At 68.6% G+C, this 57,671-nt stretch carries 42 protein-coding genes, 2 tRNA genes and 2 pseudogenes (1 of these 46 running past the window's edge); 22 read left to right on the top strand and 24 right to left on the bottom strand.

What is annotated here, in order from left to right:
• From ACH34R_RS38635 to ACH34R_RS38565, 15 genes are all read left to right on the top strand, one after another.
• Window positions 1-102: the final stretch of a Zn-ribbon domain-containing OB-fold protein gene (locus tag ACH34R_RS38635; protein ID WP_397566556.1), read on the top strand. 366 nt of this gene lie to the left of the window's left edge; only the last 102 of its 468 coding nucleotides appear in the window; its start codon lies off the left edge, out of view; it ends in the stop codon at window positions 100-102.
• Entirely contained in the window at window positions 99-878 is a 780-nt protein-coding gene (locus tag ACH34R_RS38630; protein ID WP_397566555.1) for an enoyl-CoA hydratase/isomerase family protein, read from the top strand. Before ACH34R_RS38635 ends, ACH34R_RS38630 begins: the two co-directional genes overlap by 4 nt.
• On the top strand, window positions 871-3,141 hold the full coding sequence (locus ACH34R_RS38625; protein WP_397566554.1) for a CoA transferase: 2,271 nt from the start codon (window positions 871-873) through the stop codon (window positions 3,139-3,141). The genes ACH34R_RS38630 and ACH34R_RS38625 overlap by 8 nt, the downstream gene beginning before the upstream one ends.
• Before the next feature lie 10 nt (window positions 3,142-3,151).
• A complete protein-coding gene (locus ACH34R_RS38620; protein WP_397566553.1) occupies window positions 3,152-4,327 on the top strand; it encodes a thiolase domain-containing protein in 1,176 nt (391 codons plus the stop codon).
• A complete protein-coding gene (locus ACH34R_RS38615; protein ID WP_397566552.1) occupies window positions 4,324-4,752 on the top strand; it encodes a Zn-ribbon domain-containing OB-fold protein in 429 nt (142 codons plus the stop codon). The genes ACH34R_RS38620 and ACH34R_RS38615 overlap by 4 nt, the downstream gene beginning before the upstream one ends.
• 31 nt (window positions 4,753-4,783) lie before the next feature.
• Window positions 4,784-6,166, top strand: coding sequence for a 3-oxoacid CoA-transferase (locus ACH34R_RS38610; RefSeq protein ID WP_397566551.1), 1,383 nt, complete (start codon window positions 4,784-4,786; stop codon window positions 6,164-6,166).
• An 11-nt stretch (window positions 6,167-6,177) separates the two neighbouring features.
• A complete protein-coding gene (locus tag ACH34R_RS38605) occupies window positions 6,178-7,590 on the top strand; it encodes an amidase (protein ID WP_397566550.1) in 1,413 nt (470 codons plus the stop codon).
• Window positions 7,587-9,029, top strand: coding sequence for an aldehyde dehydrogenase family protein (locus ACH34R_RS38600; RefSeq protein WP_397566549.1), 1,443 nt, complete (start codon window positions 7,587-7,589; stop codon window positions 9,027-9,029). Before ACH34R_RS38605 ends, ACH34R_RS38600 begins: the two co-directional genes overlap by 4 nt.
• Window positions 9,026-10,084, top strand: a complete 1,059-nt coding sequence (locus tag ACH34R_RS38595) for an Ldh family oxidoreductase (protein ID WP_397566548.1) — start codon at window positions 9,026-9,028, stop codon at window positions 10,082-10,084. Before ACH34R_RS38600 ends, ACH34R_RS38595 begins: the two co-directional genes overlap by 4 nt.
• A complete protein-coding gene (locus ACH34R_RS38590) occupies window positions 10,081-10,827 on the top strand; it encodes an N-acyl homoserine lactonase family protein (RefSeq protein ID WP_397566547.1) in 747 nt (248 codons plus the stop codon). Before ACH34R_RS38595 ends, ACH34R_RS38590 begins: the two co-directional genes overlap by 4 nt.
• Before the next feature lie 230 nt (window positions 10,828-11,057).
• On the top strand, window positions 11,058-12,056 hold the full coding sequence (locus ACH34R_RS38585; protein WP_397566546.1) for an SMP-30/gluconolactonase/LRE family protein: 999 nt from the start codon (window positions 11,058-11,060) through the stop codon (window positions 12,054-12,056).
• A gap of 517 nt (window positions 12,057-12,573) precedes the next feature.
• Complete coding sequence (locus tag ACH34R_RS38580) at window positions 12,574-14,487, top strand: acyltransferase family protein (RefSeq protein WP_397566545.1); 1,914 nt, start codon at window positions 12,574-12,576, stop codon at window positions 14,485-14,487.
• Window positions 14,488-14,585: 98 nt separating this feature from the next.
• The gene (locus ACH34R_RS38575) at window positions 14,586-14,996 is read left to right on the top strand and encodes a VOC family protein (RefSeq protein WP_397566544.1); all 411 of its coding nucleotides are present in this window, start codon (window positions 14,586-14,588) and stop codon (window positions 14,994-14,996) included.
• 108 nt (window positions 14,997-15,104) lie between these two features.
• Window positions 15,105-17,417 (top strand): ATP-binding cassette domain-containing protein, encoded by a 2,313-nt coding sequence (locus ACH34R_RS38570; RefSeq protein WP_397566543.1) that lies wholly within the window; start codon window positions 15,105-15,107, stop codon window positions 17,415-17,417.
• A gap of 162 nt (window positions 17,418-17,579) precedes the next feature.
• Window positions 17,580-17,894 carry a hypothetical protein gene (locus ACH34R_RS38565; RefSeq protein WP_397566542.1) on the top strand — a complete coding sequence of 105 codons (315 nt, stop codon included), beginning with the start codon at window positions 17,580-17,582 and terminating at the stop codon, window positions 17,892-17,894.
• A 9-nt stretch (window positions 17,895-17,903) separates the two neighbouring features.
• On the opposite strand, the gene ACH34R_RS38560 is transcribed toward ACH34R_RS38565, so the two are convergent.
• From ACH34R_RS38560 to ACH34R_RS38550, 3 genes are all read right to left on the bottom strand, one after another.
• Complete coding sequence (locus ACH34R_RS38560) at window positions 17,904-18,527, bottom strand: DUF4386 domain-containing protein (RefSeq protein ID WP_397566541.1); 624 nt, start codon at window positions 18,525-18,527, stop codon at window positions 17,904-17,906.
• Window positions 18,528-18,616: 89 nt separating this feature from the next.
• Window positions 18,617-18,847: a hypothetical protein gene (locus ACH34R_RS38555; protein WP_397566540.1), complete on the bottom strand. Its 231-nt coding sequence runs from the start codon at window positions 18,845-18,847 to the stop codon at window positions 18,617-18,619.
• Window positions 18,848-18,898: 51 nt separating this feature from the next.
• On the bottom strand, window positions 18,899-19,099 hold the full coding sequence (locus ACH34R_RS38550; protein ID WP_397566539.1) for a hypothetical protein: 201 nt from the start codon (window positions 19,097-19,099) through the stop codon (window positions 18,899-18,901).
• Window positions 19,100-20,045: 946 nt separating this feature from the next.
• On the opposite strand from ACH34R_RS38550, the gene ACH34R_RS38545 reads away from it, so the two are divergent.
• Window positions 20,046-21,980 (top strand): tetratricopeptide repeat protein, encoded by a 1,935-nt coding sequence (locus tag ACH34R_RS38545; protein WP_397566538.1) that lies wholly within the window; start codon window positions 20,046-20,048, stop codon window positions 21,978-21,980.
• 148 nt (window positions 21,981-22,128) lie between these two features.
• Here ACH34R_RS38545 and ACH34R_RS38540 read toward each other — a convergent pair whose 3' ends face one another.
• The 3 genes from ACH34R_RS38540 to ACH34R_RS38530 form a co-directional block, all read right to left on the bottom strand.
• On the bottom strand, window positions 22,129-22,413 hold the full coding sequence (locus ACH34R_RS38540; protein ID WP_397566537.1) for a hypothetical protein: 285 nt from the start codon (window positions 22,411-22,413) through the stop codon (window positions 22,129-22,131).
• A 66-nt stretch (window positions 22,414-22,479) separates the two neighbouring features.
• On the bottom strand, window positions 22,480-23,022 hold the full coding sequence (locus tag ACH34R_RS38535) for a hypothetical protein (RefSeq protein WP_397566536.1): 543 nt from the start codon (window positions 23,020-23,022) through the stop codon (window positions 22,480-22,482).
• 5 nt (window positions 23,023-23,027) lie between these two features.
• Window positions 23,028-23,279, bottom strand: coding sequence for a hypothetical protein (locus tag ACH34R_RS38530; RefSeq protein WP_397566535.1), 252 nt, complete (start codon window positions 23,277-23,279; stop codon window positions 23,028-23,030).
• 89 nt (window positions 23,280-23,368) lie between these two features.
• Between ACH34R_RS38530 and ACH34R_RS38525 the strand changes: the two genes are divergently transcribed.
• Window positions 23,369-23,548, top strand: coding sequence for a tyrosine-type recombinase/integrase (locus ACH34R_RS38525; RefSeq protein WP_397566651.1), 180 nt, complete (start codon window positions 23,369-23,371; stop codon window positions 23,546-23,548).
• Window positions 23,549-23,615: 67 nt separating this feature from the next.
• On the opposite strand, the gene ACH34R_RS38520 is transcribed toward ACH34R_RS38525, so the two are convergent.
• From ACH34R_RS38520 to topA, 7 genes are all read right to left on the bottom strand, one after another.
• A tRNA-Thr gene (locus tag ACH34R_RS38520) sits at window positions 23,616-23,689 on the bottom strand.
• Window positions 23,690-23,752: 63 nt separating this feature from the next.
• On the bottom strand, window positions 23,753-25,306 hold the full coding sequence (locus ACH34R_RS38515) for an alpha/beta hydrolase (protein ID WP_397566534.1): 1,554 nt from the start codon (window positions 25,304-25,306) through the stop codon (window positions 23,753-23,755).
• Window positions 25,299-26,138 (bottom strand): stage 0 sporulation family protein, encoded by an 840-nt coding sequence (locus tag ACH34R_RS38510; protein ID WP_397566533.1) that lies wholly within the window; start codon window positions 26,136-26,138, stop codon window positions 25,299-25,301. The genes ACH34R_RS38515 and ACH34R_RS38510 overlap by 8 nt, the downstream gene beginning before the upstream one ends.
• Before the next feature lie 114 nt (window positions 26,139-26,252).
• The gene (locus tag ACH34R_RS38505) at window positions 26,253-27,425 is read right to left on the bottom strand and encodes a DNA polymerase III subunit delta' (protein ID WP_397566532.1); all 1,173 of its coding nucleotides are present in this window, start codon (window positions 27,423-27,425) and stop codon (window positions 26,253-26,255) included.
• An 11-nt stretch (window positions 27,426-27,436) separates the two neighbouring features.
• Complete coding sequence (tmk, locus tag ACH34R_RS38500) at window positions 27,437-29,539, bottom strand: dTMP kinase (protein ID WP_397566531.1); 2,103 nt, start codon at window positions 29,537-29,539, stop codon at window positions 27,437-27,439.
• A 221-nt stretch (window positions 29,540-29,760) separates the two neighbouring features.
• A complete protein-coding gene (locus ACH34R_RS38495) occupies window positions 29,761-31,041 on the bottom strand; it encodes a metallophosphoesterase (protein ID WP_397566530.1) in 1,281 nt (426 codons plus the stop codon).
• A 406-nt stretch (window positions 31,042-31,447) separates the two neighbouring features.
• Window positions 31,448-34,105 (bottom strand): type I DNA topoisomerase, encoded by a 2,658-nt coding sequence (gene topA, locus ACH34R_RS38490; protein ID WP_397566529.1) that lies wholly within the window; start codon window positions 34,103-34,105, stop codon window positions 31,448-31,450.
• Between the two features lie 171 nt (window positions 34,106-34,276).
• Here topA and ACH34R_RS38485 point away from each other — a divergent pair, with 171 nt between their 5' ends.
• Window positions 34,277-34,468, top strand: a complete 192-nt coding sequence (locus tag ACH34R_RS38485) for a DUF5703 family protein (RefSeq protein WP_397566528.1) — start codon at window positions 34,277-34,279, stop codon at window positions 34,466-34,468.
• Between the two features lie 1,173 nt (window positions 34,469-35,641).
• Here the strand turns inward: ACH34R_RS38485 and ACH34R_RS38480 are convergent.
• The 3 genes from ACH34R_RS38480 to ACH34R_RS38470 all read right to left on the bottom strand — a co-directional run bounded on the left by ACH34R_RS38480 (window position 35,642) and on the right by ACH34R_RS38470 (window position 40,306).
• The gene (locus ACH34R_RS38480; RefSeq protein ID WP_397566527.1) at window positions 35,642-37,939 is read right to left on the bottom strand and encodes a chaplin family protein; all 2,298 of its coding nucleotides are present in this window, start codon (window positions 37,937-37,939) and stop codon (window positions 35,642-35,644) included.
• A 312-nt stretch (window positions 37,940-38,251) separates the two neighbouring features.
• Window positions 38,252-38,713, bottom strand: coding sequence for a hypothetical protein (locus ACH34R_RS38475; RefSeq protein WP_397566526.1), 462 nt, complete (start codon window positions 38,711-38,713; stop codon window positions 38,252-38,254).
• 285 nt (window positions 38,714-38,998) lie between these two features.
• Complete coding sequence (locus ACH34R_RS38470; RefSeq protein ID WP_397566525.1) at window positions 38,999-40,306, bottom strand: M20/M25/M40 family metallo-hydrolase; 1,308 nt, start codon at window positions 40,304-40,306, stop codon at window positions 38,999-39,001.
• Between the two features lie 167 nt (window positions 40,307-40,473).
• Here ACH34R_RS38470 and ACH34R_RS38465 point away from each other — a divergent pair.
• Window positions 40,474-40,559, top strand: a tRNA-Leu gene (locus tag ACH34R_RS38465).
• On the opposite strand, the gene ACH34R_RS38460 is transcribed toward ACH34R_RS38465, so the two are convergent.
• On the bottom strand, window positions 40,541-41,170 hold the full coding sequence (locus tag ACH34R_RS38460; RefSeq protein WP_397566650.1) for a zinc ribbon domain-containing protein: 630 nt from the start codon (window positions 41,168-41,170) through the stop codon (window positions 40,541-40,543). The genes ACH34R_RS38465 and ACH34R_RS38460 overlap by 19 nt on opposite strands.
• A 138-nt stretch (window positions 41,171-41,308) precedes the next feature.
• Window positions 41,309-41,626, bottom strand: a pseudogene (locus ACH34R_RS38455) (transposase family protein); the annotation flags it as partial.
• A gap of 377 nt (window positions 41,627-42,003) precedes the next feature.
• Here ACH34R_RS38455 and ACH34R_RS38450 point away from each other — a divergent pair.
• Window positions 42,004-42,772, top strand: a pseudogene (locus tag ACH34R_RS38450) (transposase family protein).
• 106 nt (window positions 42,773-42,878) lie between these two features.
• Here ACH34R_RS38450 and ACH34R_RS38445 read toward each other — a convergent pair.
• The 5 genes from ACH34R_RS38445 to ACH34R_RS38425 form a co-directional block, all read right to left on the bottom strand.
• Window positions 42,879-43,895, bottom strand: coding sequence for a hypothetical protein (locus ACH34R_RS38445; protein WP_397566524.1), 1,017 nt, complete (start codon window positions 43,893-43,895; stop codon window positions 42,879-42,881).
• A gap of 268 nt (window positions 43,896-44,163) precedes the next feature.
• Window positions 44,164-44,340: a hypothetical protein gene (locus ACH34R_RS38440; RefSeq protein ID WP_397566523.1), complete on the bottom strand. Its 177-nt coding sequence runs from the start codon at window positions 44,338-44,340 to the stop codon at window positions 44,164-44,166.
• A 129-nt stretch (window positions 44,341-44,469) separates the two neighbouring features.
• On the bottom strand, window positions 44,470-44,730 hold the full coding sequence (locus tag ACH34R_RS38435; RefSeq protein ID WP_397566649.1) for a transposase: 261 nt from the start codon (window positions 44,728-44,730) through the stop codon (window positions 44,470-44,472).
• A 224-nt stretch (window positions 44,731-44,954) separates the two neighbouring features.
• Complete coding sequence (locus ACH34R_RS38430) at window positions 44,955-45,311, bottom strand: hypothetical protein (RefSeq protein ID WP_397566522.1); 357 nt, start codon at window positions 45,309-45,311, stop codon at window positions 44,955-44,957.
• A 42-nt stretch (window positions 45,312-45,353) separates the two neighbouring features.
• A complete protein-coding gene (locus ACH34R_RS38425) occupies window positions 45,354-53,606 on the bottom strand; it encodes a DNRLRE domain-containing protein (RefSeq protein ID WP_397566521.1) in 8,253 nt (2,750 codons plus the stop codon).
• 966 nt (window positions 53,607-54,572) lie between these two features.
• On the opposite strand from ACH34R_RS38425, the gene ACH34R_RS38420 reads away from it, so the two are divergent.
• Together ACH34R_RS38420 and ACH34R_RS38415 are read left to right on the top strand one after the other, a co-directional pair.
• Window positions 54,573-54,866, top strand: coding sequence for a hypothetical protein (locus ACH34R_RS38420; protein WP_397566520.1), 294 nt, complete (start codon window positions 54,573-54,575; stop codon window positions 54,864-54,866).
• A gap of 660 nt (window positions 54,867-55,526) precedes the next feature.
• Window positions 55,527-57,338: a serine/threonine protein kinase gene (locus tag ACH34R_RS38415; RefSeq protein ID WP_397566519.1), complete on the top strand. Its 1,812-nt coding sequence runs from the start codon at window positions 55,527-55,529 to the stop codon at window positions 57,336-57,338.
• 188 nt (window positions 57,339-57,526) lie between these two features.
• On the opposite strand, the gene ACH34R_RS38410 is transcribed toward ACH34R_RS38415, so the two are convergent.
• Window positions 57,527-57,671: integrase core domain-containing protein (locus ACH34R_RS38410; RefSeq protein WP_397566648.1), on the bottom strand; the 145-nt coding region annotated here is incomplete at its 5' end.

Raw genomic sequence — 57,671 nt, 5'->3', positions numbered from 1 at the left:
TTCGGACCGGACGCGACCGGGCGGCCCATCGTGCGGTTCACCATCGAGTCCGTCGAGTCCGTCGAGCCCGTCGAGTCCGCTGCTGGGGCGGTGGCCCGATGAGCGAACCGCTCGTGAAGCACGAGAGCCTGGGCGACGGCATCGCCCTGATCACGCTCAACCGCCCCGCCAAGCGCAACGCGATGAGCCGGGCCGCGCGGGCGGCGCTGCTCGACGCGCTGGACGCCTGCCACGGCCCGGCCAAGGTCATCATCCTGACCGGCGCGGGCCCGGCGTTCTGCGCCGGAGTGGACCTCAAGGAGGCCGGCGCCGAGCCGCCGGACACCGACGCCACGGCCGAGGGCCGCCGCACGAGCTGGCACGCCGTACAGGAACGCATCCGGGAGCACCCGGCGATCGTCATCGCCGCGGTCAACGGATTCGCGCTCGGCGGCGGGGTGACCCTGATCAACTCCAGCGACCTGGCCATCGCCGCCGAGGACGCGCCGATCGGCATGCCGGAGGTCGGGCTGGGCTTCTATCCGGGCCTGGCCGGGCCGTCCACGCAGCTCCGGCTGAGCCCCAAGCGGGCCGCCTGGATGGTGCTGACCGCCGAACGCATCGACGGCCGCACCGCCGCCGACTGGGGCCTGGTCAACCAGGCCGTGCCGGCCGGCGAGCTGCTGCCCGTCGCGCTCGACCTGGCGGGCCGGATCGCCCGGCACAACCCCGTCGCGCTGGCGTGGGCCAAGCGCGCGCTGCGCGAGATCCCGATGCACATCTCCGACTGGTCCACCGCGCTCGCGTACGGCGAGAGCCTGAAGGTGCAGGTCCAGGCGCGCACCGGCGTCCTTGACGACGGGTTCGCCACGCCCCGGCGGACGGCCGGCGATGGCTGATCTCGGGCCCCCGCTCCCCGGCCGCCCGCTGCGCGTGGTCGAGGTCTCCGAGGGGATCGCCGCGCAGGTCTGCGGCCGGCTGTTCGCGGGCTTCGGGCACGCCGTCACCAAGTGCGAGCCGCCCGGCGGCGATCCGCTGCGGACGGTGGAGCCCGTGGACGCGAGCGGCCTGAGCTACACGTTCGCGGCGCTCAACGCGGACAAGCACAGCGTCGAGGTGGACCTCACCGGCCACGGCGGCCCGCTGCGCGGGCTGCTGGCGGACGCCGACGTCCTGATCACGGACCTGGGCCCGGCCGCGGCGCGGGCCGCGGGGCTGTCCGCGGCGCGGCTGCGGGAGGAGTTCCCCGGCCTGGTCGTGGTGTCCCTGACCCCGTACGGCCTCGACGACCCCCGTTCCGACCGGTTCGGCGACAGCTTCCTGGCCGAGTGCGCGGGCGGCCTCGCCGCGATGGTCGGCGAACCGGACCGCTCGCCGCTCGCTCTGGGCGGCGAGCAGACCGCGCACGCCGCCGCGTTCACCGCGTTCTTCGGGGCGATGCTCGCGCTGCGCCGGCCCGGCGGTGACGTGGCCGACGTCGCGCTGTGCGATGTCGCCGCCTACATCGACTGGAAGAGCGACATCACCTACGCGCACAACGGCGCGGTGCCCACGCGCACCGGCGCGAGCGCCGGGATCTGGCGGATCCTGCGGGCCGCCGACGGCTGGGTCGGCGTGGTGTACCAGCCCGCCCAGTGGGACGCCGTGGCGGCGCTGGTCGGCGATCCGGCGCTGGCCGACCCCCGGCTGCGCGAGGACCGGGGCCGCTTCGAGCTGGCCGACCAGTGGTGGCCGGCGGTGGAGCGCTGGGCGGCCCGGCTGCCGATGCGGGAGATCTACGCGCTGGCCCAGCGGGCCGGGCTGCCGTTCGGCTACAGCGTGGACGTCGCGGAACTGGTGTCCACGCCGCAGTACCTGGAACGCGGTTTCATCTCCGGCGCGGACGGCCGGCCGGGCATCGGTCCGATCGTGCGCTCCGCCGAACTCGGCTGGCGCAACGGCCCGCCCCCGGCGCCGGGCCAGGCCGCCGTCCCGGCGACCGAACCCGCCGCCCGCCAGGTCGCCGACCCCCCGCTGGCCGGGGTGACCGTGCTGGACCTCGGCACCATTACCGCGGGCGCGGCGACGGGCCGGCTGCTGGCGGACTACGGGGCCACCGTCATCAAGGTCGAGTCGATGAACCGCCCCGACTCGTTCCGGCTGTGGCCTTCCACCCGCCCCGACGCCACCGACGGCGGCATGGAGGAATCGCCGCTGTTCGAGTCGAACAACGCGGGCAAGCTCGGCATCACCCTCGACCTGAAGACGGCGGAGGGCCGCGCGGCGATGCGCGAACTCGTCGCCACGGCCGACGTACTGATCGAGAACTTCACGGTCGGCGTCACCGAACGGCTCGGCGTCGACTATCCGACGCTGCGCGAGATCAACCCGCGGCTGGTGTACCTGTCGCTGTCGAGTCAGGGCCAGACGGGACCGGAGGCGCGCGGCCGTTCCTACGGCTCCACGCTGGACCTGCTGTCCGGCCTGGCCTCGGTGACCGGTTACGACGAAGGCCACCCGATCTGGTCGTCGGCCGACCTCAACTACCCCGACCAGATCGTGTCGTTCTTCGGCGCCGCCCTGGTGGTCTACTGCCTGAACCAGGAGGTGGGCGGCACGCATCTCGACCTGTCCCAGCGCGAGCTGGTCACCTGGACGCTCGCCGACCGCATCGCGCGGTACCTGGACACCGGCGAGGTCGCCACGCCCACCGGCAACCGCCGGCCCGGCAGCACCCCGCACGACGCCTACCGGTGCGCAGGCGATGACCAGTGGGTCGGCATCGCGTGCCGCCACGACGCCGAACGCGCCGCGCTGGCCCGCCTGATCGGGGCCGAGGAACTGGCCGGACGACCCGCCGGATGGTGGCTCACCGAACACGAGACGGTGGACGCGGCGATCACCCGCTGGACCCGCGACCGCACGAAGGCCGACTGTGTGCGCGAGCTGACCGAGGCGGGCGTCCCCTGCGCGCCGGTGGTGTCGGCGGACGAGCGGGCCGGGGACCCGCACTTCCAGCGCCGCCGGGTGTTCCTTCCCGGCGTACCGCGCCGGAAGGGCTTCCCGCTGCGGCTTTGCGAGTACGAGCCCCCGGACCCCGGGCCCGCCCCCTCCCTCGGCCAGCACAACGCCGTGGTGCTAAGCGGCCCGCGGCAATCCCACGAAGGCGCCCAGCGCAGATGAGAGGAACGAGATGAACACCCGGGGAAACGCAGTGATCGTCGGGGCCTACGAACATCCGGGACGTGAACTCCCCGACAAATCCCTCGCCCAGGTCCATGCCGAGGTCGCGCTCGGCGCGGTCGCCGACGCCGGGCTGACACTCGACGACGTGGACGGCTTCTTCGTCGGCCACGACGCGCCCGGTTACGGCGGCGGCTGGATCTCCATGGCCGAGTACCTCGGCCTGCGCAACCTCACGTACATGGACTCCACGGAAAGCGGCGGGGCCTCCCCCATCTACCACGTCTCGCACGCGGCGGCGGCGATCGCCGCGGGCAAGTGCAAGATCGCCCTGGTGGCGCTGGCCGGCAAGCCGCGGACCGGCATCCAGCCGGGCGGCGGCGGGCCGCTGACGCCGGAGGAGAGCTTCGAGGGCCGCATGTTCGGCGTGACCGGGCTCGTCGCCTCCTACGCGCTGTCCGCCCGCCGGCACATGCACGAGTTCGGCACCACCAGCGCGCAGCTCGCCGAGATCAAGGTGGCCGCGTCGATCCACGCCTCGCACAACCCCAACGCCTTCCTGCGCAAGGCGCTGACCGTGGAGGACGTGGTCAACTCCCCGCTGATCGCCGACCCGCTGCGCCGCGGCGACTGCTGCGTCGTCACCGACGGCGGCGGCGCGGTCGTGGTGACCAGCCCGGAGATCGCCCGCACCCTTCCCCGCCGGGCGGTCAAGGTCCTCGGGCAGGGCGAGGCCGGCAAGATCGTCAACGGCGGCAAGCTCGACCTGACCTACACCCCGGCGGTGTGGTCCGGGCCGCGCGCGTTCGAGCAGGCGGGCGTGACGCAGGCCGACATCGACTACGTCTCGATCTACGACAGCTTCACGATCACGGTGCTGGAGATCCTGGAGGATCTCGGCTTCTGCGAGAAGGGCAAGGGCGGCGAGTTCGTCCAGGACGGCACGCTCGTCGCCCCGCACGGCAGGCTCCCGTTCAACACCGACGGGGGCGGCCTCTCCAACAACCACCCCGGTCACCGGGGCGGCATCACCAAGATCATTGAAGCGGTCCGGCAGCTTCGCGGTGAGGCGAACGCGGGCGTGCAGATCCCCGACTGTGAGATCGCGCTCGTACACGGCAACGGCGGCGACCTGGGCACCCGGATGCGCAGCGCCACGATGATCTTGGGCAGGGAGGACGCATGAGCGAGGTCCGGTCGAACACGGCGCTGCCGACGCCGGTTCCCACCATCAATCCCGACAGCGCGGAGTTCTGGGCCGCGACGGCGGAGGGCCGGTTCATCACCCGCCGCTGCACGAACTGCGCGCAGTACATCTGGTATCCGCGCCCGATCTGCCCGTTCTGTCACAGCCAGGAGACCGTCTGGGAGCCGCTGAGCGGGCGCGGGGTGATCTACTCCTTCAGCGTCGTACGCAAGGCCGGCGGCGACTGGAAGGGCGTCACGCCCTACGTGCTCGCGTACGTGGAGCTGGACGAAGGCCCCCGGATCATGACCAACATCGTGGACTGCGACGTGGAACAGGTCGCCATCGGCGACCCCGTCGAAGTCGTCTTCGAGGACACCGGCGAGGGCAGCGCGCTCCCCCGGTTCCGTCCCGCCCCCCGCTGACGCCGACCGACCGCAGAAGAGGTACCAGGCCATGGCAATCAACAAAGTCTACGAATCCCCCGCCGCGGCGGTCGCCGACGTCCCGGACGGTTCCAGTGTGTCCATCGCCGGGTTCGGCATGACGCACAGCTTCCCGACCAGCCTCACCGTCGCGCTGCGCGAGCAGGGCGCGCGGCGGCTGTGCATCGTGGCGAACTCCCTGGGCACCGGCGAGTTCCGGTCCAACACGCTGATCGAGAACCGCCAGGTCAACCGCCTGATCGTGTCGTTCTCGGCGCGGGCGGGCGAGGCCCGCTCGGCCGCCGAGCAGCAGATCGCCGCCGGTGAGATCGAGGTCGAGCTGGTGCCGCAGGGCACCCTCGTGGAACGGCTGCGGGCCGGCGGCGCCGGCATCGGCGCGTTCTACACGCTCACCGGCGTCGGCACGGCCATCGCGGAGGGCAAGGAGACCCGCACGATCAACGGCGTGGAACACGTTCTTGAGTACGGGCTCAAGGTGGACTACGCGCTGATCCGCGCGGCCCGCGCCGACCGGTACGGCAACCTCCAGTTCACCGGCGTCGGCCGCAACTTCATGCCGGCCTTCGCCAAGGGCGCCAAGATCACCGTCGCCGAGGTGGACGAGATCGTGGACGGCGAACTCGACCCGGAGGCCATCGGCGTGCCCGGCGTGTTCGTGGACCGCGTGGTGGTCCGGACCGTGGACGTCCCGCACGACTTCCCCGCCCCGCGCGCCGGCCGCGGCGCCGACAGCGCCCGCACCTACAACGGCAAGCCCGCGCTGACCCGCAACAAGATGGCCGAGCTGGCCGCCGGCCTGGTCCCGCCCGGCAGCTACATGAACCTCGGCCTCGGCATCCCCACGCTGATCTCCAACTACATCGAGGGCCGCGACATCGTGCTGCACTCGGAGAACGGCGTGCTCGGCTACGGCGGGATGGCCACCCGCGACGATTACAACCCGGAGATCTACAACGCGGGCGGCCAGTACGTCCACCTCACGCCCGGCGCGTCGTTCTTCGAGAGCGTCACGTCGTTCGAGATGGTCAGGGGCGGCCACGTCGACTTCGTCGCGCTCGGCGGGTTCCAGGTGGACGGGCAGGCCAACCTGGCCAACTGGAGCACCCCCGACATGATCGGCGGCGGCATCGGCGGCGCGATGGACCTCGTGGCCGGCGACACCACCGTGATGGTCCTGATGACGCACCTGGACTCGGCCGGCAAGCCGAAGCTGGTCAAGGAGTGCGACTTCCCGCTGACCGGCCGCGCCTGCGTGAACATCGTGGTCACCGACCTCGGCGTGTTCCGCTGGGACGGCGCCAAGTTCCGGATGGAGTACGTCGCCCCCGGCTTCACCCCCGACGAGGTGGCCGCGCTCACCGACCTCGACCTCGACCTGTCCGCGGTCCGGTGACCCCCGGCCGGTTGAGCGCCGCCGAGCTGGTCCGGGCCTATCGGCGGCGGGAGCTGTCCCCGGTCGAGGCCGCCAAGGCCGCACTGGACGCCATCGCCGCGCACGACGGCGAACTGAACGCCTTCGTGCTGGTGGACCCGCCCGCGGCGCTGCGGGCGGCGGCGGAGTCGGAGGCGCGCTGGATGTCCGGGACGCAGCTCGGCCCCGCCGACGGCGTCCCGGTCGCGGTCAAGGATCTGCTGCTCACCCGGGGCTGGCCGACCCTGCGCGGCAGCCTGCTGGTGGACGCCGCAGGGCCCTGGCACGACGACTCGCCGAGCGTGGCCCGGCTGCGCGAGGCGGGCGCGGTGCTGGTCGGCAAGACGACGACGCCGGAGTTCGGCTGGAAGGGCGTCACCGACTCGCCGGGGTTCGGCGTCACCCGCAACCCGTGGGACCCGGCGCTGACCTCGGGCGGGTCCAGCGGCGGGTCGGCGGTCGCGGTCGCCGCTGGGATGGCCACCTGGGCGATGGGCACCGACGGCGGCGGTTCGGTACGTCTGCCGGCGGCGTTCACCGGGACGGTCGGGCTCAAGCCGACCGGCGGCCTGATCCCGATGTACCCGCAGGGCAACAACGGGCTGCTGTCGCACCGCGGACCGATGGCCAGGACCGTGGCGGACGTCGCCGGGATGCTGGACGTGGTGGCCGCGTACGACCCGCGCGACCCGGCCGCGCTGCCGCCGCCCTCGGCCTCGTTCGTGGACGGCCTGGACGCCGGCATCTCGGGCCTGACCATCGCCTACTCCCGCACCCTGGGCTACGGCCGCAACGACCCCGCCGTCGAGGCGGCCGTGACCAAGGCCGTCGAGGTGCTGGCCGACCTCGGCGCCAAGGTCGAGGAGGTCGATCCCGGCTTCGCCGACCCGATCGAGGCGTTCCAGCTCCTGTGGTGCGCCGGGGCCGCCAAGACACTGGACCGGTACCGGGACGCCGACCTGTCGCGGGTCGATCCGGGGCTGCTGCGGGCGGGCGAGAGCGGGCGGGCGGCCTCGGTGCCCGCGTACCTGGACGCCCTGGCGGTGTGCACCGACCTCGGCATCCGGATGGCCCGGTTCCACGAGCGCTACGACGCCCTGGTGACCCCGGCCACCCCGATCACGGCGTTCGCGGCCGGCCGCGACCAGCCCGACGGTTCGCCGTCGGAGGTGTGGGCCTCCTGGACGCCGTACACCTACCCGTTCAACATGACCAGGCAGCCCGCGCTGAGCGTGCCCTGCGGCTTCACCGGCGACGGCCTGCCGGTGGGGCTCCAGATCGTGACCGCGCGCCACCAGGACGCCCTCGCCCTGCGCATCGGGCACGCCTACGAGCAGTGCGCGCGGTGGACGGACGCCGTACCTCCGCTGCGCACCACCAATGAGCTGGAAGGAGGGGCACAGTGAGCGCTGTTCCCCGCATCGGAAACCTGATCAACGGCGAGTGGCACTTCGACGGCACCGGGCGCGAGGTGCTGCACAAGTTCACCGGCGAGGTCCTCGCCATCGCGCACGACGCGACCCCCGCCCAGGTCACGGACGCGGTGACCGCCGCCCGCAAGGCGAGCGAGTCCCCGCTGGACCCCTATCAGCGCTACGAGATCCTGTCCAAGGTCGCCGACGCGATCGCGCGCGACAAGGAACGGCTGGCCCTTTCGGTCTGCCGGGAGTCCGGCCTGACCCTGAAGGACTGCCTGGGCGACATGGACCGCGCGGTGCAGACCATGCGGACCTCCGCCGAGGAGGCCAAGCGGATCACCGGGGAGATGGTGCCGATCGCGGCGGCCCCCGGGTTCGCGCACCGGATGGCGTTCACCGTGCGGTTCCCGGTGGGCGTGGTGGGCGCGATCACGCCGTTCAACTCGCCGCTGAACACCGTCGCGCACAAGGTCGGCCCGGCGCTCGCCGCCGGGAACGCGGTCGTGGTGAAGCCGTCGCCGTTCACGCCGATCGCGGCGGCCGAGCTGTGCTCGATGCTGCTGGAGGCGGGGCTGCCGCCGGGCCTGATCGGGCTGCTGCTCGGTCCGGGCGACCCGGTCGGGACGAGCCTGGTCAACGACGAACGCGTGGACTTCTTCACCTTCACCGGCAGCACCGCGACCGGCAAGGCCATCTCCGCCCGCCTCGGCATGCGCCGGGCGACGATGGAGTGCGGCAACGTGTCCGGGACGATCGTGTGCGCCGACGCCAACGTACCGGACGCGGCCGAGCAGTGCGCCAGGGGCGCTTTCCGCAAGGCCGGCCAGGTCTGCACGTCCGTGCAGCGGCTGTACGTCCACGCCGACATCCTGGAGGAGTTCCTCGGTCACCTGACGGCCGCCGCCTCCGCCATGGTGGTCGGCGACCCCGAGGACCCGGCCACCGACATCGGCCCGATGATCAGCGAGGCCGCGGCCAAGCGGGCGGAGGAGTGGGTCAACGAGGCCGTCGCCCAGGGGGCCCGGCTGGTCCACGGCGGTCAGCGTGACGGGGTCGCGATGACCCCGACGATCCTGACGGAGGTCCCCTCGGACGCCCGGGTGGTCTGCGAGGAGATCTTCGCGCCGGTCGTGTCGGTGATCCCGTTCAAGGACTTCGCCGAGGCGCTGCGGGTCGTCAACGACACGCCGTTCGGACTCCAGGCGGGCATCTTCACCCGCGACCTGAACCAGGCCCTGGAGGCTGCCAAGCGGCTCCGCGTCGGCGGCGTGGTGATCAACTCCACGTCGAGCACCCGCGCCGACCTGATGCCCTACGGCGGCGTCAAGGACAGCGGCTACGGCACCGAGGGGCCGAAGTACGCGGCCAGGGACATGACCGAGGAGCGCCTGGTGCTGCTGGAGCCCGCCAAGGACGGCGACCGGTGACACAGGACGACGCACCCCCACCCGTCCCCGCGGACCTGCTGGCCGACACCGCCACGCGCATCCTGCTGGCCCATGACGTGCCCGCCGAGGACGCCCGCCTGGTCGCCGACTGCCTCGTCCAGGCGGATCTTTGGGGACACCAGTCGCACGGGTTGCTGCGGCTGCCCTGGTACGTCGCGCGGCTGCGCTCGGGCGCGATGCGGGCGCGCACCACGCCGGAGACCGTCATCGACGCGGGCGCGGTCGCGACGATCGACGGCCACGACGGCATCGGGCAGGTCATCGCCGCCCACGCCGCCCGGGAGGCGATCGAGCGCGCCGCGCGGCACGGCATCGGCGCGGTCGCCGTGCGCAACTCCGGCCACTTCGGCATGGCCGCCCACTTCACCAGGATGGCCCCGCCGAAGAACTGCGTCGGCATCCTGACCACCAACTCCAGCCCGGCCATGGCCCCGTGGGGCGGGCGGGTCAAGGCGGTGGGCAGCAATCCGTGGTCCGTCGCCGTGCCGCTTGCGGGCGACGGGCAGATGGTGCTGGACATCGCCAACACCGCCGTGGCCCGGGGCAAGATCTACCTGGCCCGCAACCGGGGCGAGCAGATCCCGGACGGCTGGGCGATCGACGTCGAGGGCAACCCCACCCGCGACCCGAGCGCGGCCATCGCCGGGACGATCCTGCCGATGGCCGCGCACAAGGGGTACGCGATCTCGCTGATGATGGACGTGCTGTCGGGCGTGCTGACCGGTAGTGGCTTCGGCACCCAGGTCGCCGGGCCGTACCAGCCGAACGAGCGCAGCAGGTCCGGGCACCTGTACCTGGCCATGGACATCGCGGCGTTCATGCCGCCCGCCGAGTTCACCGAGCGGATGGCGGAGCTGGTGCGCGAGCTGAAGTCCAACCCGCCCGCGGGCGGGACCGGCGAGGTGGTCTACCCGTGGGAGATCGAGGACCGCACGGCGGCCCGCAACCTGGCAGAAGGCATCATGCTGCCCGAGCAGACCCTGGCCGACCTGCGCAAACTCGCCGCCGAGGCGGGGATGGAGGTGGCCGTGTGAGCCCGCGAATCGTGCCTTTGCGGGTCGGGCGGTCCAGGAACGTGCCGATGGAGGCCGCCGTGTACGGGCATCCGCACGGCGAGACCGTGGACATCATCATGTTCATGTTCGTGGTCGAGGCGGGCGACCGGCTGATCCTGGTGGACAGCGGCACGCTCGACCCGGAGTACGTGCGGCGCTACCACCCGTACGACTTCGCCAGGGACCCGGACAGCGAGCCGTCGATCGTGCTGCGCGAGCACGGATACGACCCCGCCGACTTCGACACCGTGGTCAACACGCATCTGCACTGGGACCACTGCTCGAACAACGGGATGTTCCCCAATGCGCGTGTGCTGGTGAACAAGAAGGAACTCGAATACGCCATTGATCCGCTGCCGATCCACCGCAGGGCGTACGAGAAACTGCCCGGCATCCAGGCTCCGTGGATGGCCGCGTGGGACCGCATCGAGACCGTGACCGGCGAACACCGGATCTGCCCGGGGGTCACCGTGGTCCCGCTTCCGGGGCACACTCCGGGGTCGCAGGGCGTGCTCGTGGAGACCGGCGGCGGGCGGTATCTGATCGCGGGCGACGCGCTCGGGGTGTACGAGAACTGGAACACGGAGGATTGGCGGGACAGCGTGCCGCCGACCATTCACACGAATGTGATCGAGTGTTTTGAGACCTTCGAGTACATCGCGAGCCTTTCGTGCGAGGTGATCCCCAGCCACGACGGGCGCATAGCGGAGGTCTATTCGTAGCCGCGCTCCCCGGGTCGGCGACCTGGGTGTCGAGGCCACTGAACCTTTTTCAACGGACGCTCGGACGAGGTCAAAGGCCGCTCCATCGGCCTCGGACCGAATCCGAGGCCCTGACAAGAGACCCCACACACCATCCATCCCGAGCAGGGAATTTGTAGTTGAAAAAGGTTCCCTGACGAACTCGCCCTGCTGGATGAGACCAGCGCCCAAAAGTCAGAGAGAAGGTGTGCATGTCCCGAGCAACCTGGCGACATCCCGCGGTCGTCGCGGCCGTCGCCGCATCGCTGTTCATCGGTTCCGCCGCCCAGGCGGCGGAAGCCCCCACGCATGGCCGTGTCTCCACGGCCTTCGAGATCCCCGGTGACCGGGTCTACCCCGAAGGCATCGCCGCCGACCCGCACACCGGTGATGTCTACGTCGGAGCCTTCGAGGGCGGTGCGATCTTCAAAGTCACTCGCGGGCAGCGCGTCGCGAAGGAGTACCTGCCCGCGGGCGCGGACGGGCGTACCCATGCGCTCGGGCTGGAGGTCGACCGGGCCAGGCGGCTGTGGGTGGTGGACCGCGGCACCGGGATCGCGGTGTACGACATTCCACGCCACCGGCTGATCGCCCGTTTCGTGGTCCCTGGCGATGCCGATCGTCTGGTCAATGACGTGGCCATCGCCCCGGACGGCACCGCGTACATCACCGAGAGCCGCCGGGCCGTGGTCTACCGCGTCACCCCCCGGCAACTGGAGGAGGCCCGCGACCACGACGGTCCGACGCCGCTCACGCCCGCGTTCGACCTGAGCGGGTCTCTGGACCCGCATGAGCCCGGCGCCATCACCCTCAACGGGATCGTCGCCGCGCCGACGGGACGCTACCTGCTGACCGTGGACATGACCGGCGGCGACCTCTACCGCGTCGAGCTGCCCTCCGGCAGGGTCAGCAGGGTCGAGCTGCGCGGCGGAGACCTCGCCCGGTCCGACGGCATGGAACTACGTCACGGTACGTTGTGGGTGGCCCACCCCATCCTCGACGCCAACGCGATCAGCCGGTGGAGCATCGGCAAGGACGGCCGGACGGCCCAGATGACCCGGCGGATCACCGACCAGGCTCTGCAACTCCCGACCACCATGGTCCACAAGGACGGCGGTCTTTACGTGGTGCGTTCCCAGTTCGACAAGGGCGGCCCGGTGGGCGACGGCATCCCGCAACTCCCGTTCAGCATCGCTTTCGTACGCATCTAAGGGCACCCGGAGTCTGGGGTGTGCGGAGCCGGCCGCCTTCTGGGAGTGCGGCTTCGTGCGCCCCTTATACGGCACCAGCACGCGCCGGCCTGCGCCGACATACGCCTTGCCGGCGAGTGTGACAGTCCGACGGCCTGCGGGCGGCGGGTATCGCCCCGGATACGCGCCGCCTTCAGGTCGTGCCTTTGTGTTTGCCGGAGTAGCAGGGCCGGTCGGCGAGCGAGCAGGGCGATGGCCTCCTGTACGTAGCGCCAGGCGGTGGCGGCGCTGGACGCCGGCCAGGTGGTTCAGCGTCTGGGATGACAACGGCAGCGCGGCACGATAGAACAGCACTCAGGTCCCTGGTCGTATCGGTCGATCTTGGTTGACAACCCTTCTGCCAGGGGCTGTCTGCGTACCGGATCAGGAACGGTGATCTGTAGCGAGCTTGCGACCTGCGGCGTCGCGGTGAAAGAGGTTCACTGACCGCAGGCCCGGCGGCGCTCGCACGGCCGTTTCCACAGGGGGACGAGATTTCTTGACGACCACGGAGAAGGCCGCGACGTCCGCCGGTCATCCTGTGCCGGCCAATCGTGACCCGGCACTGGACGGGATCCGGGGCATCGCCGTACTCGCCGTGGTCGTCTACCATCTCGGCGCGCCCTGGCTGCCCGGCGGATTTCTGGGCGTGGACGTCTTCTTCGTGCTGTCCGGATTTCTGATCACCAGGCTGCTGGCGGGCGAACTCGGCGCCACCGGGCGGATCGATCTCGCCCGGTTCTGGGTGCGGCGGGCGCGGCGACTGCTGCCCGCGTTGTTCGCCCTGCTGGCGGTGCTGGTGGTGTACGCGGCCACCCGCCCGCCGGAGATGCAGAAACCGCTGCGCGACGACCTGCTCTCCTCGTTGCTCTACGTCACCAACTGGCAGTTCGTGCTCGAAGGGCGCTCGTATTTCGGGGAGTTCCAGTTGCCCTCGCCGCTGCGGCACCTTTGGTCGCTGGCCATCGAGGAGCAGTTCTATCTGGTGTTTCCGCTGGTGCTGATCGTGCTGGCGCGGATCGGGCAGCGCAGGCGGGCGGCCGTCTGGGGGGCGGGGGTGCTGCTGTCGGCGTTCGCGCTGGCCTGGTTCTACGACGAGGCCGACCCTTCGCGCGCGTATTACGGCACCGACACCCGGCTGCACGAACTCCTCATCGGCGCCGGCCTGGCCCTCTGTTTCGGGCCGATCAGCGGTTTGGTGCGCAAATGGCTCGCACCGGTCGCGCTGGCGGGGCTCGCGGTGCTCTTTCTGACCGTGGACGACCGGGGGCAGTTCTACTACCACGGGGGTTCCCTGGTGGTGTCCCTGGTCACGGCGGCGCTGATCGCCGGTGCCGTCGCCGTGCCGTACCGGCCGCTCTCCTGGCCACCGCCGGCCGCGCTGGGGCGCATTTCCTATGGCGTCTATCTGTGGCACTGGCCGGTCATCGTCGTTCTCACGCCGGAGAGCATCGGCGTGTCCGATTTCGCGCTGGTGGCGCTTCGGACAGCGGTTACTTTGGCCGTGAGCGTGGCGTCCTACCACTTGCTGGAAATGCCGGTACGCCGGGGGGCCGTCGCCGGTTTCCGGCTCCCCGCCCGGCGATTCCTTCCGGGGGCGCTGGTCGTACTGGCCGGGCTTTTCGGCGGCACGTTCGCCGCCACCGCGCACGCCCGCCCCGAACCGGCCTATGTACGGCAGAGCGACGGCCTCATCGTCCCCCGCGACGCCGACCCGCATTTCCCGGTGGTCGGCCTGGTCGGCGATTCGGTGGCGGCGAGCCTTCAGCCGGGCCTGGCGTCCGCCGCCCGGCAACGCGGATACACCCTGGTTTCCGGCGCGCGTCCCGGATGCGGCGTCGGCACCTCATTGCTGCTGGACGAGACCGGCCATCCGTTCCCGCGTTCGGAGATATGCGCCGAACGCACCCCGCGCCTGCAACACGAACTGATCGACCGTTTTCATCCCCGGGCGGTGCTCTGGCACAGTGCCCGCGACCGCATGGAGATCCGCGCCGGCGGACGACGACTCCACGCGGGCACCCCGGAATGGACCGCCCGCCTGTACGCGAACTGGGACGCCGCCCTGAACCGCCTTTCCGCCCAGGGCACCCGGGTGATCGTGCTGCTTCCCGCGTGGGGCCCGGGCGCCAGCGCCCAATCCTCCTGCGGGGGCGAACTCAACCTCACCCCCGCCGAATGCGACCGCACCTCCGTCACCACCGAACACCTGCGCCGCCTCTACCGGGAATGGGCCGGACACCACCCCCAGCAGGTCTCCCTCCTGGACCTGGGCGCCATGCTCTGCCCGGGCGGCCTGCCCTGCCCGCCCGACGACGGCCCCGCCCGCCTGCGCGCCGACGGCGTCCACTTCACCGAACAGGCCGCCCGCCGCCTCGCCCCCCGCATCCTCGACCTCGCCGCCCTCCGCTGAGCCGCCCTGCGCTGAGCCGCCCTCCGCTGACCGGTACGCGCTGGACCGGTCAGGATTCGAGAAGCGCCGCCCAGCCGGGGACGCCTAGCCTGGCCTGCATGGACATCAGCATCAATGCCAGTTTTCTCCCGCACACCGACCCGGACGCCTCGCTGGCCTTCTACCGGGACGTCCTCGGCTTCGAGGTCCGGAGCGACGTCGGATACGAAGGGATGCGCTGGATCACGGTCGGCCCCGCCGGCCAGCCCGGCACGTCCATCGTCCTGGAGCCGCCGGCGTCCGACCCGGGTGTCACCGACGACGAGCGCCGGATGATCGCCGAGATGATGGCCAAGGGCACCTACGCGGGCATCCTGCTGGCCACCGACGACCTCGACGGCAGCTTCGCGCGGGTCAAGGCGGGCGGGGCGGAGATCGTCCAGGAGCCGGCCGAGCAGCCGTACGGCGTGCGCGACTATGCCGTACGCGATCCGGCCGGGAACATGATCCGTGTTCAGGAGATCCGCTGAGCCATCGGGCGTAAAGAAACCCGACATAGCGCCCGGACCTGGTTAAATCTAGCGAGGCGACGCCGGCGGAGACCGCGAACGCTACCCCCAAACCAGGATGGAGACCCCATGAGTACGCCCATCAGGACGGACACGCAGTCGCCTGCGCTGCACGCCGCCGACAGTCATGATCTGATCCGCGTGCAAGGCGCGCGGGAGAACAACTTGAAGGACGTCAGCGTCGAGATTCCGAAGCGCCGGCTGACGGTGTTCACCGGGGTGTCCGGTTCGGGGAAGAGCTCGCTGGTGTTCGGTACGATCGCCGCCGAATCTCAACGGCTGATCAACGAAACGTACAGCGCCTTCGTACAGGGCTTCATGCCGACCCTGGCGCGGCCGGAGGTCGACCTGCTGGAGGGGCTGACCACGGCGATCATCGTCGACCAGGAGCGGATGGGGGCCAACTCCCGGTCCACCGTCGGCACCGCCACCGACGCCAACGCGATGCTGCGGATCGTCTTCAGCCGGCTCGGCGAGCCGAGCGCCGGGCCCTCCTTCCACTACAGCTTCAACCTGCCCGCCGGGGCCTGCCCGCGCTGCGAGGGCATGGGCCGGGTGAACGACATCGACCTGACCCAGCTCTACGACGACAGCAAGTCGCTGGCCGAGGGCGCGATCACCATCCCGGGCTACAACGCGGACGGCTGGATGGTACGGATCTTCACCTCGTCCGGATTCCTCGATCCCGACAAGCCGATCCGCGACTACACCGAGAAGGAGCTGCACGACTTCCTGTACCGCGAGCCGGTCAAGGTGAAGTTCGAGAACATGAACCTCACCTACGAGGGCCTGGTCTCCAAGGTCCAAAAGTCGCTCCTGGCCAAGGACCGCGAGGCGATGCAGCCGCACATCCGGGCGTTCGTGGACCGGGCGGTCACCTTCACCGCCTGCCCCGAGTGCGGCGGCAGCAGGCTCAACGAGGCGGCCAGGTCGTCGCGGATCAAGGGCGTCAACATCGCCGACGCGTGCGCGATGCAGATCAGCGACCTGGCCGAATGGGTCCGCGGCATCGAAGATCCGTCGGTGGCGCCGCTGCTCGCGACGTTGCAGCAGACCCTCGACTCGTTCGTGGAGATCGGCCTGGGGTACCTCTCGCTCGACCGGCCCTCCGGCACGCTGTCCGGCGGCGAGGCGCAGCGGACCAAGATGATCCGCCACCTCGGGTCATCGCTCACCGACGTCACGTACGTCTTCGACGAGCCCACCGTCGGCCTGCACCCGCACGACATCCAGCGGATGAACGACCTGCTGCTGCGGCTGCGCGACAAGGGCAACACGGTGCTGGTCGTGGAGCACAAGCCGGAGGCCATCGCGATCGCCGACCATGTGATCGACCTCGGGCCCGGCGCCGGTACGGCGGGCGGCGCGGTCTGCTTCGAGGGCACCGTCGAAGGGCTGCGGGCCAGCGGCACCCTCACCGGACGCCACCTCGACGACCGCGCCGCCCTGAAGGACAAGGTGCGGACGCCCACCGGCAAGCTGGAGATCCGCGGCGCGCACTCGCACAACCTCCAGGACGTGGACGTGGACATCCCGCTCGGCGTACTCGTCGTCGTCACCGGCGTGGCCGGGTCCGGCAAGAGTTCGCTGGTACACGGGTCGATCCCGGCGGGCGCGGGCGTGGTGTCGGTCGACCAGACCGCGATCCGCGGGTCGCGGCGGAGCAACCCGGCGACCTACACCGGGCTGCTCGACCCGATCCGCAAGGCGTTCGCCAAGGCCAACGGCGTGAAGCCGGCGCTGTTCAGCGCCAACTCCGAGGGCGCCTGCCCCAACTGCAACGGCGCCGGGGTCATCTACACCGACCTGGCGATGATGGCCGGCGTCGCCACGGTCTGCGAGGAGTGCGAGGGCAAGCGGTTCCAGGCTTCGGTACTGGACCACCACCTCGGCGGGCGTGACATCAGCGAAGTCCTCGCCATGTCGGTGACCGAGGCGGAGGAGTTCTTCCGCGCGGGCGACGCCCGCACCCCGGCAGCGCACGCCATCCTGCACCGCCTCGCCGACGTCGGCCTCGGCTACCTCAGTCTCGGCCAGCCGCTCACCACCCTGTCCGGCGGCGAGCGGCAGCGCCTCAAGCTGGCCACCCACATGGCCGAAAAGGGCGGCGTCTACGTCCTCGACGAGCCGACCACGGGCCTGCACCTGGCCGACGTCGAACAGCTCCTCGGCCTCCTGGACCGCCTCGTCGACTCCGGCAAGTCGGTCATCGTCATCGAACACCACCAGGCGGTCATGGCCCACGCCGACTGGATCATCGACCTCGGCCCGGGCGCCGGCCACGACGGCGGCCAGATCGTCTTCGAGGGCACCCCCGCCGACCTCGTCGCCGCCCGCTCCACCCTCACCGGCGAACACCTCGCGGCTTATGTCGGTTCTTGATGCCCGGTCAAAATGACCAATAATGGACGTGTACTAGAGGTGAATGTCGAGTTATAGCTTGGTGTGCGGGGGGACAGATCTTCTGGCGGCGACGGGACTTCTCGGGCAATAGTTCGATCCTGCACCGTAAGTAAGTCATGTCACCAGTCAAGAGGAGAAGCTGTGATACCCCGCGCGCTATCTCTCCCGCTGATCGCCGCCGCCGCCATCGGAACGGCACTGTTCTCGGTACCGGCCGCCAGCGCCACAACGACGCTCGTCGACACGTACACCTGTGACAACGTCACGAAGTCCGATATCGGCGACGGCTGGGCCGGTTGGGGCAACTGCGTCGGCTCCGCCGGCGCCCCCACCTCCGGCCCCCTCCCCGCCGCTACGCGCAACCTGGTCAACCGCACCACCTCGGTGACCGTGGTCTGCACCGGCGATGGCGAGGCCGTCCTCCCTGACCTCGTGGCCCTCAACAACTGCTCATAAAACGCCCATTCAAGGAACCCGCCGAACGCCACTCGGCGGGTTCCGCGTTTTAAGGCCTTTCACTATCAACCATCCGGCCAGGACCAGACTCTGCACCGCCATCGGCGCATTCATCCCCAAATAAACCGGCCCGACGATCTCCACCTGCCGGAACAACACGAGCAGGCTCGCCACCAGCACCAGCCCGGCCCCGGCCAGCCCCCACACCGACAACCACCGAGGAACCAACCTCGCCCGATAGAGCATGAAGAACAACAACACATCCCCCAGCCCCGACGAAACGATCACCGCGACATGATTGACCAGGTCGCGCCCCACCCGCAGCATCTCGATGGTGGCGGCCTCCTGCCCCGGCACCAGAAACAGGGGCAGCGATATCACCCCCACGAAATGAAACCCCGCCGCGATCATCCTGAACCCGACGAACCCCAGGCTCAGCGCCTCACTCACCGCCCGCAACGCCGGATACAGACACAACGCGAACCCGACACCAGCCGGAATCATCACCAACTGAGCCCCCGCGCCGGCGAGTATCTGCCCCTCATGCGCGGCAATACGGCCGAAATACCCCGGCTCCTCAAGCACCGGCACCACACTGAACAACCCGGCGACCACTCCCACGATCACCAGCACACCCGCCCACCTGCTCACCCGAGCACCCCCTTCTTACACCTGTAAGGTGCTGCCCACACTACCCTTACACCTGTAAGCCCGTCAACGCGCTAGGAGACGAGCAGGTCGAAGTGGAACCCGACGGCGAATATGGCCAGGGCCAGCCATCGTGAGGCCAACGCCAGCCCCGGATGGGCCGGCAACCTCGGCATGAGCAGCAGGACCACCATCGGAACGCCCAGGCCGAGAAGGATGCTCAGCAACACTTTCGGCCACTCGGTCAGCCCCACCACGGTCGCGATCACCTCGCTCAACGCCGCCCCCACAACAGCGCCGACCATGATGAGGAGTGCGGAGTACTTGGTGACGTACAGCCGCTCGACAAACTTCCCCTAGCGCGCCAGCTTGTCCGCGCCCACCAGCTCGATGAGGATGAGCGCCCCGCTGATGAAGGAAAGGATCTCCCCGACGCGCCCCCACCACAGAATGGGCACCCCGAGCAGCTCGTACCCGAGCACGGACCTGCCCCGCAACCACAGATCCCACGCCTCGAAGTAGCCGAGATCCGCCACCACCGGAGCATAGATGCTCACAGCGCGGATCACGGCGATAGCGAGAGAAAGCCCCGGCATGCCAAAAGGCATCCCCGGCGATCCAGGGATGCCTTGGTGAAGCAGAGAGCCGCCTAAGGGAATCGAATCCTTGACCTACGCATTACGAGTGTCGGCTCGGGTGAGTTCGATAGGGTTCGCCGGGGTTCGGAGCTGCAAAAACGAACCCCGTGAACCCCCCCGAACTCCTGCGAACTGCAACCCAAACTGCAACCCAGAGGGCTTCGCGTGCGAGCATGGCGGACGGGAACGCCTCCTCGACACGGCGCTGGCAGCCGAAGTCACGACGACCCAGCTCATCGGCGGCAAACCGACACCAAAAGCAGGAACCTGGACAGGACGCACATGCCGCCTGGCTGTCATGGACGTTGGCAAGCCGATTCGAACCCGTCAGGTCCGCCCTTCATCGCGCGCACGCCGACGGAATCGATCGATCGCGCACCGCGGACCAGCCGGCTCGCCCCAGATGCAGAGTTCGTCCAGCATTCGCGCACTTCCTGCGGATACTTCCTGCGCTTACGGGGCTGGCATCGCGAGTGATTATCCCTTCCACCAGCACGATCATGCTGACTTCAGGGTCTGTAAGGAAGTCGGAGCGGTTCACATCTGCCAAATCAGACGGAGGGTTCCGGGGCCGACGCAGCCTTCTCTTCCCTATCGTGGAGGCATGCCTTGGGAGGCAATCGGAGCACTGGCCAGTCTGGCCGCGCTCCCATTGGCGATACTGTCGATTCTGGCGCGGCGGCGGCGGCGCACCGCCCGAGACGCCACCGATGCGGCTGTCCGAGACTCGCAACATGACGAGCCGGGTTACGTTTTCATGACCACGCACGCTCCAGTCGGAAGGCTTCCTCTCCGGGTGCTGGGGCGGGATGAGACGCTGAGGGAACTGCGGGAGTCGGCACGTGCACGTGACCCTCGCGTTCATGTGCTGGTGGGACTGGGCGGCTCCGGGAAGACGACGATCGCGCTGCGTCTGGCGGCCGACCTGGCGGAAGCAGGACACCTTGTGTGGTGGGCGGATGCCAGCGATCAGGCCCAGCTCACTAGCTTATTGTTGCAGGCCGCTCAGGACGATCTCGACGTGCCCGACGGGTTGGTCAAAGAGGCGCTCATGGGCAAACGGAACGCGTGCGATGTGTTTTGGAAGGCGCTGGAGCGCAAGGACTTGTCCGCGCCGCCGCTGCTCGTCCTCGACAACGCCGACGACCCTCAGCAGACTCTGGCACTCACGGACGGACGGGTGGCCGACGGCAACGGATGGGTGCGCGCGACCCGCGCATGCATGATTGTCGTCACTTCGCGTGACCGCGACTACAGGACGTGGGGGCCGCTGTGTCGGCTCCACGACGTTGAACGTCTGGTGCAGGACGCCGCCGCTGACGTGCTGCGCGACCTCGCACCGAGGGCATCCGATCCCCGATGCGCCGACGACCTGGCCCGTGACCTGCATCATCTCCCGCTGGCCCTGCATCTCGCAGGCAGCTATATCGGGTCATCCCACGCCCGCTATGACACCTTCACCTCCTACCGTCAAGCGCTGGCCTCCGACCTCCTCGGCACGCTGAGCCGAGGCTCCAGGCTCGGTCACAACGTCTCCGACCGCGAACTCGTATCCCGAACATGGCAACTGTCTCTGGAAACACTGGAACGGCAGGGCGTTAAGACAGCCACGACGCTCATCCGGGTCCTGGCCCAGTTCGGCGGTCACACCATTCCCGAGATCGTGATAGCGCCGGAATCGCTGGCGGGACAGTTACCCCGCTGCACCATTGATGACGCAATCTCAGCCCGCGCGGCACTGCGACGAGTCAGCGTCATCGACTTCATCGAGGAGGAGAACGTATCCGGTATGCGCCTTCATCCTGTGGTCGCCGAGACGATCAGAGCCTCGACCCCCAAGGCAGCCCACGCGCAGAGCAAGGCTCTCACCCTCCTGCACACCGCTTCACAGACACTCGACGCAGAGCGCCCGGACCAATGGCCGGTCTGGGCGCTGCTCGACCGTCATCTGCGAGTTCTTTTGGAGCGTATGGAAAGTCCCGACCGCCGGCAATTGCGCCTCATGGCCGAAGCGGCCACGGGGGTCATGCGAATGCTGAAACTGAGCGGCTCCTTCCTGGCGGCGCATCAGCTCGCCGAACGGGCCCTGGCCGCCACCGCCCGCCTGCCGAAAGCTGATCCTGCTCTGCTGAGCCTCCAGCACGGTCATGCGACCATCTTGCATCGGCTGGGTGAGTACGAACGCGCCGAGCAGCTTTACCGGAAGGTGGCGGTCGCCCAGCGACGCACTCTCGGCGCTGAACACAAGGCGACGTTGTGGACGTTGCGCAACCTCGCCTCGCTGCTGGTCGACCGAGGCGCGCACGCCGAGGCGGAGCGCTTCTATCGGCAAGTGCTCCAGGCGCAACAGCTTAGATTGGGCAACGACGACCCCGACACGCTGTGGACCCAGCACAGCCTCGCCGTGCTGCAGAGCACTCAAGGAGAGTACGCCAGCGCTCGTCGGCTCCTCGAATATGTGCTGGCCATCCGAGGAGACGCCCTGCCTCCTGACCATCCCGATACTCTCTGGACGCGGCACAGCCTCGCGGTCGCCCTGGCTGGTCAGGGCGACCATGCGTCCGCGGCGCAACTCTGCGAGCAGGTCCTGGACGCCCAACTGCGCCTTCTCGGCCCAGACCATCCCGCCACGCTGAGAACCCGCCACACACTGGCTACGCTGCTGTGCCATCGGGGTGAGACGGAGCGCGGCAGGCACGAACTCAAGACGACGCTCGCCGGTCGGCTCCGCGCATTGGGTCGCACGCATCCCGAAACCCTGCGTACCCAGCGTGATCTAGATGATCTGCTTAGACCGTGACTCGTTTGGGGTTTGATCGTTGGACCCGTCCACCAAGGCGGCTCGCGTCGCCTGTGGGACTACCTGGACCAAGTACGGGACTACTGGGTCCGGCATGGCGAACTGCCGTTCCGGGGCGCGGAGGCCACCATCAGCCCGGAGGGCATGATCACGCTACGGCGAGGCCGCTGGACCTCGACCATCGGTCCGGGATGACCATCACCCCCGACGTGGCGTCCTTGCGTGGCCGGGCGCGGCCCTTGGGCGGCGTCGAGCGCGCGGCGCCCTCCTGCTGCCCGCCCGGCGCGGGCAAGGTCTTCGGCGGGGTGTGGCCGCGCAGCGTGAGCTGTTCATCGACCTGGGCCACCCGGTCGGCCAGGCCGCGCTGCACGTAGCCGTCGCGTTGGCGCAGCAGCGCGGCGATCATCGGGTCGCCGGTCATCTCGTCGGTCATAGCCTGTTCCCTTCTCCGGTAGGCCCGGGCCCGCCGCGGCGAGGATGGGCGGGCCCCGGGGGGCTGTCACACGCCGGTGAACGTCGGCGTGATCAGGCCGGTACCGGCGATCTTGCGGGCCTGGGTGTACCGGGCGTGGGTGTAGGCGAAGTAGCCGTACACCACCAGCAGCACACCCAAGCTGGCGGCGTGCGGCTGCTCGGCGCGGATGAACATCGGCGCCGCCGAGTCCTCCCACAGGTGGCACTCCATGCGGTCCACGAGGTAGATCTCGTCCTCGTTGGTGCCCGCACCCAGGTTGGTGGCGATGTTGTTGTCCACGATCACCGGCGTTCCGTTCGGCAGCACGCCGCGCACGCCCCGGCCGTAGGCTTCGGCGAAGTTCGTGCCGAGGGTCTGCACGACGATCCCCGGCTGGGAGATCATCGGCCAGGTGGAGCCCATCGCGTTCTGCAGCCAGTACCACCGGCGCGAGCGCATGACCGCGATGTTGTCGCCGGACGCCATGTCCAGCAGCGCCGACTCCACCCCCGCCACCCCTTCGGTGATCTTCGGGTACGCCTCGGCCGCGGTCGGTGAGGCGTCGGTGTAGGCCACCGCGGTGGCCACGTTCGTCAGCCGGTGGTGGCCTGGTTGATCAGCGTGGAGTCCAGCGTGGTCGCGTACCGGCGGAACAGGTCATCCAGCACGACCGGCTCGATCCCGGTCCCGCGCTCGATCGACTGACGCGAGAGCGTCTGCTGACCGGCGTTGGTCTGCACGTCGATGGTGAGCAGCGTGTCGTCCATGTTCTGCTCGGACACCGCGGTGTTCTGCGACGCCTGCAACGCGGTGCTGGAGGAGGTGGTGATCCGCGACAGGTTCACCGCTTGAGGTGCGCCATGAGTACCTGAGCCGGCAGCTCGCGTCATGAACTGATCATCAGGAAGCTGTCCGGAGAACGCGGGGCACCTCACTGCACGCCCAGCGGCACACGGCGGCCACGCTGGCGCTGGAGTCGGGGATCGCGCTGTCCGTGGTCCAGGAGATGCTCGGGCACTCCGACATCCGGGTCACCCGCGGCTACAGTCACGTTGCGTCGCCCCTGGCGCAGGACGCCGCGCAGCGGATGGGCAAGACGCTTTGGGGGAAGTGAGGCGGAAATTGAGACGGAAGATCAAAAGGGCATCCCCGATGATCTAGGGATGCCCTGGTGGAGTGAGAGCCGCCTAAGGGAATCGAACCCTTGACCTACGCATTACGAGTGCGTCGCTCTGGCCGACTGAGCTAAGGCGGCATGCCACATGCGCGAGCGCGTGGCATGGAAGAGTCTACAGGCATCGGGGCGGTTCGTGTGCCTTCAGGAGGGGCAGTGGGTGCCCTTGGGTGGGGGGCGGGTGGTGAGGAGGTAGGCGTCGACGGCGTTGTTGATGCAGTTGGAGCCGGTGAGGTAGGCGGTGTGGCCGTCGCCGTTGTAGCCGAGCAGGACGCCTGAGGAGAGTTGGGCGGCCAGGGCCTTGGACCAGCGGAAGGGGGTGGCCGGGTCGCGTTCGGTGCCGATGACGAGGATGGGTGGGGCGCCTCTGGCGTCGAGGGGGGCGGGGATCGGGGTGGCGGAGGCGGGCCAGAAGGCGCAGGGCAGGGAACCCCACATGACCGCCTCGCCGAAGCGTGGGGCGCGGTCGGCGGCCTGGTCGGCGGCCTTGCGGTAGGCGGCGACGGAGGAGGGGAACTCGCCGTCCACGCAGTTGATCGCCATGTTGGCCTCGGTCTGGTTGGAGTACGTGCCGTCCTGGCGGCGGTCGATCAGGATGTCGGCCAGTTGCAGCAGTTCGGTGCCGTCGCCCTTGAAGGCCGACGTCAGCGCCTGCCGGAGGGTGGCCCAGGAGCGTTTGTCGTAGAGCGGGGTGATGACGCCCAGGGAGGTCCATGCCTCGGTGACCTGCCGGCCGTCGCTGGTGGCGTTGGTCAGCGGTGTCCGGTCGGTACGGCGGAGCAGGTCCTCGACCTGGGCGAGTGCCGTCTCGACGCGGTGGTCCTGGAACGGGCAGTTCGCCTGCTTGAAGCAGTCCTCGATGAACGCCCGCATCGCGACCTCGAAGCCCGCCGCCTGGGTGAGGTTCGTCTCGATCGGGGTGAGCGAGGGATCGACCGCGCCGTCCAGTACGAGGGCGCGTACCCGTTTGGGGAACAGGTCGGCGTACACCGCGCCGAGGTACGTGCCGTAGGACTTGCCCAGGTAGGTCAGCCCCGGCTCGCCGAGCGCGGCGCGCAGGATGTCGATGTCGCGGGCGGCGTTGACCGTGCCGATGTGCGGCAGGAGCCTGCCGGAGCCGGCCTGGCACCCGGCCCCGAACCGCCGGGCGCCCTGCTCCAGCGCGCCGGTCTCGGCGCCCGAGTCGGGGGTGTTGTCGAGCGAGAGGTAGGCGTCGAGGCGTTCGGTGGAAAGGCACCGAATCGGGGTGGATTCGCCGACGCCGCGCGGGTCGAAGCCGATCACGTCGAACCGGTCGCGTACCTGCGGGGTCAGCACCGACGTGGCGGCCCGTGCGTAGTTGAGCCCGGATGCTCCAGGTCCGCCGGGGTTGAGGAGGATCGCACCGATCCGCTGCCGTTGGTCCTCGGTACGCAGCCGGTTCACGCTGATCTGGATGCGTTCGCCGCCCGGCTTGCCGTAGTCGAGCGGTACCTGGAGCTTGGCGCACTCGAAGCCGTCGCCGCACTCTGACCAGTCCAGCCGCTGGCCGTAGTAGGGCTGCAGGGCGGGAGTCGGCGCGCGCTCGCCAGGAGGGGCCGCGGCGCGCCCGTCAGACGCGCCAGGCGAGGGCTCAGCGCCCTTCTGGCCGGAGCAGGCGGCCACCGCGCCCAGGAGTAGGGCCAGCGCCAGTACACGCCACCGGCGTGTCCTAGGCATCGCCGCCGCCGGCGCTGTACAGGGCGTCGTGCTGCTTGCGCGGCGAGCAGACCGACGCGGACGGGCACGCGCAGCGCCGTCCGCCGTCGTCGAGGCGGACCACGACCGAGTCGGACGGCACATTGCGCCCGATCACCGTGCCCGCCCCCTCCGGCGTGTCCACCTTGAGCCCGAGCCGCGGCATCTTCTCGTGCGCCTTGACGTACAGCGGGTGCTCGTACTTCAGGCAGCACATCAGCCGCCCGCACGCCCCGGCGATCCGCAGGGGATTGACCGGAAGGTCCTGATCCTTGGCCATCCGCACCGAAACCGGCTCGAAGTCCTTCAGGAAGGTCGCGCAGCACAGATCGCGCCCGCACGGCCCGATGCCGCCCTGTAGCCGGGCCTCGTCGCGCGGGCCGATCTGCCGGAGTTCGACGCGGGCGCGCAGGTTGCGGGCCAGGTCGCGGACCAGCGCGCGGAAGTCGACCCGGTGCGGGGCGGAGAAGTAGACGGTGAAGACATTGTCACCGTCGAGATAGTCGATGCCGACCACCTTCATGGGCAGGTCGTGGCGTCTGATCAACCGCTTGGCCACGCTGCGCCCTTCGGCGCGGCGCTTGCGGTTGGCCTCGTCGCGGCCGAGGTGCTCCTCCTGCGCGAGCCCGGCGCACACCGGCAGGCCGTCGATCTCCTCGCTCACCCACTGCGGCGCCCAGACGCACTCGGCGACCTCCGGCCCAGAGTCGGTCGGTACCAACACCTTGTCGCCGACCTTGGGCGTGTGCCCGCCGGGATCAAGGTAGTAGAGCCGCCCGTAACGGGTGAAGCTGACCGCCATGATCATGCCCATGGAGTCGTGCTCGCCTCCTCATGCGTAGGCTTGCCGCCATGCCAGCCTACGCGGCCCACCCTACGCGCCGGTCTCATCCGAGCCTATGGGCGCATCTATGGACGCATCCATGGTCTATGGACGCAGGGCGAGCGTCATGGCCTCGACCGCGATCTGCGGGTTGACGTTGGCGGCCAGCCGTTCCCGGCAGCGCATGATCGCGTCGATCCGGCGCAGCGAGCGCTCCGCCGTCGTGGTACGGGCCAGGTCGTCGATGTCGGCGCGGCGGTCTTCGTTCGCGAGCACCACCCCGGCCCCGAGCTGCACGGCCAGCACGTCACGGTAGAACGCCACCAGCTCCAGCAGCGCCACGTCCAAAGTGTCGCGCTTGATCCGGGTCGCCCGGGACTTCTGCCGGTCCTCCAGCTCCTTCAGCGCCCCCGCGCCGCCGCGCACCAGCCCCTTGTTGAGCCCCTTGCCGGACGAGCCCTCGCCGTACGCCTTCCGCAGCTCCGTGGTCTCCGTCTCGTTCAGCTCGGCCGTCGCCGCCGCGGCCTCCTCTTCGGCGGTCTTGACCAGCCGCTCGGCCGCCGAGATGCACTCGCCGACGCCGGACAGCGACACCGGGATCGACAGCACCGCCTCGCGGCGCCGCCTGGTCTCCTCGTCGAGCGCCAGCCTGCGGGCCCGCTCGATGTCGCCCTGGGCGGCCCGCGCGGCGAACTCGGCCAGCGCGGGCGGCACCGAGTCGCGGGTGGCCAGCACATTGGCCACCGCCGCGGCCGACGGGGTGACCAGCGTGATCAGCCGGCACCGGGAGCGGATGGTGGTCACCATGTCGTCGGGCGCGGGCGAGCAGAGCAGCCACACCGTACGCGGCGGCGGCTCCTCGATGGCCTTGAGCAGCGCGTTGGCCGCCGCCTCCGTGGTGCGGTCGGCGTCTTCGAACAGCACGACCCGCCACCGGCCGAGCGTCGGGGCCCCAGCGGCGCGCAGGATCAGCTCGCGGGTCTGCTTGACGCTGTAGGACAGGCCCTGGGGGCGGACGGACTCCAGGTCGGGGTGTGAGCCGATGGCCACCTGGTGGCACAGGTCGCAGTGGCCGCAGCCGCGGTCGGGGCAGAGCAGCGCGGCGGCGAACGCCCTGGCCGCGGTGGACCTGCCGGAGCCGGGCGGGCCGGTGAACAACCAGGCGTGCGTCATCCCCGCGCCGCGCCCGCCCGCGACGGCTTCGGCCGCGGCGGAGGCCGCCTGCACGAGCACGGCGGCGGCCCGCTCCTGGCCCACGAGATCGTCGAAGACGCTCACAGCATCAAAGGTTAGTCGCGGATCGCGGGCATCGTGCCCGTTGAGTCTTCGGAGTCGTGTGGAACGGGGTCGGGCAGGATCTCCCGGACCCGGTCCTGGATCAGCCGGTTGACCTCCGCCTGCGTCAGCGTGCCGTCGATCACGACGTACCGGTCGGGCTCGGCCGCCGCCAGCGCCCGGAACTCCCGCCGCACCCGCTCATGGAACTCCAGCGGCTCGGACTCGATCCGGTCGGCCGGCGAGGCGAACCTGGTCAGCCCGACCGACGGCGGCACGTCGATCAGCACGGTGAGGTCGGGGACCAGGCCGCCGGTGGCCCAGCCGTTCAGCCTGACCACCTCGGCCCGGTCGAGCGAACGGCCGGCGCCCTGGTAGGCCAGCGAGGAGTCGACGTATCGGTCGGTCACCACCACCGCGCCACGGGTCAGCGCGGGCATGATGACCTTCTCCACGTGCTCGGCGCGGTCCGCGGCGTACAGCAGCGCCTCCGAGCGCGGGGAAAGGCCCTGGTGGGCGGCGTCCAGTAGGATCGCGCGCAGCCGCATGCCGACCTTGGTGGACCCCGGCTCGCGGGTCTGCACCACGTCGAACCCCTGGTCGCGCAGCCAGATCGCGAGCAGCCTGGACTGGGTGGTCTTGCCGGAGCCCTCGCCGCCCTCGAACGCGATGAAGATGCCGCGCGGACGCTCGGGCTCGTCCGGCGCGTACCGATGCCCGCGCAGCGCGGCCAGCAGGTCGGTCGCGATGGGGACGCCCTTGCGGTCGTCCATCTGGCGCAGCGCCACGACGCCGACGACCGTGGCCAGCACCGCCCCGATCAGCAGCACCAGGTTGGAGCCGTCGAAGGAGTAGTCGACGTTGGGGCCGAGCTTGATGTCACGCTCGCCGTACAGTCCGGCCAGGGTGGGCGCGACGGCCACCACGAGCAGCAGCACCACGCGGGCCAGCGACTGCAGGAACGCGAACGTGCGCCCGCGCAACTGGTCTTCGACCTCAAGGCCGATGAGCGTGTAGCCGATGATCCACGCGATGCCCGCGCACGCGCCGAGCAGCACGGTCAGCAGCACCACGAGCACCAGGTTGTGGATCAGTGCGGTGGCCGCGAGCACCGCCCCCGCCGCCACGATGGCCAGCCCGAACAGCCGCCGCCTGGACAGCTCGCGCATCAGCCGGGGTCCGAAGAACATGCCGCAGGCCATGCCGACGAACACCGCGCCGAACACGGTGCCGTAGGCCGCGTCGCCGCCGCCGAGGCCCTTCACCACGTAGACCCTGGCCACGCCGATCACCGCGCCGCCCGCCGCGAACGCGCCGGCCATGCCGATGACCAGGCCGCGCACGATGGGGCTGGCCCCGACGAACCGCCAGCCCTCGCCGATCTGGCGGAGCACGGACGGCGTGGAAATGCCGGTGTGGTTCTTCGGGAAGTCGGGGAGCGTGAAGATCAGGAACGCCGAGACCAGGTAGACGGCGGCGTTGATGAACAGCGCCAGGCGGGCCGGGTCGTCGGCGAGGATCGGTACGACGCCGCGCAGCAGGTCGGCGGGCAGGGCCAGCAGCGCGAAGAGCGCGGCGGCCACCGGGGCGGTGCCGTACGTGACCAGCAGGTTGAGCTGGTTGGCCTCCTCCAGCCGGTCTTTCGGCACCAGGTTGGGCACGGTGGCGTCCTTGGCCGGGACCCAGAACAGGTTCACGCACTCGACCAGCAGCGTGACGATGATCACCCATTGGTAGGTGCCCGGCGAGGGCGTGGACACCAGCATGACCACCGGGATGGACACCACCAGCGCGAACCGCAGCAGGTCGGCGGCCACCATCGCGAGCCGCCGGTCGAACCGGTCGGCCACCGCCCCGGCCAGCGGGCCCAGCAGGATCGCGGGCAGCATCTTGGCGACGAACACGCCGCCGATGGCCAGGCTCTGCGTCTGGTAGCCCGACCCCTGGGTGAGATTGCCGGCCAGGGCGGTCAGCGCGATGATGTTCAGCCAGTCGCCCAGGCTGCACACCGACATGGCCATCCAAAGACGGCGGAACCGGGCATTGGCCAGCACATGCGGGGGCTTGCGTCGCGACACTGCGCGGGCGGGGCCGGGGCCAGGGCCAGGGGTGGTCATAGTGTTCAGCGTATCCAGGTGCTCGCTCGGCAGGGGATGTAGTTGAGCCGCCCGGAATGACCCGTCCGCTCGACGCCTGAGAGTAGTACCCGGGAGGTCCCCGGCGCAGGTATCAGACGGTGATTAGGTCCCCCTGCCGAAATATCTGGGCTTGTCGAGGCTTCCCGGTGCTTGTCGAGGCTTCCCGGGGCTTATTTGGGCTTGTCAGGGCTTGTCAGGGCTTATCGGGGTGCGTGGACGCTCAGTATGGTGATCTCCGGCGGTGCGCCCACGCGTACCGGCGGCCCCCAGTACCCGGCCCCGCGCGTGACGTAGATCGGCGTGCCGTCCACCGTGGCCAGCCCCCTGACCACCGGCTGCTGTAGCGGCACGACCAGGTTGAACGGCACCATCTGGCCGCCGTGCGTGTGCCCGGACAGTTGCAGGTCGATGCCGTGCCGGGCGGCCTCGGCGATCTGGCGGGGCTGGTGCGCGAGCAGTACGGCGGGGCGCGCGGCGTCCCGGCCGGCGAGCGCGGCGGCGAAGTCGGGGCCCTGGCCCTGCGCCGCGCCGCCGAGGTCGTTGACCCCGGCCAGGTCGAGTACGGCGCCGCCGTGCGCGATCTCCACGCGCTCGTTCTGCAGCGGGCGTACGCCGAGGTCGCGCACCTCCTCGATCCACTCGGCGGCGCCGTTCGGCGTGTAGTACTCGTGGTTGCCGGTCACGAAATATGCCCCGTAGCGGGATTCGAGGGAGCGGAGCGGGCGGGCCTGCGAGCCGAGTTCGGCGACCGTGCCGTCCACCATGTCGCCGACGATCGCGACGACGTCGGCCTCCAGCTCGTTGATCATCCGTACGATGCGCTCGGTGTGCGCCCGGCCGGTCAGCGGGCCGATGTGGATGTCGCTCACCACGGCGAAGCGCAGGCCGTCCATCCGGGGGTCGAGTTTGGGCAGGGTGACCGCGACGCGCTCGATCACGGGGTCGCCGAGCGCCGAGCGCATCCCGTAACCGACGGTCGCCAGCGCCCCGACGCCGGCCACCGTGGCCGCGGTACGGCCCAGGAAGAGCCGCCGGTCCATCCCGTCCGCCCTGGTGGGGGGCTCGGGCGGCGCTACCGGGGCCGCCGACGCCGCCGGTGCTGTGGATGCTGTGGATGCTGTGGATGCTGTGGGTGCGCCCACGGTCGCCGGTACGGCGGGCGTCGGGGCGGCGGCCACGGTCTGGGATCCGCGCCGCAGTACCAGCCCGGCCACGGCCCGGGGGATCTCCAGCAGCACCAGGTACACGGCCAGGTAGAACATGATCGCGATCCACATGTAGCCCGGCCAGGCCAGCCACGATCCGGCGATCAGGCGCTGGAGGCCCATCGAGAGCGGGACGAGCACGCCCAGCACGATCAGGCACCAGGTCAGCACCCGGCGCATGCGCCCACCTGGGCGGGTGGTCCCGCGAACCAGCCGCCACCACAGGTAGGAGTGGACCACGGCCGCCACGACCGCGCCCGTCACGACGAACCCCACGGCCACTCCACATCTGTTGTCGGCCGGCACCGGCGGGCCGGCGGGGGGATCTGTGCTGCCGGTATGTGAACTGCCCTGCATGCTATGAGCACGATTGATCATGTGCGCGGGTCCGCCTGAGAGATTTCTCAGACGGGCCCGCCGGCGCCCATTCGCAGGTAGCCCAAGGATCGGCGGCGTCGTTTACGCGCGGCGAAGCGCCCGCCGTACACAAGGCGACAACCCACCGGCCGTACGGCGAACCCTGCCCCGGCCGCGGCCGGGGCAGAGGCCGTCATGGGCCGCGGCCGGGCGCTTCACGCGGTACGGGCCGGGCGCTCCACGGGCCAGGGCCGGGCGCTTCACGCGGTACGGCCGGGCGCCTCGCCGGCCGCGGCCGGATGCTCGATGGGCCGCGGCCGGATGGTCAGGTCTTGCTCGCGCCCGCCTTGGCGCGGGGGCGCTTCGGGGCCGGGCCGCGGGCACGGCGCTCGGCGAGCAGTTCGGCGGCGCGCTCGATGGTGATGCTCTCCACCGCGTCGCCCTTGCGCAGCGAGGCGTTGGTCTCACCATCGGTCACGTACGGCCCGAACCGCCCTTCTTTCACCACCACCGGCTTCTTGGAGCTGGGGTCATCGCCCAGCTCACGCAGCGGCGGCGCGGCGGCGGCCCGCCCCCTCCCCCGCTGCTTGGGCTGCGCGAGCAGTTCCTTGGCCTGCTCCAGCGTCACCGTGAACAGGTCTTCCTCGGCCGCCAGTGACCGCGAGTCGGTGCCCTTCTTCACATAAGGCCCGTACCGCCCGTTCTGCGCGGTGACCTCCTGGCCGTCGATCTCACCCAGCACGCGCGGCAGCGACAGCAGCTTGAGCGCGTCGTCCAGCGTGACCGTGTTCAGGCTCATCGACTTGAACAGCGAGCCGGTACGCGGCTTGACCACGTCCTTCTTCCTGGACTTCTTCGCGCCCTCCGCCGGCTCCTCCGGCTCGGGGATCACCTCGGTGACGTACGGCCCGAACCGCCCCGACTTCGCGACGATCAGCCGCCCGGTCTCCGGGTCCGTGCCCAGTTCGCGGTCACCGCTCGGCTGCGCGAACAGCTCCTCGGCCTTCTCCGCGGTCAGCTCGTCGGGCGCGAGGTCCTCCGGCACGTTGACCCGAGCGCCCTCCCTGTCCAGGTACGGCCCGTATCGCCCGACCCTGATGACGATGTCCGTGCCCTTGATCGGGAACGAACTGATCTCCTTCGCGTCGATCTCGCCCAGGTCGGTGACCATCTCCTTCAGGCCCTCGTCGCCGTTCTCGCCGAAGTAGAACCTGCGCAGCTCGGGCACCCGCTCCGCGCGGTCGTTGGCGATGTCGTCGAGGACCTTCTCCATCTCGGCGGTGAAGTCGTAGTCGACCAGGTTGCCGAAGTGCTGCTCCAGCAGGTTGACCACGGCGAACGCCAGGAACGACGGCACCAGCGCGGTGCCCTTCTTGAAGACGTAGCCGCGGTCGAGGATCGTCCCGATGATCGAGGAGTAGGTGGAGGGCCGGCCGATCTCCCGGTCCTCCAGCTCCTTGATCAGCGACGCCTCGGTGTACCTCGCGGGCGGCTTGGTCGCGTGGGCCAGCACGTTCAGCTCGCTCACCGTCAGCCGGTCGCCCTCGGCCAGGTTGGGCAGCCGCTTCTCCGAGTCGTCGCGGTCGGTGGACGGGTCGTCCGCGCCCTCCACATAGGCCCGCAGGAACCCGTAGAAGGTGATCGTCCGCCCGGTCGCGCTGAACTCGACCCGCTCCCCGGTGCTGGACTCGCCGGTGACCTTGACCGACACCGACTCGCCGGTGGCGTCCTTCATCTGCGAGGCGACCGTACGCTGCCAGATCAGCTCGTACAGGCGGAACATGTCACCGTTCAGCCCGGTCTCGCCGGGCGTGCGGAACTCCTCCCCGGCCGGGCGAATCGCCTCGTGCGCCTCCTGGGCGTTCTTCACCTTGCTGGCATAGGAGCGTGGCTTGTCCGGTACGTAAGCCTTGCCGTACAGCTTGATCGCCTGCGACCTGGCCGCGGCCACGGCGGTCTCCGACAGCGTGATGCTGTCGGTACGCATGTAGGTGATGTACCCGTTCTCGTACAGACGCTGCGCTACCTGCATCGTGTACTTGGCCGAGAACCCTAACTTGCGACTGGCCTCCTGCTGGAGCGTCGTGGTCCGGAACGGCGCGTACGGCTTACGGGTGTACGGCTTGCGCTCGACCGACGACACCGCGAACGCCGACTCGCGCAGCCGGCCCGCCAGCTCGCCCGCCGCCCGCTCGTCCAGGTGCAGCACGTCGGTGCTCTTCAGCCTGCCGGTCGACGCGAAGTCGCGGCCCTGCGCGACCCGCCGGCCGTCCACCGAGGACAGGGCCGCGGTGAAGGCACGCGGGTCCTCTTCCTTCTTGCCGGTGTCGAACAGCGCCGAAAGGTCCCAGTAGTGGGCGACGGTGAACGCCATCCGGTCCCGCTCGCGCTCCACCACCAGCCGCGTCGCGACCGACTGCACCCGCCCGGCCGACAGCCGCGGCTTGACCTTACGCCACAGCACCGGGCTGACCTCGTAGCCGTAGAGGCGGTCGAGGATGCGCCGGGTCTCCTGGGCGTCCACCAGCCGCAGGTTGAGGTCGCGCGGGTTGGACACCGCCTCCCGGATCGCCTGCGGGGTGATCTCGTGGAAGACCATCCGGTGCACCGGCACCTTGGGCTTCAGCACCTCGCGCAGGTGCCAGGCGATGGCCTCGCCCTCGCGGTCCTCGTCGGTCGCGAGGTAGAGCTCGTCGGCGTCCTTGAGGAGCTGCTTCAGCTTCGAGACCTGCGACTTCTTGTCAGGGTTGACGACATAGAGCGGCTCGAACTCATGCTCCACGTTGACGCCGAGCCGCGCCCACGTCTCGCCCTTGTACTTCTCCGGGATGTCGTCCGCCTTCTCGGGCAGGTCCCGGATGTGTCCGATGCTCGACTCCACGACGTAGCCGCGCCCCAGGTACCCGGCGATGGTCTTCGCCTTCGCGGGCGACTCGACGATCACCAGGCGGGTCCCGGCGGAGTTGCCGTTGTTCGCTGGCACGCTGCTTCCTACCTCGCTGTTCTCTAGGTTCCCCCCGAAGGTAACCCGTCGCACAGGTTTCCCATCCCCACGGGCTACCGGGCTACCCCCGTTCCCTTCCAGGTCCACCCACCAGGACGCAGAATAAGGGTCAGAGAGCGCCCTCGTCGTCTAGCCCACCCTCGGAGACTAATGGCTGCGCCTGACTACTCCTACTTCCACGTGTTCATCCCGCGCGGCACCACCCGAGAGGCCGCCCGGCAGCTTCTCACCGAACACGCCGAGCACGGAAACTGGGAACTCGACCGTCTGCGGCTGTATCCCGACGGTTCCCGGCGTGTACGGCTACGCCGAAGGATCATACGGGTCATGCGCACGATGTGACCTCTTGGACTTACTTATCCCACCTCCGGGGATAACACACCACTACCTTCAGGCATGCCGACTCCCCCTTCCCAAACCCCTCTCCCCTCTCCAGCCACCCCAACCACGTATCCCCTCCCAAACCCAGCAGCCCCACAGCCCAGGCCGCCTATCCGCGAAACCCGGCCGCGCAGCCTCCCCCTCTAGGCACCCCACCACGCTTCTCCGCAGAGCCGGCGGCCCCGCAGCCTGAAGCTCCGGCCCGCGCAGCCCCGAAATCCGGCCGCGCAGCCACCTTCACCCCCTCCGGGCACTCCACCGTGATCGGCTCTCAGAGCCAGCGGCCCCACAGACCGAAACTCCGGTCCATCCAGCCTTCCCCTCCTGGCTGAAACTACGACCGCGCAGCCTCCCCCTTCGGGCATCCCATCACGCTTCTCCCCATAGCCGGCGGCCCCGCAGCCTGAAATCACGGCCCACGCAGGCTCCCCTGGCCTGACACCTCGGCGACGCCGCCTCCTCCCCCGGCCTGAAACTCCGGCCGGACAGCGACCCTCCTCCGGGCACCCCGCCACGCTTCCCCCTCCCGGAGACTGCGGCTCCCCAGCCCGAAGCTTCAGCCACACAACCTTCACCCGGCCTGAAATTCCCGCGACGCAGCCTCCGCCACCCGGCCTGAGAGTTCCCGGCCCCACGCGGGCTTCGGACTTTCCGCGCCGCGCGGGCCCGCCCCTGCCACTTCGCCCAGGGCCACCTTCCAAACCCTGGCCACCTCTATGACCGCAATCCCCCACGGGGCCGGAGCCTTTCGGGCGACCGCCATCGCCCCTCTTCTTACCGTCTTACCGCCATATGTCCCCACCTGTCCGAGGCCCCGCCCCTGCCCTTGCCCCTGCCCCTGCCGCCGCCCTTGCTCTCAAGTGCCGTCGGCGCGCCAAGGTGCCGCCCTCCCCCGCCCTACGCACTTCCCCGGATACGGCTTTGCCCGTCCCGGGCCACGCCCCCGGAACGGGCAAAGCTTTCTCACCTGCTCCGGCCGTGCCCCAGATCACGGAACGGAGCGACCGGTGCCTTCTCCTCGTCGCCGCCGACTACCCTGCCGTTCGACACGGCACGTGGGCAGACCGCGCACCGCCGTCCAGGCGACCGACAACCACGGTCGACGGTCGACGCCCGGACGACGGCGATCACGATCTACGGCCTCCGGCCGAAGCGGAGGCGGCGGATGCCGGCGAGCAACGTCGCCGACAGGGCGAACATCGCGCCGAGCATCAGCGCTGCGAGGGCACCGGAGTTCATCCCGGTCACGCCGAGCGGCTGCTCGGCGCTCATCAGGCCATTGGCCCCCAGACCCTTGACCGGCAGCCCCTTGACCGGCAGCCCTTCGGCGGTGTCGCGCACCGCGCCCCCGGCCGGGGTGGAGCCCACCAGGTCGGTCGCCGGCTCGGCCACCGACAGCGCGCCGCCCTTCGGACGGCGCCTGTCATCGCCCCGCCCGCCGGGCACCGGCCTGGAGGACATCTTCCTGGTGGCCTTGCCCGCCTTACCGCTCCTAGCGGACTTACCGGCCTTACCGCCCTTGCCGGCGGGCGCCTGCTCGGCCGTACCCTGGCCCGCCGGCGACTTGCCGACCGGGGTCTCCGCCAGCACCGGAAGACCCGGCAACTGCGGCAGCGTGGACAGCGCCGAACCCGCGTCCGGCACCCCCAGCGTGCGCGTGGCCTGGCCGGTCAGGTCGCCCGGTTCGGGCGCGCCCAGCGCCTTGGTGGCGTCGCCGGCCGCCGGAGGCAGCCCAAGGCCCTCCGTCTTGGTCACGTCACCGACCGCCGGAGGCAGGCCAAGGCCCTCCGTCTGGCCGGTCAGCGAGGTGACGTCCCGGACACCGGGCAGCGCGGTCCCGCCCGTCACGTCCGACACGACGGGTGTCTTGGTCAGCGCGGGGGCGGCCGGGAGCGTGGACAGCAGGTCGCCGCCCGCCGTACCGCCGCTCCCGACGCCCTCCGCGTCGACCGGCGCGAGCCCCCGGACGTGCTGACGCCCGTAGTGGTCACCGGGGTGACCACCCGGACCGCCGACCTTGGAGCCGCCCAGGCAGCCCGCGGCGGCGTCGCCCAGCACGGCGACCGCGTTGCCGCAGATGTTGGCGGGCGCGGTGATCGGGGCCACGACCTGGTTGCCGCCCAGCACGCTGCCATCGCCCGAGGTGCTGTTACCGCCCCCGCCGACGCCGCCGCGACCCGGCCAGACGTGCGCGCCGCCCTTGCACTGGGCCGCGGCCTTGCCGAGTACGGCCGCGGCGTTGCCGCACACGTTGATCGGCGCGGTGACCGGGGCCACGGCCTGGTTGCCCGCGAGCACCCCGCCCTGCCCCGACGTACGGTTACCACCCGCACCACGCCCGCCGTTCACGACGGTCGCGCCGCCCTTGCAACCGGCGAACGCCTCACCGAGCAGAGCCACCGCGTTGCCGCAGATGTCGATCGGCGCGGTGACCGGGGCCACGGCCTGGTTGCCCGCGAGCACCCCGCCCTGCCCCGACGTACGGTTACCACCCGCACCACGCCCGCGCTTCACGACGGTCGCGCCGCCCTTGCAGTTCGCCGACGCGTCGCCGCCGACCGCGTTGCCGCAGACCTCGACGGGCAGGTCGATCGGCGCGATGAGCTGGTTGCCGCTGCCGACGCCGAACCGGCCGTCGGTGTCGTTGCCCGCCGAGCCATGTGGCCCGGTACGGTGATGGTGGTGGTTCCGGCTGTGCGGACCGCCGTTGATGACGGTCGCGCCGCCCTTGCAGCTCCCGAAGGCGCCGCCGAGCACCGCCACGGCGTTGCCGCAGATGTCGGTCGGGGCGCTGATCGGCGCGACGACCTGGTTGCCGCCGAGCACACTGCCGCCGCCGGAGGTGCGGTTGCCACCGGCTCCGGCACCCGCGCCGGAGTTCTTCACCGTACTTCCGCCGGTGCAGCCGGCGGTGGCGTTGCCGAAGATCGCCAGCGCGTTGCCGCAGGCGTTCAGCGGGGCGGTGACGGGCGCGACGACCTGGTTGCCGCCGAGCACACTGCCGTCACCGGAGGTGTGATCGCCACCGGCCCCGTGGCCGCGGTTCACCACGGTCGCGCCGCCCTTGCAGTTGGCGTCGGCCTCGCCCAGGACGGCGATGGCGTTGCCACAGGCGTTGATCGGCGCGTTGATCGGGGCGTCGATCTGGTTGCCGCCGAGCACACTGCCATCACCGGAGGTGCGGTTGCCGCCGGTACCGCTGCCGCCGTTCACCACGGTGGCCCCGCCCTGGGAGCCGGCCGAGGACTCGCCGAGCACGCCGACGGCGTTGCCACTGATGTCGATCGGAAGGTTGACCGGGGCGCTGACCTGGTTGCCGCCACCGACGGAACCGTTTCCGCCGGTGTCGGCGGCAGCCGTACCGCTGCCGACGGTCATCACGGCCACTGCGAGTAGTGCAGCAGGAGCCGTGCCCTTGGCCCACGTACGCATAACCAATGCTCCTAGTGGTTCTAGGGGGATTACCTGACATCTCGCGACATGGCGATGAGGCCATGCGGGACCGCTTCGGTACCAGCCCGCACTCGCTCGTCCCCGGCCGACACGAACCGGCGAGGCAAGGAGCGGAACGGGCAGCGCTACAGCGCGGAGAGGCACCTATGGCACGGTGAGAAACCGTGGCGCACCCGCACAGCGGGGGCCTCAACCGTCGCGAGGAGTGAAGAAGAGACGACGTGTCGCCCGGACGCGAAACGGCTCACCCGATGGCGGCGGGCCATCGCCGAACCGTGCGGAACGGGCGAGCTAGTCAGGAGAGAAGGAAGGCTCGTCCGCCGCTGTGCGGACGACCGGGGGGAGCACTCCCGCCATGGGAGCGCGCAACATCGCGAGCTGCGGGTCGAAACCCGACCGCGCGAGGTCCCCCATGCCCGGCACGAACTGGCCGGCCCCACCGCCGCTCTGGGGCACGAATCCGTCCGCGCCAGAGTTGTGGTCGGCGGTGATGGGTGTGGGGAGGGCGGGCTCCGATTGGCTGGTCAGCCCGTCAACGCCACGCCCTGCCATCGCCTCGGCATTGAGATCCGCCATGACGCCGAGCGCATACGAGGTCTCCGTACCGCCCTCGGTCTCGCCGTACACGGAGGTGTCCGCACTGGCGGGCGCGGCGCCGAGCAGGCCGAACAGAACGGCCAGCAGCCACCCCGCGGCCAGCAGGCCAAGCCCGGCCAAGCCCCTCCCGGCCACCCTTGCGATCAGAGTGAACAAGGGCAGGAGGGTGAACGAGGGCATGGCAGACGAGGCGATGGCGAAGGAGGCACCCCCCGGCCGCCCCAACGGGCCGACCGGGGATGCGACACCCTCAACAGAGGAGGCCACGCGCGCACGACCGCTGCGCAACGGCAATGCCATCTCTCCCCGCACGACAGGCGAGCGTGTCACGTGACCTCCCCTCTTGGTCGAGCCGCCCGAAGGCGAGCGACCCAAACCCCCTCAACGGAGAGTTACATTATCACTACGCCATGTCAGCGCAACGGCTTTACGGGAAAACGCTCACGAGTGATCCAGGAAGCGGTCAAGCACCCGCACCCCGAACCTGAGCGAATCCACCGGCACCCGCTCGTCCACCCCATGGAACATCCCAGAGAAGTCCAGGTCCGCGGGCAGCTTCAGCGGCGCGAACCCGAACCCGCGGATCCCCAGCCGGCTGAACGCCTTCAGGTCGGTCCCGCCCGACAGCGTGTACGGCACGGCCCGCGCCCCGGGGTCCTCCGCCTCCAGCGCCTCGGCCATCGCCCGCACCAGCGGCCCGTCGAAGCCGGTTTCCACCGCGATGTCGTGGTACACGAACTCCCTGGTCACGTTGGGCCCGAGCAGTTCGTCAACGGTCGCGAAGAACTCCTCTTCATATCCCGGCAGGAACCGCCCGTCCACGTGCCCGGTGGCGGTCTGCGGGATCACGTTGGCCTTGTAGCCGCTCTCCAGCATCGTGGGGTTGGTGGTGTTGCGCAGCACCGCCCCGATCATCCGGGCCAGCGGGCCGAGCTTGGCGACCGTGGCCTCAGGCCGCTCCGGATCGAACTCGATCTCCAGCGCGGCCGATGTCTCCTCAAGGAACGCGCGTACGGTGGGCGTCAGCCGTACCGGCCACTCGTACCGCCCGAGCCTGGCCATCGCCTCGGCCAGCTCCGTCACCGCGTTCTCCGCGTTGAGCATCGAACCGTGCCCGGCCCGCCCGCGCGCGGTCAGCCGCATCCAGGCGATGCCCTTCTCCGCGGCCTCGATCAGGTAGAGCCGCTTGTCCTGCCCGAGACTGACGCTGAACCCGCCGACCTCGCCGATCGCCTCGGTACAGCCCTCGAACACCTCCGCGTGCTCCTGCGCCAGCCACTGCGCCCCGTACCTCCCGCCGGCCTCCTCATCGGCGGTGAACGCCAGCACCACGTCCCGCGGCGGCCTGCGCCCCTCCCGCAACCGCCGCCGCACGACCGCCAGGATCATCGCGTCCATGTCCTTCATGTCCACGGCCCCACGACCCCAGACACACCCGTCCGCGATCTCCCCGCTCATCGGATGATGCGTCCAGTCGTCCGCATTGAACGGCACGACGTCCAGATGCCCGTGCAGCAACAACGCGTCCCGCCCCGGATCGGTCCCCTCGATCCGCGCCACCACACTGGCCCGCCGCGTGTCACTCTCCAAAATCCGCGACTCCACCCCCACTTCCGAGAGCTTCTCCGCCACGTACTCCGCCGCGACCCTCTCCCCGGGCCCCGCGTTGTCCCCCGCGTTCGTCGAGTCGATCCGAATCAGATCCCGGCACAGCTCGACGACGTCATCCTCACCATCGAATCCCGTCATCCCTGCTCCTCCACCTCCGACACATCCCTGCGCCCCCATCCTGCCCGCCCACCCCCCACCTCCGACACACCCCCCGCCCGCCCACCCCCCATCAGCGGTATGACGCAGCCCCCAGAGTTTGCTAACCTGATTCCGCCGCAGTGGGGACGCCCCCACCAGGCACCCTTGTCCGGGTGGCGGAATAGGCAGACGCGCTAGCTTGAGGTGCTAGTGCCCGGTAACGGGCATGGGGGTTCAAGTCCCCCCTCGGACACACACCGCTTGCACATGTGGGGGTTCCGGTTCAACCCGAGCCTCCACATACTTCTTTTCCGGGTAGTAGATCAGCCTCAACCCCAGCTTGGTGTAGAGCTCGGCCTTGTCGTCCGGATCGGCGTCCGCGATCAGCCGCACGAGACCGCCGACCTCTTCCATCATCGCCCTGATCTCTTCGCTGGTGATCCGCTGCGCGGCGGGGGCCGCTTTGAGTTCGCCTTCCAGCCGGGCGCGTTCGCTCTTCGTCACATTGATCCACGAGGAGATCTCCGCCGGATCTCCTCCGGCGTCGAGCGCGGCCCGATAGCGGCCGAGTTTGCGGTCGCACTCCGCCAGCCGCTTCCGGACGGTGTGCAGCACGGCCTCTTTGGGATCGACAGTCTGCTCGGCCATCACCGCGATCGTGCGCTCCAGCTCGCTCGGCCCGAACGCGGTCCCCAGCCAGCCGTCCACCTCATCCAAGATCTCCGCCTCCCGCAGATACACCACCTTCGGATGGCCGAGATCATTGACCCGCGCATACTGCGCCGGGAAACGGCACCGGTAGTAGGCCTGATCGTTGTTCCAGTTGCCCTGCATCCGCCGCTCGCAATACCCACAGAACAACACCCCACGGAACGCGTACGGGCGGCGGGTCGGATGCGGGCGCTGGCTGTAGCTGCCGTGCGCGCGCTTGGCCAGGATCTCCTGCACCCGCTGGTACTCCTCGACGCTGATGATCGCGTCATGGACGGGCCGGTCGGACCAGATCCACTCGTCCTTCCCGTTCCATCGCTGCTTCGTGGTGGTACCGGCGAGGGCGGTGACGACGCCATGGCGGCGGGCGCTGGTCATGTCGTGTTCGCGGCCGGGGCGCACCCTGGAGACCCACAGCGGCCATCCGTCCGGGGCGGAGATGACCTGGATGTTGCCGCCGTGGTGCTTGTGCTTGCCCTGCCACCACAGGCCGGCGCCGTTGGGGCCGGGGGCGGCGACGCGGTCGGTGGCGATGACGATGCCGTCGAGGTTGAGGTGTGTCAGGCCGGCCTGCCGGTCGGTGGTGAGGGTTTGGTGCAGGCCGGGTGCTGCGGCGGTGGCGTTCGGTGTGCAGTAGGGCGGACAGGAACAGCACGGTCTCCCGGCGTACGTCGAGGATGGCTGAGTATGTGACACTGGTGGGCACGTGAAGCCTCTGATTTATGAAGTTGATCTCTAGTCAAGACCACTTCTATCAGGGGCTTTACGCTTGTTGATCACCGGGATGCGGCCTGCCGTCCGCGACCGCGTGCTACGCAGGGCGATGGGTGCTTACAGAGAACAGCTCACTGAACCTTTTTCATCCTCGAAGTGAGGCATGCCGATCACAGGTCGATCGCGGGTGCGGCGTTGACCTGATGGCATAGAGAAGCCCCTGGTAGACGGGTTGATCACCACAATCACGTCCGCCGAACCAGGGGCCTTGGATGCTGCTCTATCGTGCCGCCGTCGATGTCCTCCCAGACCCTCAACTACGTGGCCGGGATCATCCGGCGGCACCGCAAGGCGATCCGCTCGCCCTGGCGGCGGCTCAATCCCGGCAGACAAGCCCTCCTCGTCCTGGTCTACCTGCGCAAAGGCGAGACCTTCCACACGGACGGCGCGGGATTCGGCGTGTCGGCGACAACCGCGTGGCGGCATGTGGAGGAAACGGTGAGGCTGCTGGCGGCCCGCTCGCCCAAGCTCGGCCGGGCACTGAGCAAGGCCCGCAGCGACGGGCTGCACTACCTGGTCCTGGACGGCACGCTGATCCGCACCGACCGGATCAAGGCCGACCGGCCCTACTACTCCGGCAAGCACCGGGTGCACGGCATGAACGTGCAGGTGATCGCCTCACCGGATGGGACGATCCTGTGGACCTCCGGCGCCCTGCCGGGCAGCACGCACGACCTTTCCGCCGCCCGGATCCGGGGCATCCTGCGCGCGCTCGAACAGGCGGGCATCGCCGTCCTGGCGGACAAGGGCTACCAAGGCGCAGGCGGCGTGGTGGTCACACCGTACCAGGGCAAGGACAAACCGGAGTCGCAGAAGCAGGCCAACCGGGCACATGCCCGGCTACGCGGTCCGGGAGAACGCGCCAACGCCCAGCTCAAAAGCTGAGCCATCCTCCGCAAGCTCCGATGCAGCCCCAGCAAGGCCGGCCACCTGTGCAAGGCCATCGCAGTACTCCAAAACTACGAAGCTGCCCAAGGATGAAAAAGGTTCACTGTCTCCCCTACTTCTGTCTGGGGGATGTCGTTCCAGCGACTCGACCGGCGAAAAGGGCACTCGACACGGCAAGCCACCAGTACACGAACAACCTTTAGGTGGGCAGCGTCAGGACCTCCTCGCGGAGACCTTCCCACTCGTTATGTAGAGCGTTGCGGACAGACAGCAGCGACTCGACGTTTCGCCCGCCGCCGTCGAGGGAGCGCAAGGCGTGCTGAATAGCGATTGCGGCCTGCCAGCGCAGCCACTCAGCCGAGGCATCTGCGGGATCACCATACCAACGGTTTTGTGAAAGTTGTATCACTTCAGTTACAAGTTCGTGCCATTCGTAGTGACTGGGATGAGTGTTGTTGCGAATATGATCAAAAATGCTCATTATTTGCGGAATCCGAAGATCATGTATATCGATTAATTGTTCGATCAATCGAAAGAAAAACGATCGTCGGGTGGCGGACGATACACGTTCAAGATGTCCTGCGAGTTCGGGCTCGACCGATGCGAAGGCGCTTGGTGGCTTGGTGTTAGGAGGTATAGGCTGGTCAACCATGATTACAGGCTGCGGTGTATCTAGCCATTCCCGGGTCAGTCGGAACCCGCCGAGCGACTCCATGACTGCTAGTGCAGCAGCCTTCCTATTGGGAAGGCTGGCATGGCCTATAGTGTGCAGCTCATGCTGTGCTGCAGCGATATCTGTACCGAAAGGATAGTCTGTATCAAAGTATTCACCCAACCCGAAAAGGATCTCACCGTTCTGCATGCACTTCAGACTCTCCCCTCCCTTGATATGCCACGAGATCGACCAGACTCGACGGTCGACGCTTAGCCATTCAAGAATCTCCTTGGAATTCGCGCTTGTAGTTCCTGGCTCAATGAGGCTTATGCGAGATCCCGACCTCACTGCAACGAAGTTGCCTATACTGCTTGTATTCTCGAGTATCATTCTCGGCGTGTCATCCCATATCTCAGGGGGCGCGCCACCTGAAAGAAGTGTCGCAACCTCATGGTGCTCCATCGGCTTTTTGTCGGAAATGATCACGATCCATGCAAAAGCTTCCTGAATCCAAGTCTGGTGCAACAGATTAATATAGTGGCTTAGCGTGTTGGTGAGCATTAATGAGACCTCTCCTGATTTGCGGCGTCCGGGGGGCAAGAAGCCCCCCCCGGACGTTTTTAGACGCGCGATCTACTCCGTTGCCGCGCCAACTCACGCCCCACCGCCTGCCGATGCCGCCCGCACACCGCGACAGCTCCACGCGAACGATCCGAGGTGTCGCCCTCGCCGGGTGCGCTGTCGGTGCAGATCCACATCGAAAGCGGCAGCAACCTCCGCTCTCCAGCTTGCGCTTCCTTCGGCCGCCCGCATGCCCACCGAGCAGGCGCTATGCCTGTTCGCCGACGAACTCGACGACCCCGTGGGCGACCGGATCGCCGCCGCGCTCATCCTGGTCCCCCGCCGCCGTGGCCGCGGCGCGAGCGCGGTACTCGCCGGCCTGGCCGAACTGGTCGCCCGAGACGTACGCGACCGCAGGGAGATCGAGGCGGCCCGCGCCGAACACCGCACCACCGTGCGATGGATCCTCGGCATCCTCGGCGTCTTCACCATGATCGCGGTCGTGCAGCGGACGTACGTGGCTCCGTTCGGCCAGGCGGTGCTGGTGATCGTGGTCCTGTTCTACGCGGGCGCACTATGGTGGCTGCACCGCCTCGGCACCTCCTCCGTCGAACAGCGCTGCCTTTTTCAAGAACGCCAGCTTCTCCCGCAGCTCGGCGTTCTCCCGCTCCCGCTCCAGCTCCCGGATCCGCGCCCGCTCCGGCCCCGAGGGCGGCTGCGGATCGTCTCGCCTGCCGGCTCTGCGATGCCGGATCACCCAGTTGCCCAGGGTGCCGGCGTTGATGTCGAACTCGCGTGCCACCGACACGACCGTCCGATCGCCCTCCAGCACCATGCGGATGGCTTCTTGTTTGAACTCGGGTGAGAACTGCCTGCGACGCCTCGTCACGTACCCACCCCTTCCAGACCTCTGTCAGCTTATGTAGCCGACTGTCCGGAATCTGCTGGGCACCCCCTCCTCCTTGTACGCCTCTCGTTCGAGCTGGTGCTACCCGCCGACCACATGTGGAGGGCCGGGCGTGCGCCCGGCCCTCGAGGTATCACCGCGATGTGCTCACATCACGGCTCTGCCACGACCCAGCGGTCCTCTCTCGCGTGCGTCACGTGGTGGATTCCCGGGCGAGCGGCGACGATCACATCCTTTCTCAACTCGATCTCGAAGGCCGAGCGGGGCCACGGCAACAAACGGCCGCAGTGGGAGCACATCCCCTCGAGGATGGCCTCCACATACACCCGTCCGGCCTCCGGAACACCTTCGTCGTCAGGCGGGCCGAGCTCCCAGACGATGGTGTCACCGATCTCGTAGTCGATCTGGCGGGCGTATCCGTACGTGAACTGGATGATCTGCCCGTAGTGCTGGTGGCAGTTCGGGCAGGTGAACGGCTCGGAGAGCGTCAACCTGTTGAATGCCGGCATGATTCTCGTGGCCTGCCTTCGTCTCGCCCTGCTCGTCTCCGGCTAGGGCCTGGTGAACTCAGAATGCTCGTGCGGATAACCGATCCAGGTCATCCAGTTCGCGAACTTCGCGTCACTCGTAAGGATCTTTATTCGGTTGTGGGCCATTGCCGCGGCGAGGACGCGCGCGTCCTTCTTTTTGAGGATCGGAGGTAAAATGCTCCGCCACAAACCCCTCTCGTACTCATTCTCGGCCTGGAGGGACTTTACCGCTGACGTCGTCGCGCCACCGCCATTGACGCCGTTGTGCTTGGCCATGAAGGCTTCCAGCCACGCCTCGGCCGCAGCGCGCTCCTGCGGATCCTTGATGGTCAGGAACTCGTCCCGGACGGGGCCTAGAATGACCACATTACGATCTCCGATGGCGGCGTCAACCGCGGCCTCCAGGTTTCGTTCGTAGGCATCGATCAGCATGTTCGTGTCCGGCGCTACCCGTTCCTTGTTGTTGTTCCTCTGGCTGGTGCCCGTGCTGTTCGAGCTGCTGGGGCTCGGTGCAGTCTTGGGCTCGCGCTCAGGTTCGCCGGAGCAGTCGGTATGCGCGGAGTCGCCGCACAGCATGAGCACCAGGCTCAGCGCACCCAGGAGCCCTCCCCAGAAGCCCTTGGGCGCGGTCTGCGTTGGTGCCCTCTTCGGCGTCGTGGCCGGCTTCAAAGGCGCAACCGGCGGGGCGACCAGATTTCCGTCGGGCTTGGACGGAGTGGCCTTGGGGGCTTTGTTGAGCGGCCCGTCCTTCTCCACCTCCTTGGAGCAGTAACCATAGAGGCAGTCGTCGGGGACGTGGCCGTCGAGCTCGATCCCGCTGATGGGGTTTCCGCCGGTGAAGGCGTAGCGGTTGGCGGTCCAGGGATTGAGGCCGAGACCGAGGTCGTCCAGGGCGCCGTTGTAGGCGTCGAGGGTGAGGAAGCGGTTGAGGTTGGGGTTGTAGTCGCGGAACCCCATGTCGTACATGCCGGTGGAGTTGTCCCAGCGCTTGCTGTTGAAGCGGTAGGGGTTGTACTCCTCTTTGGCGGTGGGGTCCGCTGGGTCGGGCTTGTCGACGCCGGTGAACAGTTTGTCGTCGTTCTTGCCGTAGGCCGTGTAGCCGTAGGTGGCGCGAGTGTCGCCGTTCTCCTTGGTCAGGGTTTCGACGTCGCTGTGCGGGTTGTGGCCGTAGTAGGAGGATTCCTCGCCGCCGTCGTCTTTCGACTTGACCTGGGAGAGGCGTTCGCCCCAGGGGCCGTATTGGAAGGACTTGGTGAGTTTGCCGGCGACCTCTTCGTCCAGAACCTCTTCTGAAAGGCCGAGGTAGGAGTAGGTGGTCGTCTTGGCGCGGTCGGTGCCTTCCTTCTCGGTCTTGGACGTGGTGCGGTCGAGCGGGTCGTAGCTGTAGGTGGTGACGGTGGTCTCGTTGCCCTCGCCGAGCTTTTCGTGGCGTTTGACGTGGTCGAAGCCGTCGTAGACGTACTTCTCAAGCGTTGTCCCGCCGCCCGTGATGGACCGCAGGCGGCCGTAGGGGTCGTAGTTGTGATTCGCCGTAGCGCCGCCGGTGGTGGTGGAGATCAGGCGGTTGCGGTCGTAGGCGAAGGTGGTTTCCTTGCCCTTGACGTTCTCCTCGTAGACGTTGCTGTTGGCGTCGTGGAAGTACGTCTCGGTGGTCGCCGTGCCGCTGGCCGGGGTTTTGACGGTCTTGGCGATGCGGTCGCGGGGGTCGTAGGTGTAGGTGTAAGTGTGTTCCAGATATTTGCCGGGGTCGTCGGCGTTCTGGATCTTGGCCTCGTCACGGGCGCGGTGCAGGTTGCCCTGGTAGCCGATGGTGTGCTCGGCCACGACCGTGCCGTTCGGCTTCTTTTCCAAGCTGTGGCGGAGCAGGCCGTCTAAGAAGTAGTCGTAGGTGACGGTGTTGCCGTTGCCCTTGGTTTCGGCCAGGCGTTCGGCGCGCGGGGTGTAGGTGTAGCGGGTGACCTTAGGATCGGTGTCGGTCGCGGACTTGCGGTTGGTAATGGAGTTGACCAGGTCGCGGACGTCGTAGCCGTAGTCGGCGATGGTCTTGTCATGGGTGCGGCGGGTGACCGCGCCGTTCTCGTTGTAGGCGTAAGTAGTGGTGTTCTTGACCGTGCCGTCGAGCTTTTCGACGATGCGCTGGATCTGGTTCAGTCCGGTGTAGGCGATGTCCCAGTCGTCGATTTTGGCGGTGCTGGTCCGGTCGAGGATGCCGATCAGGTTTGCGTTGGGGTCGTAGGAGTAGGTGAAGTCCTTCTTCTCACCGTCGGCCGCGTTGGTGTCGCGGACGAGCTGGACGGCGTCGGCCGCCACGGTTCCGTTGGCCTTGTCGGTGAGGGTGACCGAGTACGGGGTGTCCTTGGTGAACTCGTACTCGCCGAGGGTGACCCAGGTGCCGGGCTTCTTGGTCTGGTCATGCGTCACGTCCACCGTGCCGCTCGCGTGTTTGACCAGGTATCGAGCGTTGGTGGCGGTGGCGCCGGCGGGGTAGCGGACCTGGACCTTGTAGGTGCCGGTCTCCGGCGGGGTCAGGTTCCAGGTGAGGGATGACTTGCCCGTCCCGGCGGAGGCGACGGCGTGGTCGTAGCCCAAGTCGGCCGACTTGGTCGGCGGACCGGCTAGACGGGTCCAGGTGCCGGTCGTCTTGGTGGTGGTGTCGGAGTTGTCGGCCAGGACGGCGTCGATGTCGAGCGGGACGCCGTTGTCGGAGTGGGTCCTGGTCTTGCCGTCGGGGTAGTACGACCAGTCCTGGGCACGCTGGGAGGAGCCTCCCGCCGAGGTGACGGTGCGGTTGGTCTGCAGCCCCAGTTCGTTGTAGTCGTAACTGGTCTGGATGTCCCACGGATCGGCGCTGGTCTTGGTCCAGCCGTTGTCCCAGTAGGTCATCGTGGAGACGTTGCGGACCGTCTGGCCATGGGACGGCGGGTGGGAGATCTCCTTCAGCCGCGACACCGCGTCGTAGACGTAGCGGACGGAGTCGGGCGTGTTATAGCGGGCGTCGTCGCGGTCGAAGGGGTGGATCTCCTCGATCGGCCGGTTGAGCTTGTCGTACTTGGTCTCATTGACGAAGTCGCCCGGGTCGTCGGTGGTCTCGACGCCGCGTGGGGTGATGGTCTTGGTCTTGTTACCGACCTGGTCGTACTCGAAGCGGGTGACGGTGTACTTGACCACCCCGTCCGTGGAGGAGTGCGGGACCTTGGTCTCGATCACCGCCCCACGCCGGTCATAGACGGTGTGGGTGGTGTTGCCCTCCTGGTCGGTGGTGGCGGTGACCAGGCCATCGCGGTCGTAGGTGGTGGCGGTCTGGTGGCCAGCGGCGTCCTTGACCGTCTTCACCTGGTGGTTGCGGTCGTAGGTGGTGGTGACAGTGTGGTCGGCCGGGTCGGGGGTGGCGTTCTTGCGTGGGTCCACCACCTTGGTCACGTTGCCGACGTTGTCGTAGGCGTAGGTGATCTTGTGACGCTCGGCGTTCAGTACATCGGTGAGCTGATAGATCGGGTCGTAGACGTAGGTCGTGGTGAAGTCACCAGGCGCGGCGGTCAGGTTGCCCTTCGGCTCGGTCTGGGTGATCAGGTTGCCGGCCAGGTCGTACGTCATGCTGGCCTTGCGCTCAGGGCCGTCCGGCGTGTCCTTGGGTAACAGGGATTCGAGGAGCTGGTCGGCCTTGTCGTAGACCGCAGTGGACACCGCGCCATTGGGAGCGGTCATCGTGGTGATGTTGTCGTTGCGGTCGTACTCGGGCGCCGGGGTGGTGATGTACTTGCCTGCGGCCTGGTCCTTCGGGACGCGGTTTTCCAGTGGGCGCTTGAAGACGTCGTAGGTCTGGGTGGTCTTCTTGCCCAGCGCGTCGGTGACCGACAGCACGTTGCCGCGTACGTCGTAGCCGGTGGTGGTGACGTTGCCGTACGCGTCGGTGATCTTCGCCGGGTAGCCGGTGGCGTGGTAGTCACCGTAGGAGGCGGGGTTGCCGTTGGCGTCCACCGACCGCAGCAACTGGCCGTGGCCGTCGTACTCGTACGACGTCGTGTAGTCACCCGTAGCAGGGGAAGCGACGCCGAGGGGGTCGGTGACCGTCTTCAGGTTGCCTCGCGGGTCGTAGCCGAAGGCCCACTTGCGCCCCTCCGGCGAGGTCTTTTCGACCAGGTCGGCCACGTAGCCGTTCAGGCCGGTCTGGTAGACCAGCGTGGTCGGGGCGGTGCCGTTGGCGTTGGCCTCCGCATCACGAAGGGTGAGCGGGAAGCCGGTCTTGGTGTCATAGGTCCAAGTGGTGAGGGCACCGTTGGCTTCGGTGAGCTTGATGGTGTTGTGGTCGTCGTCCCATTCCGCCGCCGTGGTCTCGTTCTTGGCGTTGGTAATCGATGTCGCCCGGCCGTACGCGTCCAGCACGTACCGGGTCGAATGCCGCAGCGGATCGGTGACCGTGGTGCGCACCGCGCGGGTGAATGGGCCGGTGTCGTAGTCGAAGCCGGTCACCCCGCCCAGCCGGTCCACGATCGAGGCGACCCGCAGCTTGCACCAGAACAGCGAGTGGGTGCGGTGGTAGGTGAACCTCGTGGTGTTGCCGCGCGGGTCGGTGACGCCGGTCAGCTTGGTGTTGCCGATCCCCCAGCCCGAGTCGTAGTCGAACCCGAAGGTCTTGGCCTGGGCGTCTCCGGCCCCGTCGACCGTGCGGGCCAGTTCGCCCTTCAGCGTGTAGGTGAAGGTGACCTTCCGTCCGGCGATGTCGGTGATCGACTTGATGTTGTCGATGATGTGGGAGTTCGACAGCCGGCGCGCCGAGACCTCGCGACCTGCGCCGTCGATGTAGGTGTAGTCCTGTCCACGCTTGTAGTAGTCGATCGTGAGTGTGCGGCGCCCGGTGGCGTCGGTGATGTGCTGGAGGAACTTGGTGACCTTGTTCCAGCACTTGGTGCGACGCTCGTAGGTGAACGTCATGGTGTTGCCGTTCTTGTCGACGATCGCCGACTGGTAGCCGTCCTCGTCGAAGAAGAACTGCGTGCGGTCCGGCTTGGTGAACACCCACTGCCGCAGCGGATCCCGCGAGATCCGCGTCGGGTCGTCCGGCCTGGCCACCCGCTGGAGGTAGAGGTGGACGCCCTTCGGATGGGTGTAGTCGCAGATCGACGGGTTGCACTGGCTGCTCGGACGTCCGTGGGTGTCCAGCTTCCAGGTGTGGGTGGTGCCGTCGCCGTCAGTCAGCCGGAGCTGCTGTGGCCAGTTGCTCCAGGTGGGGTGGAAAGTCAGCGGCGAACCGAGCCGCTGCAGCGACGATGTCTGGAGCGACCAGCCGTACCCGGCCGATGAGGAACTGGTGTCCAGGCTGTTGTAGGTCATCCGCGCGAAGGTCTGCGGCCCACGCGAGGGGTTGGAGAACGCGTTATAGCCCCACACCAGGTTCCCGGAATAGGCGTTGACCAGGGCGGTTCCGCCCGCGCCTGTGTTCTTGCCGGAGTAGGTGTAGAACTTCTCCGACCCGAGCTGATCGCTGGTCGGGGCCTCCAGCCGTACCCGCTGCGGCAGGCGCGGCAGGCGGTGGGAGCCGGACTTCCAGCCGGTGCCGTCCCACACATCCCAGCTCAGAGTGGCGGCCTCGGCGTGGTTGGTACCCTCACCGGTCAGCTCCGGCGCGGTCACCGCGGCGGCGACCACCGTGCTCTGACCAGGAGCGAGGTCTTCGGGCAGCCGGGTCTTGATCTGGTTGGCGGGAGTGGAGACGTCGGTGCCGTCCGGCTGGGTCCAGTGGTAGCTCAGCTCGGTGGAGGCGGCCGGCCACACGTGGTCGGTTGTGTTGGTCACCACGACCGGGATCTGTGTCTGTGCAGCGGTGTCCAGCCGGTCGGGGGTGCCGGGAGCGTAGAAGGTGCTTGCTCCATCCGAGGTGTCCCGGTACGTCACCCGCAGCCGCGGGCGCAGCAGCGGTTCGTCGGCCTCGGTGGACAGGAACGAGATCGACTGCTTGGCTGTACCGGCTTCGTTGGCGACCTTGACCAGGAGTCCGTGGTTGCCGGACGGGTCGGTGATCCATGCCTTGGCCGCGTCGGTGACGGTCAGGCGACGCCAGCCGGGGGCGGCGGTCAGGCCGGAGGCCGACCCCAGGGCCGGGGCGGCCACATCACCACCCGGCGTGGTCCACGGGGTGGCCCAGGTCGCGGACTCGTCGAAGCCCTTGGTCAGGCGGTGCGCGTCGAGCCGTACGCCGGAGCCGGTGGCGTTCGCGCTCCACAGTGACAGGGACGCGTCGGTGATCTGCGCGCCCTCGGGGACCTTGGCGGCGAAGTCCTCGAACTTCACCACCGCTCGGGTGTTGCCCTGCGCCGTGGCGGTGTTGCCGACCTGGAGGCGCTTGCCATCGTGGGCCGCCGACGGCTCGCCGGACGCCAGCGTGGTGTCGGCCGAGCCCGCGACCACGGTAGTGATCTCACCGGGCCGCGGCAGGATCACCCGCAGTTCCTGGGACGGTACGACCTCGCCGTTGGCCAGCACCGCCTCGATCCGGTAGGTGGCCTCGTGGGTGTAGGCGGGGTCGTAGACGGCGTACGGGTCGCCGCCGCTGCTGGTGTCGGTGTAGACGGTGACATCCGGCGACAACGTGGTGACAAGGCCGTCGTCGCTGGTGGACTGGCCGTTGCCATTCTGGCAGCCGGACGGGCAGTACCGGTACAGCCGGTATTCCACCAGGTCATCGGACGCGTCGCCGGGGGTCAGGTCGGCGTACGGCGTCCAGGTCAGGTCCGAGCCGAGCGCGGTGGCGACCGGCCCGGGGCTCAGTGTCACGGACGGCTTGCCCCAGGTGATGATCAGTTTGGGGTGGCTGGCGGTGTCGCCGATCATGCCGTCGCCGCCGTACAGGTCCTCGCTCGACTCGTACACCGGCCCACCGACCTTTCCGGCGGCGCTCTCGTCGGCGGCCTTCAGCGCGATGCCGTGCATCGGCGCCTCCGCCGAGGACAGCCAGCCGTTCACCACCGAGGTCACGTTGAAGGCATGCCAGCGGGACACCTCGCCGGGCTGGCGGGTGACGGTGGCGGCGACGGTGGGCGAGTAGGTCGGCTGGGTATTCCAGGTGACGTCGTAGGAGTCCCATTCGGAGGTGATCTCCCGGGCCTCCACGGTCACCGGGCCGGCCTCGCCGAGCGCTTGGTCGAAGTACGTCTCCAGGCGGGCCTCGTCGACCCGCGAGCCGATCGGGATCTCTGAGGGGATGTTGAAACGCATCAGCGCCCGGTTGATCCCGGTCGCGGTCTTGCCGACCGGCAGTTGCCAGGCGGCATCGAAGTTGGTGGTCTTCTTGGCTGAGTCGACGTAGGTGTCGAACCGCTCCGGCGACAGGCGGAAGGTCGGGTCGATCAGGACCGGCCATTTACGGTCGGGCGCGGCCAGCCAGCCGGAGTCGGGGGTGATGGTGATCGTGGTCTGGCCGTCTTTCTCGACGAGGTCCTGCTTGACGGCGTCGGTGTGGCGCAGGCCGTACGGCGAGGCGGGGTCCTTGGCCGAGTCGGCCATGAACGGCTTCGGTACGGTGAACACCGCCGTCCCGTCATCAGCGGTGAAGGCGATGGAACCGTCGGCGTCCCGTACCGGCTTCAGGCCCTCGCTGTTGACGGTGAAGCTCAGCGGGGCGGTCGGCGGCTTGGACAGCACGATCAGCTCTTTCAGGCCCTCCGGCGTGACCACGTAGACCAGGTCGGCCCCGTCCCACACGCCCGGGTAGGTGACCTTGGAGCCTTCGGCCTTGGGCGTGACCTGCTTAACCTCGCCGGGCAGGGCGATGGTCACCCGGCGGTCGCCTAAGGCGATCTGGGCGAGCTTGCCCGTTGTGTCACCGAAGCGGGAAGTGAATCCGGTGGCGTCGTTGCCGAGCACGAACCCCTGCTCGGCGATGGGCCGGACACGCCGGTCGATGTCGCGCCACACGCCCTTGGCGTCAAGGTAGTGCGCCGGTACCGCCGACACCTCGGCCTGGCGGCGGCCGTCTTCGAGCTCGAACAGCTTGTTGTGCGCGGTGCGCTCACCGGTCAGCTCTTTGACGCGTTTGCCGGGCTTGGCCGCTTTGCGAGGGGTGGGCGGCGGGTCGGCGCGTCCGGGAAGCGGGGCCATGCCCTCGGCAGGACGCGTACCGCCCTCGGGCTCGGGCTCTAAGGTCTCGCGTAGCCAGGTCAGCGGCGTGGTCAGCCAGGTGCCGATCTTGGTCAGCAGCGCGCTGCCGGTGGCGGTGGCCTGGGTGTCGGCGAGGGCGGGTGAGGCGGGAGCGAGGGAGGCCGTGAGCGTGACGGCCATGGTGATGATCAGGAGCCGGCGGAGCGGGTGGCGCCACCGTTTTCTGTTGGTATTGCGCGAGGTTCGGACCGAACGTAACAGCGGAGAACTCATAAGTAACCCCGGGTGATCTCGGTCACTGCGACGCCCCGAGGGTAGGAATCCGAACTGGTAATGTAAATCTTCCGTTAGATCGGTCCACAAAAGATCATGTAACGCCCAGCTAGTCGAAGGCGATTATTACGCCCCTACCCGGCTGGCCCCCCGGCAGAACATCGAGGATTACCTGCAAATACAGTTGAGGCACGTAAAGCGTCAATTACTCACCGCAGCAGCGACAGCACCTCCCAAGGGATGCCAAAGCAGATATGTGACATAGATCACACTTGCTTTGAAAATGCGAACTTTCAGTTCGCCGCGCAAACAAAAGGCGCCATGACCACATCCTTCGCCTCACTACGGCCGCTGAGCTTCACATGCAGCACGCGAGGTGACATCGCATCTGAGCTGGGAGTCCATCGATCGGGCAGCTCAATCAGATTGCGTATACATTTCCAAAGAACGAACCACGAGTTACCGCCCCCTGCGCCCCGCATGCGCCCCCTAGACCGCGACGGCCACCCTAAGCGTCAATCAAATGTCGTCACTCCTGGAGATCGGCGACAATAATGGAATAAAACGATGGCGGCCCGCCGACCGCCCCCACACCATGGCCGACGGCGAATTCTCGCGACAGAACACATAACCATGCCGCAATCCGGCACACGACACGGCCCCACAGACCGTCATGACGACATCCGAGACTCTCCATGTCGAACTTGGGCCGTGGCCCAGCGGCCATACCCGGCTCCCGCATGCGGACGCTCTTCCGCGACATTCCAGTACCGACCAGGCCCGTGAGTCCCTAGGAGATCGGACAAGGCGGATGTGGTGAATGACGCTGGGGATAGCGTTGGGGCATGTGCGCCTCGGACCCAGATTTTCCCCGTGGGCAGATGGGAACAACTCGCCCTGAACACCATCAGCCTAGGCGGACTCGTTCGCCTGCGCGTTGATCACGGTGCGGGTCGATCTACCGCACAGCACGGCCAAGCCATCCAACCGCGCGAGTCCCGCCAATTGGCACGGATCGCTACGGGAGCCCGCTCGAAGATCACCAATGAAGTGTCGGGCAAGAACCTCAACCAGATGATCCTCACGCACATAGAGGTTCTTCACAGCATCCGCCCGACGAATCACCCGCCTCCGGCCCGCCAGTTCCACACCTGCCACACGGTGTGACGTGGATTCTCCAAAATGGACGCGACCGTGGGCAACGTCCACCCCGCCCCCGACCGATGGGCATTGCGCTTCCTGTCGCCACGAGACGGGCACGGCACCCCACGCTCGTTCAACTTTCCGGGCGATACCGGCCAAGCTCACCCCGCACAGGCGATGCGCGAAGATCCACCGCACCCGCGGCGCGGTCACCAGATCCGGATCCAGCCGCCGCAACGCTTCCCGCGCCGACTCGATCGCATAGCTGTACCTCCCTAACGTCGTGCTACATCGCGCCGAGTACGTCAGCGGACAGTAGGGCAACCACCGGACCGAGGCGACCGTCGGCGGCCTCACTCGCGTCGAGTTGCGCTTGCAGGGACTGCACGATGGAGCCAGCCTCGTTCCACGTCCGAGAAGGGAACTCGTCCGTGGTGACAACGGTCCCAAGATGCAACTTTGCTTCAGGTCATGTGCAACATCGGTGACAAATGACGTATCAGTCGATTGACTATCAGAGCAAGAACTCGTACTTAATCACATCATCCAGGCGATTCAGCCTCGGCACGGTCACATACTGCTCGCCAAGCACCTGAACCTTCTCCTGCGCGACAATCATGAGGCAAGAACGTTCCCCACCCGGCGACCGGCATCAACCGCCTCCCTACCCTCGAACGGAGACCGGTGACCCATCAAGCGCATCCTCCTGCGGCTCTGCTCCCGCTGAGCGCTCAGGATCCGCACCAGATCGGACCGTACCGCGTCGTGGGCCGACTCGGAGCAGGTGGCATGGGTGTGGTCTTCGCCGGCCTCGACCCGAACGGCACCAGGACCGCCGTCAAGCTGGTCCATGCTTCATTTGCCGCCGACCCTGAGTTCCGGGCGAGATTCGCCCGCGAGATCTCGGTTCTTCAGCGGGTGAACGGCATGTGCACCGCGCGGATTCTCGGCTGCGACCCGGATGCGGTGGCCCCATGGCTGGCGGCAGAGTACGTCCCTGGGCCGACGCTGGAAAACAGAGTCCGATCACAGGGAGCGCTCCAGCGCAATGAGTGGTTCGGCCTCATGGCCGGGCTGGCCGAAGCACTCGTCGCCGTCCACGCGGTAGGCGTGGTCCACCGCGACCTCAAACCCTCGAACGTGATTCTCTCCCCCAGCGGCCCCAAGCTTGTGGACTTCGGCATCGCCCGAGTGCTCGACGGAACTGCGATGACCAGGACCGGGGCCTTGGTCGGGTCGCCCGGCTGGGTCAGCCCGGAAGAGTACGGCGATACCCCGGTCGACGCCGCCGCCGACGTCTACGGCTGGGCTCTTATCGCCGTCTACGCCGCATCGGGCAAACCGCCCTACGGAATCGGCCGACCAGAGGTCCTGGCGATGAGGGCGATGACCGAGCCCGTCGACACATCCTCGGTCCCCGCCCCTCTCCGGGCCCTGATCGACAAGGCCCTGGCCAAGAAGCCTTCGTTCCGTCCGTCGGTGCAGGAAATCCTGACGACCATCGTCGAAACCTGGCGTGGACACCACGGCGAACAGGCCATCGAGGGACGCACGGCCATCGACGACCTCACCGCCCGGCTCGATCGAACCTGGATCATGCCTGCTGCGGATCCGGCCTGGCCGACCCCCTCGGCCCTGGCGCCGCGCGGCACCCGCCGCCGCACGGGCTTGTCGGTCCTCATCCTCGCGATCGTGCTCGGCACGGGCGTGGGCGCGGCGATCGCTCTCAAGGTCCTCCCACAGGGCACTGGTTCCCAAGCGCGATCGTCTGGCGTTTCCACCGCGACATCGCTGAGCGCCCCTGCGACGACGGGTACCGACCAGCACGGGACCGCTCCGCCGAGTTCAGCCCCACCACCGCAGACATCGGCGGACCTCGCCGCCGCGCTGGATCTCGCGTTTGCGGCCACACCGGCTGCGAACTTCTCCTTCGAGGGCGGTTTCACCCAGAGCAACAGCGGGGGCCTGGCAACCGGTCGCCTGGTGAGCCGCCAGAGCCACGACGATCTCGACTTCAGGGTCAACCCGTACGACGAAGGCGTGGAGCCCGGGGGCCGCTATGTCGTTCTCGCGAGTTCAACCGTGTATCCGGGCAGGCCAGGTTCGAACGGCGAAGACCTGTCCGGCATGCAACCAGCGCACTCTGCTTGGTACGCCCTGATGATCGCGGGCACGGCGAGCCCTTCCACCATCCGGGAAGTGGTGGCGAACTCGACACGGATGAAACGAAAGGGCCGTGCCTATTCCGGGGTCCTCGCCATCGAGAAGACGAGCGGGCGCCTGCGAGATCTTCTCGGCGCCTGGTTGGGCGGGGACGTGGCCGAGGTGAGTCCGACCTCCTACATCACCTACAAGCTCACCATCGACTCCCAAGACCGGCCGAAGAACTTCCGGCTCACCTGGTGCGTCCCCGTGGGCAACGCGGGCATCTACGAATCCGATTTCACGACCGTGTACCGAGGGTGGAAGTCCAACGACACGATCAAGAAGCCCTGATCAGCTTGAGCCCGCCACCCCGACAACCCGCGACAGTCGCCCGGACCAACTTGTCAGACGCCGATGACTTCGCCGTCTCGTGACAGAGCAACCTGTTGTGGGTCTGTGCCCTCGCGTGCAGGTAGGTGCTCTGCGACGACGGCGCCATGAACCGCCCCGGGTTTGATGGAGACCTCAGCGGTTGATTGCTAGGACTTCGTTGGAGTGTGTTGAGCGTAGTAGATCGCCTCGAACTCCTCGGGCGGGAGGTGTCCGATGGCCGAGTGCAGGCGGGTGGTGTTGAACCAGGCCACCCATTCGGCGGTGGCCAGTTCCACGTCGGCAAGGCTGTGC

Origin of the sequence: Spongiactinospora sp. 9N601 (assembly GCF_044326295.1) — a bacterium.
In the GTDB taxonomy this organism is placed as follows: domain Bacteria; phylum Actinomycetota; class Actinomycetes; order Streptosporangiales; family Streptosporangiaceae; genus Spongiactinospora; species Spongiactinospora gelatinilytica.
This window is presented reverse-complemented; position numbering and strand designations above follow the sequence as displayed.

Excerpts from the sequence above, each read along its gene's own strand:
- ACH34R_RS38485 (WP_397566528.1), top strand. The coding sequence starts at position 34,277 with ATGGCTGCGCCTGACTACTCCTACTTCCACGTGTTCATCCCGCGCGGC.
- ACH34R_RS38585 (WP_397566546.1), top strand. The coding sequence starts at position 11,058 with ATGTCCCGAGCAACCTGGCGACATCCCGCGGTCGTCGCGGCCGTCGCC.
- ACH34R_RS38555 (WP_397566540.1), bottom strand. The coding sequence starts at position 18,847 with ATGGTCGGCGCTGTTGTGGGGGCGGCGTTGAGCGAGGTGATCGCGACC.
- ACH34R_RS38510 (WP_397566533.1), bottom strand. The coding sequence starts at position 26,138 with ATGGGCATGATCATGGCGGTCAGCTTCACCCGTTACGGGCGGCTCTAC.
- ACH34R_RS38470 (WP_397566525.1), bottom strand. The coding sequence starts at position 40,306 with ATGACGGGATTCGATGGTGAGGATGACGTCGTCGAGCTGTGCCGGGAT.
- ACH34R_RS38540 (WP_397566537.1), bottom strand. The coding sequence starts at position 22,413 with ATGACCGACGAGATGACCGGCGACCCGATGATCGCCGCGCTGCTGCGC.
- ACH34R_RS38620 (WP_397566553.1), top strand. The coding sequence starts at position 3,152 with ATGAACACCCGGGGAAACGCAGTGATCGTCGGGGCCTACGAACATCCG.
- ACH34R_RS38575 (WP_397566544.1), top strand. The coding sequence starts at position 14,586 with ATGGACATCAGCATCAATGCCAGTTTTCTCCCGCACACCGACCCGGAC.
- ACH34R_RS38430 (WP_397566522.1), bottom strand. The coding sequence starts at position 45,311 with ATGCCGGCATTCAACAGGTTGACGCTCTCCGAGCCGTTCACCTGCCCG.
- ACH34R_RS38615 (WP_397566552.1), top strand. The coding sequence starts at position 4,324 with ATGAGCGAGGTCCGGTCGAACACGGCGCTGCCGACGCCGGTTCCCACC.
- ACH34R_RS38425 (WP_397566521.1), bottom strand. The coding sequence starts at position 53,606 with ATGGCCGTCACGCTCACGGCCTCCCTCGCTCCCGCCTCACCCGCCCTC.
- tmk (WP_397566531.1), bottom strand. The coding sequence starts at position 29,539 with ATGACCACCCCTGGCCCTGGCCCCGGCCCCGCCCGCGCAGTGTCGCGA.
- ACH34R_RS38630 (WP_397566555.1), top strand. The coding sequence starts at position 99 with ATGAGCGAACCGCTCGTGAAGCACGAGAGCCTGGGCGACGGCATCGCC.
- ACH34R_RS38625 (WP_397566554.1), top strand. The coding sequence starts at position 871 with ATGGCTGATCTCGGGCCCCCGCTCCCCGGCCGCCCGCTGCGCGTGGTC.
- ACH34R_RS38515 (WP_397566534.1), bottom strand. The coding sequence starts at position 25,306 with ATGCCTAGGACACGCCGGTGGCGTGTACTGGCGCTGGCCCTACTCCTG.
- ACH34R_RS38570 (WP_397566543.1), top strand. The coding sequence starts at position 15,105 with ATGAGTACGCCCATCAGGACGGACACGCAGTCGCCTGCGCTGCACGCC.
- ACH34R_RS38610 (WP_397566551.1), top strand. The coding sequence starts at position 4,784 with ATGGCAATCAACAAAGTCTACGAATCCCCCGCCGCGGCGGTCGCCGAC.
- ACH34R_RS38480 (WP_397566527.1), bottom strand. The coding sequence starts at position 37,939 with ATGCGTACGTGGGCCAAGGGCACGGCTCCTGCTGCACTACTCGCAGTG.
- ACH34R_RS38445 (WP_397566524.1), bottom strand. The coding sequence starts at position 43,895 with ATGCTCACCAACACGCTAAGCCACTATATTAATCTGTTGCACCAGACT.
- ACH34R_RS38435 (WP_397566649.1), bottom strand. The coding sequence starts at position 44,730 with ATGGTGCTGGAGGGCGATCGGACGGTCGTGTCGGTGGCACGCGAGTTC.